Origin of the sequence: Microcoleus sp. ARI1-B5 (assembly GCF_036705795.1) — a bacterium.
Taxonomy (GTDB): Bacteria; Cyanobacteriota; Cyanobacteriia; order Cyanobacteriales; family Microcoleaceae; genus Microcoleus.
The window spans coordinates 1-57,671 of the sequence record NZ_JAUBVK010000031.1 but is presented as its reverse complement, the minus strand read 5'-3'; the positions used below and the strand labels follow the sequence as shown (position 1 = coordinate 57,671).

General features: G+C 45.7%; 44 protein-coding genes, 1 tRNA gene and 1 pseudogene (1 of these 46 running past the window's edge). 21 read left to right on the top strand and 25 right to left on the bottom strand.

The window, feature by feature from the left end:
- A protein-coding gene (locus QUB63_RS29170; protein WP_332948866.1) for a 7-carboxy-7-deazaguanine synthase QueE crosses the window boundary here: on the bottom strand, positions 1–531 show its 5' portion. Its footprint begins 102 nt before the window's first position; only the first 531 of its 633 coding nucleotides appear in the window; the start codon lies at positions 529–531; the stop codon falls past the left edge of the window.
- A 196-nt stretch (positions 532–727) separates the two neighbouring features.
- Positions 728–1,426, bottom strand: coding sequence for a class I SAM-dependent methyltransferase (locus QUB63_RS29165; RefSeq protein ID WP_332948865.1), 699 nt, complete (start codon positions 1,424–1,426; stop codon positions 728–730).
- An 840-nt stretch (positions 1,427–2,266) separates the two neighbouring features.
- Between QUB63_RS29165 and QUB63_RS29160 the strand changes: the two genes are divergently transcribed.
- A complete protein-coding gene (locus QUB63_RS29160; protein WP_332948864.1) occupies positions 2,267–3,037 on the top strand; it encodes a hypothetical protein in 771 nt (256 codons plus the stop codon).
- A gap of 362 nt (positions 3,038–3,399) precedes the next feature.
- Positions 3,400–3,846 carry a hypothetical protein gene (locus tag QUB63_RS29155; RefSeq protein WP_332948863.1) on the top strand — a complete coding sequence of 149 codons (447 nt, stop codon included), beginning with the start codon at positions 3,400–3,402 and terminating at the stop codon, positions 3,844–3,846.
- A gap of 299 nt (positions 3,847–4,145) precedes the next feature.
- Here QUB63_RS29155 and QUB63_RS29150 read toward each other — a convergent pair whose 3' ends face one another.
- Both QUB63_RS29150 and QUB63_RS29145 read right to left on the bottom strand, forming a co-directional pair.
- Positions 4,146–4,700: a cyclic nucleotide-binding domain-containing protein gene (locus tag QUB63_RS29150; protein ID WP_332948862.1), complete on the bottom strand. Its 555-nt coding sequence runs from the start codon at positions 4,698–4,700 to the stop codon at positions 4,146–4,148.
- A gap of 329 nt (positions 4,701–5,029) precedes the next feature.
- Positions 5,030–6,022 (bottom strand): DUF1517 domain-containing protein, encoded by a 993-nt coding sequence (locus tag QUB63_RS29145; RefSeq protein ID WP_332948861.1) that lies wholly within the window; start codon positions 6,020–6,022, stop codon positions 5,030–5,032.
- 259 nt (positions 6,023–6,281) lie between these two features.
- Here QUB63_RS29145 and hemB point away from each other — a divergent pair, with 259 nt between their 5' ends.
- Together hemB and QUB63_RS29135 are read left to right on the top strand one after the other, a co-directional pair.
- Positions 6,282–7,265, top strand: a complete 984-nt coding sequence (gene hemB, locus QUB63_RS29140; protein WP_293258279.1) for a porphobilinogen synthase — start codon at positions 6,282–6,284, stop codon at positions 7,263–7,265.
- Positions 7,266–7,653: 388 nt separating this feature from the next.
- Positions 7,654–8,142, top strand: a complete 489-nt coding sequence (locus tag QUB63_RS29135) for a GNAT family N-acetyltransferase (protein ID WP_332948860.1) — start codon at positions 7,654–7,656, stop codon at positions 8,140–8,142.
- A 263-nt stretch (positions 8,143–8,405) separates the two neighbouring features.
- Here QUB63_RS29135 and QUB63_RS29130 read toward each other — a convergent pair whose 3' ends face one another.
- From QUB63_RS29130 to QUB63_RS29105, 6 genes are all read right to left on the bottom strand, one after another.
- Positions 8,406–9,341, bottom strand: coding sequence for a sensor histidine kinase (locus QUB63_RS29130; RefSeq protein WP_332948859.1), 936 nt, complete (start codon positions 9,339–9,341; stop codon positions 8,406–8,408).
- Between the two features lie 25 nt (positions 9,342–9,366).
- Complete coding sequence (locus tag QUB63_RS29125) at positions 9,367–9,969, bottom strand: L-threonylcarbamoyladenylate synthase (protein WP_332948858.1); 603 nt, start codon at positions 9,967–9,969, stop codon at positions 9,367–9,369.
- Positions 9,970–10,169: 200 nt separating this feature from the next.
- On the bottom strand, positions 10,170–11,057 hold the full coding sequence (gene prmC, locus QUB63_RS29120) for a peptide chain release factor N(5)-glutamine methyltransferase (protein ID WP_332948857.1): 888 nt from the start codon (positions 11,055–11,057) through the stop codon (positions 10,170–10,172).
- Positions 11,058–11,418: 361 nt separating this feature from the next.
- Positions 11,419–12,399, bottom strand: coding sequence for a Tic22 family protein (locus tag QUB63_RS29115; RefSeq protein WP_332948856.1), 981 nt, complete (start codon positions 12,397–12,399; stop codon positions 11,419–11,421).
- 7 nt (positions 12,400–12,406) lie between these two features.
- A tRNA-Pro gene (locus tag QUB63_RS29110) sits at positions 12,407–12,480 on the bottom strand.
- Between the two features lie 259 nt (positions 12,481–12,739).
- Positions 12,740–13,291: a GNAT family N-acetyltransferase gene (locus QUB63_RS29105; protein ID WP_332948855.1), complete on the bottom strand. Its 552-nt coding sequence runs from the start codon at positions 13,289–13,291 to the stop codon at positions 12,740–12,742.
- 511 nt (positions 13,292–13,802) lie between these two features.
- Between QUB63_RS29105 and QUB63_RS29100 the strand changes: the two genes are divergently transcribed.
- The 10 genes from QUB63_RS29100 (at position 13,803) to QUB63_RS29055 (ending at position 28,097) form a co-directional block, all read left to right on the top strand.
- Positions 13,803–14,528 carry a hypothetical protein gene (locus tag QUB63_RS29100; protein WP_006631881.1) on the top strand — a complete coding sequence of 242 codons (726 nt, stop codon included), beginning with the start codon at positions 13,803–13,805 and terminating at the stop codon, positions 14,526–14,528.
- A 281-nt stretch (positions 14,529–14,809) separates the two neighbouring features.
- Entirely contained in the window at positions 14,810–15,679 is an 870-nt protein-coding gene (locus QUB63_RS29095; protein WP_332948854.1) for an alpha/beta fold hydrolase, read from the top strand.
- A 352-nt stretch (positions 15,680–16,031) separates the two neighbouring features.
- Positions 16,032–17,174 (top strand): heat-inducible transcriptional repressor HrcA, encoded by a 1,143-nt coding sequence (gene hrcA, locus QUB63_RS29090; protein ID WP_442921876.1) that lies wholly within the window; start codon positions 16,032–16,034, stop codon positions 17,172–17,174.
- 350 nt (positions 17,175–17,524) lie between these two features.
- Positions 17,525–17,671, top strand: a complete 147-nt coding sequence (locus tag QUB63_RS29085; RefSeq protein WP_332948852.1) for a hypothetical protein — start codon at positions 17,525–17,527, stop codon at positions 17,669–17,671.
- Between the two features lie 255 nt (positions 17,672–17,926).
- Complete coding sequence (gene metG / locus QUB63_RS29080; RefSeq protein ID WP_332948851.1) at positions 17,927–19,534, top strand: methionine--tRNA ligase; 1,608 nt, start codon at positions 17,927–17,929, stop codon at positions 19,532–19,534.
- A 90-nt stretch (positions 19,535–19,624) separates the two neighbouring features.
- On the top strand, positions 19,625–20,230 hold the full coding sequence (locus QUB63_RS29075) for a LabA-like NYN domain-containing protein (protein WP_096831201.1): 606 nt from the start codon (positions 19,625–19,627) through the stop codon (positions 20,228–20,230).
- Positions 20,231–20,428: 198 nt separating this feature from the next.
- The gene (gene lptC / locus QUB63_RS29070; RefSeq protein WP_332948850.1) at positions 20,429–21,625 is read left to right on the top strand and encodes an LPS export ABC transporter periplasmic protein LptC; all 1,197 of its coding nucleotides are present in this window, start codon (positions 20,429–20,431) and stop codon (positions 21,623–21,625) included.
- Between the two features lie 85 nt (positions 21,626–21,710).
- Positions 21,711–22,292: a Uma2 family endonuclease gene (locus QUB63_RS29065; protein ID WP_332948849.1), complete on the top strand. Its 582-nt coding sequence runs from the start codon at positions 21,711–21,713 to the stop codon at positions 22,290–22,292.
- A 1,100-nt stretch (positions 22,293–23,392) separates the two neighbouring features.
- On the top strand, positions 23,393–26,191 hold the full coding sequence (locus QUB63_RS29060) for an ATP-binding protein (protein ID WP_332948848.1): 2,799 nt from the start codon (positions 23,393–23,395) through the stop codon (positions 26,189–26,191).
- A 1-nt stretch (position 26,192) separates the two neighbouring features.
- On the top strand, positions 26,193–28,097 hold the full coding sequence (locus tag QUB63_RS29055; protein ID WP_332948847.1) for a two-component system response regulator: 1,905 nt from the start codon (positions 26,193–26,195) through the stop codon (positions 28,095–28,097).
- A gap of 456 nt (positions 28,098–28,553) precedes the next feature.
- On the opposite strand, the gene QUB63_RS29050 is transcribed toward QUB63_RS29055, so the two are convergent.
- The 6 genes from QUB63_RS29050 to QUB63_RS29025 form a co-directional block, all read right to left on the bottom strand.
- Entirely contained in the window at positions 28,554–29,162 is a 609-nt protein-coding gene (locus tag QUB63_RS29050; protein ID WP_332948846.1) for a Uma2 family endonuclease, read from the bottom strand.
- Positions 29,163–29,180: 18 nt separating this feature from the next.
- Positions 29,181–29,789 carry a Uma2 family endonuclease gene (locus QUB63_RS29045; RefSeq protein ID WP_332948845.1) on the bottom strand — a complete coding sequence of 203 codons (609 nt, stop codon included), beginning with the start codon at positions 29,787–29,789 and terminating at the stop codon, positions 29,181–29,183.
- A gap of 150 nt (positions 29,790–29,939) precedes the next feature.
- Positions 29,940–31,361: a signal recognition particle protein gene (ffh, locus tag QUB63_RS29040; protein ID WP_332948844.1), complete on the bottom strand. Its 1,422-nt coding sequence runs from the start codon at positions 31,359–31,361 to the stop codon at positions 29,940–29,942.
- Between the two features lie 227 nt (positions 31,362–31,588).
- The gene (locus tag QUB63_RS29035) at positions 31,589–32,008 is read right to left on the bottom strand and encodes an HNH endonuclease (RefSeq protein ID WP_332948843.1); all 420 of its coding nucleotides are present in this window, start codon (positions 32,006–32,008) and stop codon (positions 31,589–31,591) included.
- A 5-nt stretch (positions 32,009–32,013) separates the two neighbouring features.
- Positions 32,014–32,385 carry a hypothetical protein gene (locus tag QUB63_RS29030; RefSeq protein ID WP_332948842.1) on the bottom strand — a complete coding sequence of 124 codons (372 nt, stop codon included), beginning with the start codon at positions 32,383–32,385 and terminating at the stop codon, positions 32,014–32,016.
- Between the two features lie 229 nt (positions 32,386–32,614).
- Positions 32,615–34,084: an NB-ARC domain-containing protein gene (locus QUB63_RS29025; protein WP_332948841.1), complete on the bottom strand. Its 1,470-nt coding sequence runs from the start codon at positions 34,082–34,084 to the stop codon at positions 32,615–32,617.
- A 154-nt stretch (positions 34,085–34,238) separates the two neighbouring features.
- Here QUB63_RS29025 and QUB63_RS29020 point away from each other — a divergent pair, with 154 nt between their 5' ends.
- Positions 34,239–34,742, top strand: coding sequence for a hypothetical protein (locus QUB63_RS29020; protein WP_332948840.1), 504 nt, complete (start codon positions 34,239–34,241; stop codon positions 34,740–34,742).
- Between the two features lie 3 nt (positions 34,743–34,745).
- A complete protein-coding gene (locus QUB63_RS29015) occupies positions 34,746–35,528 on the top strand; it encodes a Tat pathway signal protein (RefSeq protein WP_332948839.1) in 783 nt (260 codons plus the stop codon).
- A gap of 182 nt (positions 35,529–35,710) precedes the next feature.
- Here the strand turns inward: QUB63_RS29015 and QUB63_RS29010 are convergent, their stop codons facing one another.
- The 3 genes from QUB63_RS29010 to QUB63_RS29000 all read right to left on the bottom strand — a co-directional run bounded on the left by QUB63_RS29010 (position 35,711) and on the right by QUB63_RS29000 (position 38,040).
- The gene (locus QUB63_RS29010; protein WP_332948838.1) at positions 35,711–36,007 is read right to left on the bottom strand and encodes a type II toxin-antitoxin system RelE family toxin; all 297 of its coding nucleotides are present in this window, start codon (positions 36,005–36,007) and stop codon (positions 35,711–35,713) included.
- Complete coding sequence (locus QUB63_RS29005) at positions 35,982–36,212, bottom strand: hypothetical protein (RefSeq protein ID WP_332948837.1); 231 nt, start codon at positions 36,210–36,212, stop codon at positions 35,982–35,984. The genes QUB63_RS29010 and QUB63_RS29005 overlap by 26 nt, the downstream gene beginning before the upstream one ends.
- A 340-nt stretch (positions 36,213–36,552) precedes the next feature.
- Positions 36,553–38,040 carry a tetratricopeptide repeat-containing S1 family peptidase gene (locus QUB63_RS29000; RefSeq protein ID WP_332948836.1) on the bottom strand — a complete coding sequence of 496 codons (1,488 nt, stop codon included), beginning with the start codon at positions 38,038–38,040 and terminating at the stop codon, positions 36,553–36,555.
- A 386-nt stretch (positions 38,041–38,426) separates the two neighbouring features.
- Here QUB63_RS29000 and QUB63_RS28995 point away from each other — a divergent pair, with 386 nt between their 5' ends.
- Positions 38,427–38,978, top strand: coding sequence for a COP23 domain-containing protein (locus QUB63_RS28995; protein WP_332948835.1), 552 nt, complete (start codon positions 38,427–38,429; stop codon positions 38,976–38,978).
- A gap of 181 nt (positions 38,979–39,159) precedes the next feature.
- On the opposite strand, the gene QUB63_RS28990 is transcribed toward QUB63_RS28995, so the two are convergent.
- The 4 genes from QUB63_RS28990 to QUB63_RS28975 all read right to left on the bottom strand — a co-directional run bounded on the left by QUB63_RS28990 (position 39,160) and on the right by QUB63_RS28975 (position 42,741).
- Positions 39,160–40,599 carry a protein kinase domain-containing protein gene (locus QUB63_RS28990; protein WP_332948834.1) on the bottom strand — a complete coding sequence of 480 codons (1,440 nt, stop codon included), beginning with the start codon at positions 40,597–40,599 and terminating at the stop codon, positions 39,160–39,162.
- Between the two features lie 168 nt (positions 40,600–40,767).
- The gene (locus QUB63_RS28985; RefSeq protein ID WP_332948833.1) at positions 40,768–41,019 is read right to left on the bottom strand and encodes a hypothetical protein; all 252 of its coding nucleotides are present in this window, start codon (positions 41,017–41,019) and stop codon (positions 40,768–40,770) included.
- Complete coding sequence (locus QUB63_RS28980; RefSeq protein WP_332948832.1) at positions 41,000–41,605, bottom strand: Uma2 family endonuclease; 606 nt, start codon at positions 41,603–41,605, stop codon at positions 41,000–41,002. Before QUB63_RS28980 ends, QUB63_RS28985 begins: the two co-directional genes overlap by 20 nt.
- Before the next feature lie 356 nt (positions 41,606–41,961).
- Positions 41,962–42,741, bottom strand: a complete 780-nt coding sequence (locus tag QUB63_RS28975) for a calcium-binding protein (protein WP_332948831.1) — start codon at positions 42,739–42,741, stop codon at positions 41,962–41,964.
- A gap of 485 nt (positions 42,742–43,226) precedes the next feature.
- Between QUB63_RS28975 and QUB63_RS28970 the strand changes: the two genes are divergently transcribed.
- The 3 genes from QUB63_RS28970 to QUB63_RS28960 all read left to right on the top strand — a co-directional run bounded on the left by QUB63_RS28970 (position 43,227) and on the right by QUB63_RS28960 (position 52,141).
- Entirely contained in the window at positions 43,227–45,614 is a 2,388-nt protein-coding gene (locus tag QUB63_RS28970; protein WP_332948830.1) for a GAF domain-containing protein, read from the top strand.
- Between the two features lie 280 nt (positions 45,615–45,894).
- The gene (locus QUB63_RS28965) at positions 45,895–51,351 is read left to right on the top strand and encodes a trifunctional serine/threonine-protein kinase/ATP-binding protein/sensor histidine kinase (protein ID WP_332948829.1); all 5,457 of its coding nucleotides are present in this window, start codon (positions 45,895–45,897) and stop codon (positions 51,349–51,351) included.
- Between the two features lie 370 nt (positions 51,352–51,721).
- The gene (locus QUB63_RS28960) at positions 51,722–52,141 is read left to right on the top strand and encodes a hypothetical protein (RefSeq protein WP_332948828.1); all 420 of its coding nucleotides are present in this window, start codon (positions 51,722–51,724) and stop codon (positions 52,139–52,141) included.
- Positions 52,142–52,251: 110 nt separating this feature from the next.
- Here QUB63_RS28960 and QUB63_RS28955 read toward each other — a convergent pair whose 3' ends face one another.
- Both QUB63_RS28955 and QUB63_RS28950 read right to left on the bottom strand, forming a co-directional pair.
- A complete protein-coding gene (locus tag QUB63_RS28955) occupies positions 52,252–52,674 on the bottom strand; it encodes a thiol-disulfide oxidoreductase DCC family protein (protein ID WP_332948827.1) in 423 nt (140 codons plus the stop codon).
- 277 nt (positions 52,675–52,951) lie between these two features.
- Positions 52,952–56,020: a PAS domain S-box protein gene (locus QUB63_RS28950; RefSeq protein ID WP_332948826.1), complete on the bottom strand. Its 3,069-nt coding sequence runs from the start codon at positions 56,018–56,020 to the stop codon at positions 52,952–52,954.
- A 1,016-nt stretch (positions 56,021–57,036) separates the two neighbouring features.
- On the opposite strand from QUB63_RS28950, the pseudogene QUB63_RS28945 reads away from it, so the two are divergent.
- Positions 57,037–57,603: pseudogene (locus QUB63_RS28945) on the top strand (reverse transcriptase N-terminal domain-containing protein); the annotation flags it as partial.
- Between the last annotated feature and the right edge of the window lie 68 nt (positions 57,604–57,671).

Here is a 57,671-nt window from a genome sequence, read left to right as displayed (position 1 = left end):
CCACTCCGGCTGCAAATATACAGGGATATTCACATTGTCAACAAAATATTTTCTATAAAAATCCACTTCTTCGCCAGTGCTAACCACCAATTTAATTTCATTAGCCCTAGTCCAAAATATCTCTTGCACCGGATATTTAGGATTGACGTGTTGCTTAGGAGAAAGAGTAATCCAAGCCAGCGGCGAAACATCCTGCCAGCAAGCGCCCGAAGTTTCAATACTCACTTGCTTGTCAGTTGCTAACAAAGCTTCAACTAACTCCGGCAAATTCTGGTGAATGAAAGGTTCGCCGCCAGTAATGACAACTCTCGGAGACTGCAATTGATCTAGCAATTGTGCGATCGACTGCGGCACCGACGGCAAACCTTTGCCACCATTGGAGTAGCCTGTATCGCACCAAGGACACCGCACGGGACAACCGGCCAATCTGATAAAATCAACTAAAGTACCAGTCCAGTAGCCTTCGCCTTGAACCGTACACTGAAAAGTTTCGTGAATCGGCAATTTTACTTGTAAATTTGCTCCCAGCATTTCCGCCTCAGATTAATTAATAATATTTGTTATAACTTTGAGTAATTGTAATTTGTAATCAGTAATTGGTATAGTCCTGGATGCACGGGTAGGCAGAAACCGGGTTGATGGACGAAAATACTGTATCGCAGCCTTCAATGCAGATAAAAACCCGGTTTCGAGGAGTCTTAATGAAGTTCCCAGTAATTTAAGTTATTTAATTCTGTTCTTCAGGCTCCATCATAGTAGCCCAGCGGCGTTTCAATGCCAAAGTCAGTCCGTCAGCAATGGGAACAACACTGAGAGTAATTCTGGGATCGTTGCGCAACTTGTCGTTGAAACTGCGAAGGGCGAGGGTACTTGTGTCTTGTACTTGAGGATCGGCAACTCGTCCCGACCACAGAACGTTGTCAATTACAATTAAACCGCCATTCCGCACCAGTTGGAGCGATCGCTCAAAATAAGCCTCATAATTTTCTTTATCGGCGTCGATGAAGGCAAAATCAAAGGTTCCTGCTTGTCCCTCGGCTATGAGTTTGTCGAGAGTATTGATTGCTGGGCCCAACTGCAAAGAAATCTTGTTTGCGACACCCGCAGCTTCCCAATAGCGTCGCGCGATCGAAGTATATTCCTCGCTGACATCCATCGCAATAATTTTACCGTTAGAAGGCAGCGCTAAAGCTACGCACAGCGAGCTATAACCAGTAAAAACGCCAATTTCTAAGGTTTTTGTCGCTCCCATAAGCTGCACCAGCATCTCCATAAACTGACCTTGTTCGGGAGCTATTTGCATCATACCCATAGGATGCTTAGCAGTTTCTTCCCGCAGTGAAGCGAGAATATCTGGTTCCCGCAGAGAAATAGATAACAGATAATCGTAAAGTTGATTTTCTAGACCAAGAGTTGAGTTCGCCATCGGTTTGTCCTTGCTGCTGACTTTTGATTTGAGATTGTAGACGTGCAGTTATTGGAAATCGGAGACGGTAGAGTTAATTTTAACACCTATTTTGCTGTTGTTTCTCCCGGGTTCGAGTATCGCCGTCTCGGTTGTAGAGACGCTACTTGCTCTCGCGCGCGATCGACCTTCCCATCAGTTTATCTCAGCTACAGGCGATTTAGCCGCTCTGGAAAATAAAAGTGGAGAGAGGGGAGGGTTTTGAGATTGCTGCGTTCCTCCCCAGGCCTTACGCCGTGGGTGATGCCAGTTTAACAAAAGAATGCAACTGAAGAACCCGCGATCCAAACCCCGATCCAGTAAGTCATTCTTAATCGAGAATCTTCAATGCGAAAATCAAAAATGGTATGAGTTGGGGAGGGTGACTTCATTCTGATAACTAATCGCTAATGACTAATTATTTAGGACTTACGCACTCCTGACAAATAAACCGTTTCATTTAACTCTTAATGAGGTTAAATACCGTTTATTTTTCTTAAACAAACCAGGCGTCTGGCAAGCCTTGTACCCGGAAATATTACTAATAACTAATAAACCGGGTTAATTAGGACAATTTCTTAAGTGTCACAGCTTATTCTCCACACCTCCACGACCTGCCCACAATCAAAACAAGTTTCTACTATTGAGGCATAGCAAGTATTTTTGTGAAAAAACTTGGTTGTGAGCAACGGTTGCCCGGGACTGTTACTAATCACTAATGAGCCGGGAGCGATCGGACGATTCCTTAACTGTCACAGTTTATTCCTCCACACTTAAACAACTTACCCACAATCAAGACAACATTCCACTAAGGCAACCGCAATGTATTATAGTTTTGCAGGTTTCGGTGCCGTCACTGGCATATTTTTATTGTTGGTTTTTGCGATTCTGCAATGGCTGCACGTCCCCGCCGGGAGTTTTATTGATTGGGTAATTGCCATTGCTATTTTTGAATGGCTGTTGCTGATAGTTACAGTTCCCTGGAATATCCATTTTGAAGCTAAGGAAGTGTTAGCGCAAGGTGCAGAATCTACTAAAAAAAATATTGCTGTCGATTCTGAACAACTAAAATACGTTACTGTATTAGCTAGCCGATCGCTCCTGGTGGCGATCGCCCTTCACCTGTTTAGCGCGATCGCACTTTACGCCCTATCCGCCACCGGCATTAGTGCTGTTGGCTATCTCAGTTCCGGTGCTGCACTGCTGTTAACTCTACTGCGTCCAGCTATCCGAGGTTATCAGTATTTAGCCCAGCGGCTGACAACCATCCGCCGCCAATTTCTGCACCCCCGCGAAGATATTGTCGAACTCCGCACCCGCTTTGCAGAATTAGAATCTACAGTCAGAAATTTGGCCGCTCAATTAAATTCAGACGATCCCAATTCGTGGGCGGCTGTCCAAGAGCGCGATCGGGAAGCTATCAGAAGAGAATTAACTAAAGTAGCGGCATCTCTAGAATATTTGCGATCGACAAATCAGGCAGAACACACTAAACTGGCAAGAGATGCAGAAAGTGCGATCGCCCAACTCACCTCGGACGGACAATTTCTCAACCACGTCCGCGAAATCATCCGCTTCTTCAAAGAATCGTAAAACAAGTCATTAGTCATTAGTCATTAGTCATTAGTCATTAGTCATTAGTCATTAGTCATTAGTCATTTCGCCAGTTTCCAATTACCGATTACCAATTACCAATTACCGATTACCAATTACCAATTCCCGATTACCCATTACCAATTCCCTACCTTTAGATAGATGTCAAAGAAGCGCCGACTGTGAAATCTTCAATTAAAATAGAACTTTATCAGTCTTGAGGAAGACTCAATAAATGTGTTTTACATCACAGCAAGTTTCAGGAAACTATAACCAAAGATAGTTTGTGAATGAGCTAGCTTAGGCTTAATATTTAAACATAAGCCAAAGACCTTTTTGAAAAGATAACTCAGGAATAAATCATGACTAATCGCCAACCAACACCGCCCGACGAACAAATTAGCAAATCAACACCGGCAGACGAACAAATCGAAGCTAATATGGAAGCCCCCCACTACGACAGGGGCATTACTCCTGCTGAGACAGCAGCGCGGCAAGAACGCGAAGGCTCTCACTTCATGCACACAACCACCGAAGAGAAGCAGCAAAGCGCCAAAACAGACGACCAAACCGATGACGAAAGCATTCACACGACAGATGGTTATACAGTAGACAAGGAAGGTCTGGTTAACAATTACGCGATCGAACCCGAAATGTACATCAACGAACCGGGCGATTTGAGAGCAAAAGAAGAAGCCGAAGCCCAAGAACGCGCTCGCATTCTCGCAGAAATTAAAGATAAAAAAGGCGAGGAAGGCAAACTGACAATGGATGCAGACACCCGCCACAAAGGGCCGGGAATTATCTAGGTTGTCTGGTTGTAGTTGCACCTCAGCGCGCGAGGTTGCAACTGCAAAGCCCAGGGGCGGGTTTTTCTAGATAGGGGAATTGTCGATCGATCTTTCCGCTAAAACCAGCCCCTATTTTGCTTTCGACTTCTGGGACCGAGAATTGAGGACTTATGCACGGGTGGCCATCACCTTGGTTTTTTAACCAAAATACCTGGTTGCAGCCCGCTGATGGGCGTAAAAAACCCGGTTTCTGAAGTCGGAGTGCTTCAGTTTTGAGATTTAAGAGTTTACATCAATGGCGATCGCATTAAAATTAATTAAGCCCTAACATTTTCCCTGAGCCAATTAAACTTTGCCTGAGCTAGCGCCAAATTTTCCAGGACATTTGGATTAATATCCTCCCGTTCTAATTCTGGTCGATCCAATTCAATATTGCGACCGTATTCTATATGTCTGATCGTACCGCGCATCCTGTCTGCCAAACAGAGCGAAATTCCATAATAAAACCGGGAAGCAAAGCCCATATCGTGTTGAAGTTTGATTACTAACTGCCGCCTCGGAATTGCCAGCAAGTGAGTTTCTTCTATCGCCTTCACCGTTGCCAAAGGAGGGCGAGCGTCAATAAAAGAAACTTCTCCCACAAGTTCTCCGCTGCCTATTTTAGCGAGTTCTTTACTCTCCTGTGCCTCGATCCAAACGCTCATACTCCCATTCAAAACAATGTATAGCGCATCGTGCTGTCTCCCTTCATAGATCAAAATCTCGCCGGGAGCGAGAACTTCTTTTTTGCCTTTTTGGACAATCCAGTCGATATCGTCGTTATTTAACTGGCTCAAAATAAAAAGTGCTTTTTTTCTGCTGCTGTCGGCCATAAGTTTAGCTCCCGATCGCTTCTTTATATTAAATTTAGAGGGCGCGCGGTCGCAACTTCTTCCGAAGCAGTCACTCCTCGCTGAATACAGTTTTTTTATCCTGCCTAACTTCTTGGCCAAATGCTGTTAGGGCCGACCTTCCCAATAGCAGATGAACCAGACTGAATCATAATCTCTCAATACTAGCATTGGTTGAACAATCTTTTTTAAATCGATCGGCATCCACAAAATCCTGCAAACTTCCCGTCTCAAAACCAATCAGGTTAGCCCCCACAGCTTTGGTGCAGCATGGGGCGCCGGAGACAACGCTCCGCGCCCCATGTCGATCGTTAAATCGATCGCAAATCAGGATAGCCAGCCAACATATCATCAGCAGTCAGAGTATCGCCGTTTGCTTGAGGAGTCCACAGCACCTCAACCGCCAGCAACTGTTCGCTCGATACTCCCCCTATTTGGCGCAAAGCTTGGCGCAAATCTTCAGAGTTTTTCACTGCGGGCAATTGCAACTTGCCTTCTGTACCGACAATCACCGTCACCACAATAAATTCCCCAGGATCTGAATTGAGATCGGAACCAACTAGCGCCCCGTTTTCCTGCAAACCCGGCAGGTTTTTGTTGCTCCCTGCTTGGCGGAGCTGGTTGTTATAATTCGAGAGCGTTTCCTCAGTAAACTTGCTGCGTTCTGCCAAAGAAAACTGGTTAAATTTAGCTTCGGCTGCTTCCAAGCGAGTTTGCACAGAGTCAGCGCCCGCGTAAACCCAGTATTCAGGATGCCGCAGCAGCGCCAGAGTAGATTCTTGCAGCACTTGAGCGCGGCCGGCCGCTGTATCGGTATTCGCTTTGCGCGCTAGGGCGTCGAGTTCGCCTTGCAAACTGCGGGCCTCTGCTAGCAAACCAACTTGCAAGCGGGCCACAGATACGGTGGTAGTAGGGGCGCTGTTGCCCAGTTCGTCGGTTCCGCCCCCGGCGCGGCGGAAGCTTTGGACAAGGAAATTCGCGATCGAAATAAAAATCAAAATCGAGAACAGGCCGCCAAACCCGCCCCCAAAGCCAAAAAACGGCAGCAAGAAGGGGAAACCAAAGCCGCCACCAAATCCGCCTCCGTAGCCGCCGGGGTAGTAACCCCCTCCAGACGGCGCGTAAGTGCGGCTCGGAGATGAGTAACTGCGCGCCGGAGCTCTAAAAGATCCGCCCCCGATCCGTCCTCCGCTGCGAGCCGCCAGAGCTCCGTCAGCGTTACCGAGGGCTAGCGTCAGTACCAGACCGATCGCAAATAGTGATTTCAAAAGCGGTTTCATCTTTGAAATTAGTTGCTTGTACATAAGACCGTTACTATTCGATACATTTATAATTTACAGTCTATCCTCGCTTATGGGCAGCCCGGTTGCAGGTGTGCAGCGTGCGAGATATCCGTACCAACCGATCCCAGCACCGTTAGATCTCAGTCTGCTTTCCCAGCATCAAGGCTTTCACAGAACTTTACCTAACGGGGGGGCGATCGGCGAACAATAAGCTTTAGACTTTTAAACAAACGCCGCGAGTCTTAGAAAGCAGGACTTTATCTACCGTAAAAAAAACATTATGTTTCCAACTCACCGCCCCCGCCGCCTCCGCAACCATCCCCAACTCCGCCGGATGGTACGCGAAAATATCTTGACAACCAGCGATTTAATTTACCCCCTATTTGCCGTACCGGGCGAAGCTTTTGCCAAAGAAGTTACATCGATGCCCGGAGTCTACCAGCTATCGGTAGACAAAATCGTAGAAGAAGCAAAAGAAGTTTACGACCTCGGCATTCCCGCGATTATTTTATTCGGCATTCCCGCAGACAAAGATACAGACGCGACAGGTGCTTGGCACGATTGTGGCATCGTCCAAAAAGCAACGGCAGCAGTTAAAGCAGCCGTACCGGATTTAATCGTCATGGTCGATACTTGTCTGTGCGAATATACCAGTCACGGTCACTGCGGCTATTTGGAAGTCGGAGATTTAAGCGGCCGGGTTTTGAACGATCCGACTCTAGAATTGCTCAAGAAAACCGCTGTTGCTCAAGCTAGAGCTGGTGCAGATATTATTGCACCTTCGGGAATGATGGACGGTTTTGTGGGAGCAATTCGCGAAGGATTGGACTCGGCTGGATTTGAAGATATTCCCATCATGTCTTACGCGGCAAAATACGCCTCAGCTTATTATGGCCCGTTCCGGGATGCGGCGGATTCTGCTCCGCAATTTGGCGATCGGCGCACCTATCAAATGGACCCGGGAAACGGCCGCGAAGCTCTCAAAGAAATTGCTCTCGACATTGCCGAAGGCGCGGATATGCTGATGGTTAAACCCGCTTTAGCTTACATGGACATTATCTGGCGCGTCAAAGAAGCAACTAATTTGCCAGTTGCTGCTTACAACGTTTCTGGAGAATACGCGATGGTGAAAGCCGCCGCTCTCAACGGTTGGATTGACGAAGAAAGAGTAGTGATGGAAACCTTGACAGGATTCAAGCGTGCTGGTACTGATTTGATTTTGACTTATCACGCCAAAGACGCCGCCCGCTGGTTGCAAAACTGATTCACTCGTGATGCCCCAATACGTTTGGGAGCGGAATACCGGGCGGTTGAAACTGGGTCTATACAAACTTTCACCCGCCGGGAGCGGGTTGAAGACAAGGAGGTAAAAATTACGCGATCTTCTTGAGTCCGCAGAGGCGGACTTCGCTTGTATAGAAGCGGTTTCAACCGCCATCTAATCTGGCGAATTTTGAGTCAAAAGCTTTTTTACCAACTTTATACAAAAAAGTATTAATAATTACGGAATTCTGTTACAGAATATGTCTGAATAAAAATAGTTTTGTAAATCGGGAATTCAATCATTGAGGGTTCCCAAGCAAAATCAACTTTCACTCCTGCAAGACAGTAAAAGTAACACAGTTTAGATAAAACTTGAAGGCATATTGAGCATGACATCAACGACTAGGGATTCCAGTCACATTCAATTTTGCACAGGTCACGATCGCGCAGACATCGCACAGATCCAAGAACTATTTAAAGCCGCCGCCTTTTGGGCGAGGGCGCGCAAAATAGAAGATTGGGAAATTGCGATCGCCAACAGCGAACCCGTTGTGACAGTTTGGGACGGCCCGCGGGCGATCGGCTTTGCCAGAGCCACCTCAGACGGCATCTATCGAGCCACCATCTGGGATGTCGCCATTCACCCGGATTACCAAGGTGCAGGACTCGGCCGCAAATTAGTGCAAACCGTCTTGAGTCACCCTCGAATGTGCCGAGTAGAGCGAGTTTACCTGATGACAACTTACAAACAAAGCTTCTACGAGCGCATCGGTTTTCAGCACAACGCCAGCACCACTATGGTACTAGAAAATCAGCTTCTCGAAGAAAATCTCGAATTAGAAATTAGCAAGGGCGAATTGCTAACTGCTAATTGCTAAACAAGCACAAAACTTGTACCAAAATCTATAATACGTAGGGTGCGCAATGCGCACCTTACTCCCTATCAATAATTTCCCTCTTCCGATCTTTGTTCAAGAGACTTCTTGCAAAAATCGCAAAATATATTGAAATTATCTGCGTTTATCTGCGTCGATCTGCATGACATCTGCGGTTGATATATCAATCAAAGATTTATGCAATGCAAGTCTAATCCGTTAAATCCGTTAAATCCCTTACCCCATCCGTTGCCGAACTTCCTTCATCACAACTTTGCCAAAGGAATAGAACACTGAGTCCGATTAAAATTGGACTCTTCCGACTCAGAAGGCACCGCCAGAACTTCCAACTTTCCATTCATCAAACTTAAAAGAGTCTGATTCATCAACAACCTCATGCCAGAAGAGACCTTAGAATTATCGCTGTTCTTAGTAGCATCCGACTCCAAATCGTGCTTCAGCAAATCCCAAGATTCGCTCCAAGCACTAACTGAGCGCTGATCGTCCACCCAAATATGAACGCATCCAGATTCCGGCGAAGAATGGGCAGAAACAGAAATACTTCCCTCCTCCATCTGAGCAATAGCAGTATCTACCAAATTGACTAAAACTTGCCTAAACCTCGGCAAATCGGCCAATACATAAATCCCCGGATCGGGCGGCAATATCTCCAAACGAATGCTGCGATTGGCAGCTTGCAAGTAAGTTAAATCATCAATTTCATCAAAAACCTTAGCTAACTGAATCGGCTCAATGTCCATCTTGTCAGTGCCGTGTTCAGTTTTAGCAACAGAGATAATTTCATCTATCAATTTCACCAGCTTGAGTGCTGCAACGTGAGCTTGTTCGACAAACTCTCGTTCCTCAGCAGGATCGTCGCACAAATCCGAGAGAATTAATTGCAGCGTACCAATCATAGTGCTCAGGGGCGATCGCAGCTCGTGAGAAGTTCGAGCCAAAAAACCAGCCTTAAACAGACTCATCTCCGATGCCATCTGATAAGCCAATTGAGTTTGCTTAAGTTGCTCGGAAAGGGCATCAAACTTCTCTAAGTCATTTTCTTGAGGAGTTGGCGGCACATGGGGCGGAGATTCTGGCTGCTGCGAGCTTTTTTGCCGCGGGCGCCAAATCAAACTGCTTCCCAAACCCAGTCCCAGTCCCATACCTAAATATATCAAGTCGCTCCAGCCGATCGGCGCCATATTAATTTGCCTTGGAGTTTAGCTTTTAGCATTCTAGCTCGATCGCGCCTTGTCGCAATATTTCCCAACCGCCACCAGTCCATTTAGCCACAGTCGAAGGCAAACTCGAAGCTGTTGGTGCTGTTAGCGCTGTTGCTAATTCAGCAGGAACTAATGTCAAGACTTCGGGAAACTGCGCCTCAATTTCTGCCACCGACTCCAGAGGCGCTTGGCCGGATAAATTAGCACTGGTAGTAGCCAAAGGGCCTGTGTGCTCTAGAATCTGGAGTGCAAGGGGAAAGTTAGGCACTCGTACTCCGATCGTAGTTCGATCGATGGCATTCATAGCAGCCGGCACCAGCGGCGAAGCCGGCAGCACCAAAGTTAGCGCCCCAGGCCAATAGGATGCGGCGACTTGCTGCCACAATTTGAACTCTGCTGGACTCCCCTGCACGTAAGGCCACAAAGCCTCCGCCGATGCTGCCATCAAAATCAGCGGTTTGTCTTGACTGCGGCGTTTAGCTGCAAAAATCAACTCCGCGCGATCGGGTTTTGCAGCCAAAGCGGGTACAGTATCAGTGGGAAAGCTGACAATATGATTGCCAGAAATTGCCCCTTGAATCAAGGAGTCGATCGAAACTTGAGTCATCCGATTTTAGATTTTAGATTTTAGATTTTAGATTTTAGATTTTAGATTTTAGATTATACAGGATTGCATACATCTTTAATCGATCGGTCAACCGCTCCTTCAAGGCAGATGCAACGCGGAGCGACGCAGATAATTTCAAGAATTGAGAGCGACTCAATGCAATGCAAGTCTATTTGAGAATTGCAGCATATTTTTGAAATCTAAAGACGATAGGCTAAAGCAAAGCGATCGATTCCGGCTAAATCCGAAAATATCTGAACTTCACCGTAACTCCCGTGACTTTCCAGCATATCAGCTACCGCCGTTTCTTGTCCCGCCATCATCTCAACCAACCAAACTCCCCCAGATGCTAAATAATCGGGAGCCGTTTCTACCAAATGCCGGATGCAATCTAAGCCGTCTAAACCGCCATCTAAGGCCAGGTGAGGTTCGTGCTTCAAAACTTCCGGTTGCAGAGTCAGCACCGTGCTGCTGGGAATGTAAGGCGGGTTAGACACCATGCCGCTAACTTTACCTTTGAGAAATGCTAGCGGTTCCCACCACAAACCTTGATAAAAATTAATTCGCGATCCAAAACCCAAATTTTCAGCATTCAGTCGAGCCACTGCCAAAGCTTCCGAACTGCAATCTACCGCATAAATCCTAGCATTTGTCAACTCAGAAGCCAAGCCGATCGCGATCGCCCCGCTGCCCGTTCCCAAATCCACCCAATGCGATGTTGGATTAACTGAATAGTTTTTAACAGCATCCACAGCCAAATCGATCAGCAATTCCGTTTCAGGACGAGGAATTAGCACCGCCGGCGTTACTTTGAGCGAAAAATCCCGCCAATGCGCCACTCCCGTTAAATACTGCACGGGAACCCGTTCCTGCAAGCGCCGCTGCCACAATCGATCGAGTTCTGATAAAGACAACTTTAATTCAATTTTTGGCAAATCTTTAAACGACTCCAAACGCAGAGCCAATTTATCCAAACCTGCCAGCTCTTGCAGCAGCCACTCGAGTTCTGAATTGGGAATGTCAGAGGATCTCGCCTCAGCTTTAGCTTGATTTACCCACTGCCAAAGCTCTAAACCAGAAACAAACATAAGACTTTTTGGGAATTGGTCAAACAGGTCAAACAGGTCAGTAGTCATTAGTCAGCAGTCATTAGTCATTAGTCAGTAGTCCTTGGTCAGTAGTCCTTGGTAATTGGGAATTGGCAATTGAGAATTGAGAATTGGTAAATAGTAGCTTGAGTCGAGAAATCCAAAAATCCAACCTACTAACTCAGTCCCGAACGCAAAACCTAATTATGTAGGGTTCCATGCCTACTGCACCTTACCGCTATTAAGTAGCGTATGAAACCAATTTTCGGGTAAATCCTGTCCGTAACTAATGACTAATGACTAATGACTAATGACCTGTTTGACCAATGCCCTATGACAAATGCCCTATGACCAATGGCTATTAGCGAGCCGGTCGAGCTGGAGCTGGAGATGCAGCGGGTCGAGCTGGAGCTGGAGATGGAGCCGCCTGTGGATTTTGGCCAGCACCAGCCGGTTGGCGCGATCGCACATATTCCAGCGACTCCCGCGACGGCATCAAAATCAGTTGGCTCAAAGACGGGTCATTTTCAGTGCCCAAAGCTTCCAAAATCCTCTCCAAGTTCACCACCTCAATCTTAATTGTGGTAGTCATGTTCGGCTGCTGCTGCTTAAAACGATCGACCATTTCCTGCAAGTCCTCCTTGTTAAAAAACAAGGGAAGCTCCTCTTTCTCGCCCCGCTGAATCGTCAAATAACCATTTTCCGGGCCACCTCTGGCCAAAAACAGAGGTACACCGTTTAACTCGTTAACTTGTTGCCCAGTCTGCTGAAGTACAGTTTTAGCCGACTGCACCTGCTGCGCCGCCGGAACAAAAGCAAACAGCAACTGATCCGGCTTGCCTTTATTTTCTTGAGCGATCCGATAAATTTCCCCCAGCGACACCAGCGTCACGCGCGCCGACGCCGCCAACTGAGGATTTCCCGTTTTCAGTTGATCCACAAAAGCTTGAGCATCTTTCTGGCTGATGAAAATTCTCGCTACCGAAGCATTACCAGTTTGGCCCTGACCTTGCTTGGGAACAGAAGCGATGAAAAACGCCCCCTGACCGTCTGTAATCGTAAATACCGGCACCGGGCGTAACTTTTCTAAAATTTGCGGCACTGGGAGTGCCAGTGCAGACATCTTGCTTGACGAGGGGCCCAGCAGAGTGCAGCCGACAATCCCCAATATTGCGCCCAAACGAACTAATGATTTCATGTTTTTCCACCATCCGCGATCCTGAAACACATTAACGCAAAGACTGGCGCCTTGACACGATCGGCAAAAACTGCCTCTGATGTTTACATTTTGACCAAATACAAACATCACAGGCAGTTGCTGCTTCAATCTATTATTTAACATTGTGCGATCGGGATGACAGGATTTGAACCTGCGACATCCTGCTCCCAAAGCAGGCGCGCTACCAAGCTGCGCTACATCCCGGTGTGATAGTTAGCCACTCTTTAACAATTAACACACAAAACCGCCGACTTGTCAAGCTTTTTTTTATTTTAGGTCTCGATGCCGCTGGGCCGAAGTTGTTTTCAGGTTGCCCGGCTTGAGAATACTGGCAGATCCAGCGCGGCCTGTGCTGTGGGGAGACACCCAAGCATAAGTGACCGCAGCGCAAAGGGCGAGGAGGTGTTAGCAGCGTCGATATTGAATGTCCTCAACAAATCAACGCCTCCGGGCACCTCGCTCGCTAATCTGGATACCAAAACATACCTTTAATCCCCTCGGGATCGGACATAAAGCCCAAATTTCGGTAAAAATCCACCACCTGAGGGTCAGCAAATAAGGTAATGTTGCTGATATCTTCACTGCGGAGTTTTTTAATGATGTATTTCATCAGTGCCTTGCCCATGCCTTTACCCTGGTAGTCAGGATGAACTACGACATCCCAAAGCGTGGCATTAAAAGCATGGTCTGAAGTCGCTCTGGCGAAACCCACCAGCCGTCGCTGGCTGCCCCGCATCTCCCACATAGAGACGACTAGGAAGCTGTGCACAATAGCTTTTTTGACTTTACGCAGGGGACGGCGGGACCAACCCACTGCATTACAGAGTTCTTCGAGTTCGTAGAGGTCAATGTCCCGATCGCAACTGAAAAAGATGCGAGCGTTGCCGCTGGCGGGTTTGCGAAACGTTGGGGAAAGCGGATCGCCGTCCCCTAGAGCCACATCTTCCTCAAACTCCGCTGTTTGGGGTACAGAGGCCGACTCAGAACTACTAAATAAGTTTTTCCAAAAACCCATGCAGGCGCGGTTAAGGTAGTAGAAGTTGGACGACTAGAAAGAGAACCCGACAGATAAACCCACTCCGATCGGCGCGGGATGAATTGCGGGTAGCCTCTTGAGCAACAGTTTACGGTACACTCATCTTACGTCGAAAACAGGGATTTGTCGTCCAACATTGAGTCTGGGCTTTTTTTGATTCTCGTCAAGTTTGGTAGAACTGTTCTGCTAGCCTGTTCCCGGACAACCGGCTCTCTCTGGTAAAATTTGTTGCCCAACTAGGACAGAGGCATTTTGGGAATTGCTTCTTTTGAGTGCCGCCGATCGCGCCGGAACTTATCAGCTTGGTGGGAAATACCGCTGGAATAGCACAACCGTGACATTCTCGTGATAGGTTCCAAGACAGATTAGACTTCTGCTTTCAGTTGGGAGACGGGCACAATTTGAGTCGAATCGTCAAATCGAAAATCCCATTGCCATAAGGCATGGGAGAGTAAATACCTAGTATATCTCCCGCACCTTCCCCTCAATTATGGCTTCGGGTTTAAAACCATCTACACTAGAACTTCTCAAGCGCTTTAACCGAGCGTTTCCACAGTTTTACGAGCAATTTGTCAGCAGCGAAATCCAACTGCAAAACCTCAAATTAGCTTACCAACTTTACAAAACTCGGCAAGCCGTCATCGAAATTAGAGCCGAAGGTAACAAAAGTGCCCTGCATTTTGCTTACCGGAACCAGTCTTTTCTACTGAGCGATATTTTCGGTGTGCTGGCGGCCTACGGGCTGACGATTCACAGTCTGAGTCTCTACGGTCAAATTTACCCGCCGATGCTGGTATTTATCAAATTGGTGGTATCTCGCGGTGGCAAGGTACTGGCAGATAAAACTGCCGAAAACGTCTGCAGGGCGGTTCGAGAGGCCTTGGCCGGGCATTTTGAGGTTGAAGAGATGTTGGCGGTGGAATTTAATTTAGACGCGGGTTTGGAGGATGTGGCAACTGAATTCTACGTCGATCCGGTTTTCCACTTGCCGGCTCTGCTGATTGAAGCAGATAACCAGCCTGGACTTTTTTACAAAGTTATGTATGCCATCTGGCAAGAGGATCTGTTGGTGGTAAATGCTAATTTGCTGGTTTGGCGCGGGCGAACTCGCCTGATTCTCTACTTGTTGGGGCCCAATGAAAGTTTAATTCCCGAGTATCTCGGGCAAAAAATCGCTGAGGGGGTGCGACAAAGATTGCTGGGCGAGCGATTTTAGGGATAGCGCTGACTAGGCGTGAAACCCGGTTTCTAACAACAGCGTTTCACCAGCTATCCTAGCAACCGCCCTGACGGTTAGGACGTTCTTAATTTTTGAAACCCTTGATTTTATTGCTTCTTCCTTCTTTTTTCTTCCGACTGCCATTTCTTTTCTTCCTTCTGTTGAGAAACTGGGTTTTTGCTCGATGCCTGGCCTTAATCCTGACAAAGTTAAACTAAGCCGATCGCCCGACTCGAACTGCCGATCCCTCTGTGTTGATTTCTCGATAGGATAAAATTATGGCAACCATCGACATCCTAGGGGTTCGGCACGCTTGCGATTTGACGGCTCCGACTGCAACTTCCCCGGTTCTGGTATTTGTCCACGGCTGGCTGTTAAGCCGCCGCTACTGGCAACCTTTGACCGATCGCTTGGCACCCAACTATCAGTGCCTGACTTACGATTTGCGCGGGTTTGGCGATTCTCAAGCCGACGGCGACGGTCATCCCGGGCCCAAAGGAGCGCTAAATTCCTGTTACACTCCCGCAGCTTACGCTCGCGATTTGGAAATTTTACTCGAAAAACTCCATATTTCTAGTGCTTGGCTGGTGGGACACTCTCTCGGGGGTACGATCGCTCTTTGGGGAGCCAGCCAATTGTCCGATCGCATTAAAGGTGTCGTATGCATCAATGCAGGCGGCGGCATCTATCTAAAGGAAGAATTCGAGCGGTTTCGAGCGGTGGGCAAGCAGCTAGTAAAAATGCGTCCCCGCTGGCTGCCTCACTTGCCGTTAGCAGATTACGTGTTTGCTCGCGATTCTGTGGCAAGATCGATCGGCCCCTCCTGGGGACGGCAGCGCTTGAGAGATTTCGTGGCAGCCCATCCAGAGGCAGCTTTGGGGGCTTTGTTGGACTCCACCACCGAAGCCCAGATTCACCTGTTGCCACAAATAGTGTCCCGACTCAAGCAGCCTGTTTATTTTATTGCCGGCACTAAAGACAAAATTATGGAACCAAAATACGTGCTGCATTTAGCGAGCTTTCACTGGATGTTCCAAGGTTGTGGCGAAAATGTGCTTCAGCTTCCCGATTGCGGCCATTTGGCAATGGTGGAACAGCCAGATGCAGTGGCTAGTTACCTGCAAAATATTCTGAAAGAACACACTTAAAGGGCATGGGCCTTCCCAGGCCTTCCCAAGTCATGGGCCTTCCCAGGCCTTCCCAGGTCATGGGCCTTCCCAGGCCTTCCCAGGCCTTCCCAGGCCTTCCCAGGCCTTCCCAGGTCATGGGCCTTCCCAGGTCATGGGCCTTCCCAGGTCATTGGGCTCTAGCGTTGCGGAGGGATGGGGCATTAGAACTTACAAATAACCAATAACCAATAACCAATAACCAATAACCAGTAACAACTGACTTCTTCCTTAACCTAAAATCTGTTATGTTTAAGTAGATAAGTCTGCCCGATCGCCCTTTTCGGACAGAGGTTTTCAATGGCTTTCAACTCTAAATTCTTACTCTGCTTAAATATCTGTGCGCGTTAACCTCACCGATCGGCAACAACACATCCTTTGGGCAACGGTTCGCCACTACATAGCTACAGCGGAACCCGTTGGCTCAAAAGCTTTGGTTGACGAATTCAACCTCAGCGTCAGCCCAGCTACAATTCGCAATGCCATGGGGACTCTGGAAAAAGCTGGACTTCTCTATCAGCCCCACACTTCGGCAGGACGAGTCCCCTCAGACTCCGGCTACCGAATTTACGTAGACCAGTTGATTCAGCCGTCTGATACGCTGGCCCGCAAGGTGGAACAGGTACTAGACCAGCTCAATTGGTCGGACGGTCGCATAGACGCGGCACTCCGCGGCGCTGCTCAAATCTTGGCAACTATCAGCGGTTACATTGCCATGATTACCATACCGCAAACCAATATGGCTTGCTTGCGCCACTTGCAACTGGTGCAGCTAGAGGCGGGAAAAGTGATGCTGATCGTGGTGACGGATGCCTACGAAACTCATTCGGTGTTGGTGCAGTTGCCGAAGCAGGCAGATGGTAATTGGCCTGATGTCGAAAGTGTCGATCGCGAATTGCAGATTTTGTCGAATTTTTTGAACAGCAAGTTGCGCGGGCGATCGCTCTCGGAACTCTCGGCTGTAGACTGGAGCGAGTTAGACCGGGACTTTGAACTGTACGCTGAGTGGATGGGAACCATGCTAGCTGCTTTGAGCAGCCGCCAAAGCAATCCCACCTACACGCGGATTCTGATCGGCGGTTTGGCAGAAGCGCTGCGCTTGCCTGAGTTTTCGCAGTTGCAGCAAGTTCAAACCCTGGTGCAACTGCTCGAACAAGAGCAGGAACTGCTTTGGCCTTTGATTTTTGAATCGCCTGATTTGGACGCGCCCGGGAAGCGGGTAACGGTGCGTATTGGCTCGGAAAATTCCTTAGAACCAATTCGCGGCTGTACTCTGATTTCTTCGACTTACCGCCGGGGCTCGGTGCCGGTGGGTAGTGTGGGAGTTTTGGGGCCGACGCGGATGGTTTACGAAAATGCGATCGCGGTGGTGGAAGCTGCGGCGGATTATTTGTCAGAAGCTATTGGCGGAAATCGAGTTAATTTTCCTGAGGGCGAGCGGGGGCGATCGCATAATCCCTTGTTAGATGCACCCTAATTTGAGCGCCCCAAGCTTAACTGCCTTGGGGTTTTATTGTCTGTCCCAGAGGCACTAGCAATATGAAAAAACCGACTTTATTGACAAAAAACCTACGCTTTTAGGCTTTTTTACTCACAAAAAACTAAGGTGATTGCACCGGGTGCATCCAAGACTGCTTGTGTTTGAAAATCAGATCGATGCTGTCGGAAACGAGATCGCTCCTGGAGCCACAAATTTAAAAAAAAGTGGCTTTTATACCGCGAGCGCTCGCGCTTCACCAGAAAGTTTCCTAAAAAACCCGGTTTCTGGCTTTATTCGCGAATCGGAAACGGGCAGGAGTTTCGGGCGATCGGGGTTTAAGGTGGCGAATGGGCGATCGATCGACTGGTGAGCAGCAAGCGGTCGCTCCGCAGCAGTCGATCGACGGGCGAGCAGCCCAACAGGTGATTTTTGATGCAAACCGGGTGGGGATCGCCGACTCTAGGGATCGCGCCGCCAAGGCGAAAAATGAATAGAGGACGCGCGATCGACGATCGCTTGCGGGCCCCAAGGCAGAAAAATATCAAAATATTAAGACATTTTAGAGAGTTCGTCAAAAAAATCTAAAAAAGATTAGTCTTGAGAGTAAAGCTATATTTCTTTTGAGAATAGCCTCGGTTAGACAATTGCCCACAACTTGCAGCAAATTTGGCTTGATTGCCACTCCATAAAAGATTTAAGGGCTGAGTTAAGATCGAAATTAAATTTAGGGAATTTTCTTTTACCATTCAATGAAATCGAGCGATAAAACTAAGAATACCTTTGCCATAACAACGCCTCTGTATTATGTCAATGATTTACCCCACGTTGGCAGCGCTTACACGACTATGGCAGCCGATGCTAAGGCCAGATTTGAGCGGCTGCGGGGCAAATCAGTCTTGATGGTTACCGGGACTGACGAACACGGGCAGAAAATTCAGCGCACGGCCGAGAGTTTGGGACGATCGCCCCAAGCTCACTGCGATTTAGTAGTTCCGGGGTTTGAGGCGCTGTGGGAGCAACTCTCTATTCAGTACGATCGCTTCATCCGCACAACTTCCCGGCGCCACGAGTACATTGTCAAAGAATTTTTCCAGCGCGTCTGGAACTCCGGCGACATTTACTTGAACCAGCAACAAGGCTGGTACTGCGTCTCCTGCGAAGAATTCAAAGACGAACGCGATTTATTGCCGGGAAATCGGTGCTCCGTCCACACCAGCAAGGAAGTTGAGTGGCGCGACGAAGAAAATTACTTTTTCCGCCTGTCGCGCTATCAAGACCAACTGCTGGCCTTGTACGCAGAACGTCCCGACTTCATCGCGCCGGAAAGCCGGCGCAACGAAGTGCTGAGCTTCGTCAACTCCGGACTCCAAGACTTTTCGATTTCTCGGGTGAATCTGGAATGGGGCCTGCCAATACCGGTTGACTCCAGTCACACCATTTACGTCTGGTTTGACGCTTTGCTGGGATACGTCACAGCCTTGCTAGATCCGGACAGCGACCCGCTGTTAGAGAATGCTTTATCTAAATGGTGGCCGGTTGACCTGCACTTGATCGGTAAAGATATTCTCCGCTTCCACGCAGTTTATTGGCCGGCAATGCTGATGTCAGCGGGTATGTCTGTGCCGGGCCGCGTCTTCGCTCACGGGTTTTTGACCAAAGACGGCAAAAAAATGGGGAAAACGGAGGGCAATACTTTAAACCCAGTCGAATTGGTCAATAAATACGGCGCTGATGCCGTGCGCTACTATTTCCTCAAAGAAATTGAGTTCGGAGAGGACGGCGATTTTAACGAAACTCGGTTTATCAATATATTGAATGCTGAGCTAGCAAATGATTTGGGAAATTTGCTTAACCGCACCTTAAACATGGCTCGCAAATATTGCGGCGGCTGCGTGCCAAATGTGTCCGGGGAAAACATTTGGGGCGACAACCTTCTCAAGGGTATGAGCGTGGATTTGGGCGATCGAGTAGCGGGTTTTTACGAAGAGTTGGCTTTTAGCAAGGCTTGCGAAGCTGTGCTTGCATTAGTGGGAGCGGGCAACAAGTTTATTGACGTACAAGCGCCTTGGAGTTTGTACAAGCAAGGACAGCTCGAAAGTGTCCAACAAGTGCTATATTCTGTTCTGGAATCTGTTAGACTAGCATCTTACCTTTTATCGCCCATTATTCCGAATATCAGCAACGCTATCTATCAGCAGCTAGGTTTTTCAATTGACTTTAACGATCGGGTTGCAGTTAACAGTTTAGCGAGTTTTACAGCTCATGCTGCCTGGGGCGCTTTGCCGGCAAACCAAACTCTGGGGGAACCCCAACCAGTGTTTAAGCGGCTGGAACTGCTGGAAACAGTAGCGTCATAGTTGGCAGCCAGCGATCGGGGTGCTATAACAGATTACGAATTAGCACTTATTTGATTACCAATCTTTCATAAAAATTGAGGCATAACAATCATGTTGAATAGAATAGAAAGCAACGACCTTTTTACGCCGGAACAGGTTCTAGAAAATCGGGGTCGAGTGGCAATTTTTATTGACGGCTCTAACCTTTTTTACGCGGCTTTGCAGTTAGGAATTGAGATTGATTACACTAAGCTGCTGTGCCGTTTAACTGCGGGATCGCGGCTGCTGCGCTCTTTTTTCTACACGGGTGTCGATCGCACTAACGAGAAACAGCAGGGGTTTTTGCTGTGGATGCGCCGCAACGGCTACCGGGTGATTTCTAAGGATTTGGTACAGTTGCCAGATGGTTCTAAGAAGGCGAATTTAGATGTAGAAATTGCTGTGGATATGATGGCTTTAGTGGGGTCTTACGACACGGCGGTTTTGGTCAGCGGCGACGGCGATTTGGCTTATGCTGTCGATGCTGTGAGCTATCGCGGCGTGCGGGTTGAGGTGGTGAGTTTGCGATCGATGACCAGTGACAGTTTAATTAATGTAGCCGATCGCTATATCGATTTGGAAATGATCAAAGACGACATCCAAAAAACTTCGCGTCCTAATTATGCCTACCGCCCGTTGTCGGGTTTGAGCTTGATGGACGAACACGACGACAGATAGGGATTTGGTAATGGGTGATGGGGAAGGGGGAATAGGGAATGGGGAATAGCTGATGGGTTGAATAATTGAAAATTAGAAGTTAAAAATTTAGCTCAAGTATGACAGATTTTTGATTAGTGTTTTTAATTAGCCAATTACCAATGCCCAATGCCCAATCCCTCCGCTTCGCTCCGCCCAATGCCCAATTATCAATTACCAATGATTAATCTCAAATCCCAAATTCCCCCTCTAAAATCCCCAAAATTAATGCTGCTGTGTTTAGCAGCACTGATTTTGGGGATTGGTGCTTGTGCTGCTCCGCAAGAGGCTCCAAAGAACAAATTAGCTGAGGATCTCAAAACTGCTCAGCAGTCAAACAGCACTTTAACTTTAAACAAAGTAACCCTAGAACAAGCAAACGAAAAGGGCGAAACGTTCTGGAAAGTCAACTCAAAAAATGCCGTTTACAGCAAAGACAAAAAGACAGTTAACGTTCTGAAACCAGTGGGCAAATTGTTTCAGGACGGCAAAGAAATTTACGATATTCAGGGAGAAACCGGCCAGGTATTTCAGGAAGGAAATCAGGTTTTTCTCAAAGGTAACATAGTCGCTACTGACTTGAAAAATGGCGTGGTATTGCGGGGAAATGAGTTAGAGTGGCGGCCGAAGGAAGACGTGTTAGTTGTTCGCAATAATTTGACTGGAGAGAACAAACAGGTGACAGCTTCGGCGAAAGAAGCGCGGGTTTTCAGCAGGGCGAAGAGGATGGAGTTATTCGGATCTGTGGTGGCGAATGTTAAAGATCCAATTTTGCAATTGCGCACCGAGCATTTAGTGTGGTTTGTGGAGCAACAAAAGGTACACAGCGACCAACCTACTCAACTTGACAGATACAAAGATAAAACAGTAACAGACAGCGGTTTTGCAGATAAAGTTGATGTAGACTTAAAGACGAAGATTGCGACGCTGACGCAAAACGCTCAATTGATGCCATCAGATCCGCCGCTGCAAATAGAAAGCAGTTTGATGAGTTGGAATTTTCCGGCGCAAAATGTGGTGTCGCCGGGGCCTGTGAAGATTTTTCACCGCGTGGAAAAGGTGACGATGACTGGGGATACGGGGCGGGGAGATTTAGATAAAAAGATTTTTTATTTGACGGGAAATGTGGTCGGAATCGGGGAGAAACGTGAATCTCAATTAAATACCGATCGCGTAACGTGGTATTTAAGTAACCAGACGTTCGACGCCGAAGGAAATGTGGTTTACAAACAACTAAATCCGGTGTTTAATTTGACTGGGCCGAGGGCGGCGGGAGAGTTAAAAAATCAAACTGTGATTGTCAAAGGTGAGGGTGGCGGCGGCCAAGTGGTGACGGAATTTGTGCCGGACGAGAATAAGGGAATTTTGGGACAGTAGATGGGATTGCAACCGCAGATGTCGGCAGATGAACGCTTCGGAACGCAGATATAATAAAGATTAGATTGAGTAAGGAGGGGTTGGGATGACGACAACTTTAGAAAAGTTAGAACGGCTCGATGAACCTATCTTAATTGACGGACTGAGCTGGAGAGAGTTTAAGGTGGTTGAACAACTTCTCTCACGCCCAGGGCTGAGGCTGTCGTTTTTAGATGGCGTATTGGAGATTAGACGTATGCCTGGAAGAAAACATGAAACCGCCAAACAGCGGATTTCAACGCTGGTGGATCTGTATTTGGAATATGCAGGGATTGATTTTACTCCAACGGGCTCGGTGACGCTCGAAAGTGAAACTGGAAAGGTGAAGCGAGAAGCGGATCTGTCTTACGAATTGGGAGCTAATCGAGAATTTCCCGATTTGGCGGTGGAAGTGGTGGTGACTAGCGGCGGTATTAACAAGTTGGAAGCTTACAAACGCCTGGAAATTCCTGAAGTTTGGTTTTGGGAAAATGGCGCACTTCGTATGTATTCGTTGGGGGCTGATGGATATGCAGAGGTCGATCGCTCTCAAGTTCTGCCCGAGTTAGATATTGTATTATTGGCGCGGTGTATCAATATCGAAAATCACCTTCAGGCAATGCGGGAATTTAGGCAAGCTATTCAATAGAATTTGATTGTGAAATTAAGTTGGTAATAATGACTTCTGCCCTGTCTTAAAGCTTTTAGTTACTAAGGACTAAAGTTGTTACTACAAACCAGTTTTATTGTGAATAATTAACCCACATTCCGCACCCCCCAACGGGAGCGTACACTGCAAGAGCCGATCGAAGTCGATCGTCCGAGACAGTAGTAAGTTAAAATACTTGACGGGGTGACAACACCTCTGGAACTTTGATGGTAAAAGCATTAAAGCCCCTGAAACTCAAAAAAAATAACGGATTATTGACAGGCTTATGGACTCATAAGATGGTCAGAGCTCGCCTTGAACCTGATTTAAGGGATCTCGCCACTCTCTTTTATTGACTCACGCCCGCGAAGATATTTTCCCTTGGTCACTCAATTCAAAACCTTGACGCAGTTTTGCTTGTAACCTGCTTGTCACCCCGTCAAAGTGTTGAGTTTAGGGTTGATTTAGGCACTATGCACGATAGACTATTAAGCTATTGTGCATCGAATTTGCCATTTCCTCTGTTTGAGAATCCTTGTGGGACGGGCCAGAGAGCCAGTTGAAAAAAAAGGGCAATTGAGCTGGCGTAAGCTTAGGACTTAGGGATAGACCCCCCAAACCCTATTTCCCAGAGGGCTTTCAAGTGCCCCCCTTTTTGAAGCGGTTCCCGCCGGGAGCGGTTCCCCCGTTTTTTAGGGCAGCAGGGGGAAGCTAGGTTTCAGGCCCTTTAGTTAGTCCTGACTATAATTGTATGCTTAGATCAATTAGTATTGAGGTCAAGACATACAAGTGAATGGAGGTGTACTCAATATCTATGAAATCAGCAGGTAGGCTCACACTGCAACTCCAAGCCAAATATACCGCATTTGATCTTTATGGAGATTCCGTCTCAAATGGGGTAGCTGTTTTTTTTCATAAATTTGCAAACTGTATCAGTATTGGCGGCTCATTTCACCCCGGTTACTCAACAATAAGATATCATTAAACCCATTTGCCTTCAAAATAGAAGGAATAAATAATTTTCCTAGAGTTCGCTTTAAATCATTAAGAGTGAGCGACTGTTGTTATTGAAACAATCCAAATATTAAAATGACTCCGCCATGAGACAAATCGCAAGTGAGCATGAACGTGCAAAAAGCCCTCAAAAAATCCCACTACGCCTGGTCTTAGTCGTACCATTCGTCCTGCAAATCTTTGCCGCTGTGGGGCTGACAGGTTGGTTTTCGCTACGGAACGGCAAAACTGCCGTCAACAACGTTACTAGCCAATTACGAACGGAGGTACTCGCCCGCATCAATCAACAACTAAACACTTACTTGGAAACACCCCATTTGGTCAATGCCATCAGCGTTGATGCCATTCGTCGCTTTGGGTTGTGGAATCCGGACAATATGAGTTCGATGAGAAGCTACTTCTTCTGGCAACTAAAGCAATTTCCCACCGTTAGTTACATCAGTTTTGGAGGGGAAAGAAAAGAATATGCGGGTGCTGGATATAAGGATGATGGCAGTGTTGTTATTGAAATCACCGATCGATCTACTAATTTTCTCAATACGATCGTCAGCGTAGATAGAGAGGGCAACCCGACTCAGTTGAAGGAAACCCACCCAGACTACGATCCCCGCCTTCGACCCTGGTATAAAGCCGCAAAAATTGCACGCAAACCCCAATGGAATAAAATTTATCAATATTATATTCAACCTAGCCTAGGAATCTCCGCTAGCCAACCTGTTTACGATAAAAATGGCATTTTTCGAGGAGTTGTCAGTACCGATCTGTTTCTCTCGAAAATCGGCGACTTTCTCCAAAGTTTAAAAATTGGTAAATCCGGAAAGACTTTCATCATAGAACGCTCGGGCTTGCTAGTGGCTTCTTCCACCGCCGAGAAGCCATTTCTCAATGAAAAAAATCGCCAAGAAACGCAAAGATTAAAAGCGATTGAAAGCAGCGTGCCTTTGATACAGGGAACAGCGCAGCATTTAATAGAACGCTTTGGTAACTTCACCGAAATAGATAGCAACTCGCAACTCGAATTCATGCTAAATGGTCAGCGAGAATTCGTGCAAGTATCCCCATTCCAAGATGGTAGAGGTCTTGATTGGCTGATTGTTGTAGTTGTTCCAGAAGCCGACTTTATGGAACAGATTAATGCCAATACCCGCAGCACTATCCTACTCTGCGTTTTAGCGTTAGTGCTAGCGACGTTGTTAGGAATCCTCGCCTCTCACTGGATTACCCATCCTATTTTTCGTTTGAGTAAAGCGAGTAGAGCGATCGCTAGCGGTCAATTAGACCAAAAAGTAGAGGTAAATAGCATAGATGAACTGGGAATTCTCGGTCAATCTTTTAACCAAATGGCACAGCAATTGCGCGAGTCTTTTGCTGCTTTAGAACAGACCAACTCAGAGCTAGAAAATCGAGTAGAAGAACGGACAAGTGAGCTAAAAGAGGCAAAAATTGCCGCTGATACTGCTAACCACGCCAAGAGCGAATTCCTCGCGAACATGAGCCATGAACTCCGCACTCCCCTGAACGGAATCCTAGGATACGCTCAAATTATGGAACGCGATCAAACTACAACTCCTAAACAAAAAGATGCTATCCAAATTATTCACCAGTGTGGTTCGCACTTACTCACTCTGATTAACGATATTTTAGATATTTCTAAAATTGAAGCGAGTAAAATGGAACTTTACAGTTCAGCTTTTAATTTTCCTTTTTTTCTGATGGGAGTTGTGGAAATGTGCCGCATCCGAGCCGAACAAAAAGAAATTACCTTTAGTTATCAAGTATTAAATCAACTTCCTAACGCTGTAAATGCTGATGAAAAACGACTGCGCCAAGTTTTGATTAATCTTTTGGGTAATGCTATTAAATTTACAGAAAAAGGAGGTGTTATTTTTAAGGTTGGCGTAATAGGTGAGGGGGAAGACTCCGACCCATCACCACTTACTACAATTCGTTTCCATATCCAAGATACTGGGATTGGAATGACACCCGAACAGTTAGAAAAAATATTTTTACCATTTGAACAAGTTGGAAATAGCCAGCAGAAGGCAGAAGGCACTGGCTTAGGATTAGCGATCGCACAGAAAATTGTTCAAATGATGGGAGGGGAAATAAAAGTAGAAAGTATAGTCGGTCAAGGCAGCATTTTTTCCTTTGAATTAGAGTTGACTCGAACATCTGAATTTATTGAGCAACCTTCGCTAAATACTTCAATTAATTTAAATGGATTTAAAGGAAATAAAAATAAAATTTTGTTAGTAGACGATCGATTTGAAAATCGGGGTTTTCTTATAAATCTGTTAGAGCCACTAGGTTTTCAAATCATGGAAGCTTGTAATGGAGATGAGGGCTTAGATAAAGCTGCGGAGTTTAAACCAGATTTGATTATCACAGACTTAGTGATGCCAGTAATGGATGGATTTGAAATGTCGCGGCGCTTGCGAAAATCGCCAGAATTTAAAGATGTAATATTGATAGCATCCAGCGCCAGCGTGTTTAACTTCGATCGGCAAAATAGCCAAGAAGCAGGTTGTAACGAGTTCCTGTCAAAGCCTATCCAAGTAGAAGAATTGCTAGAAGTATTAAAAAATTACTTACAAATAGAATGGATTTACGACCAGCCTGCGGATTTGGCGAACGCACAGCAGGTTGGTTTCACGGATTTATTAAAAGTTCAGAGTGGTGAGCTTGTGATACCGCCATCAGCAGAGCTGGTAGCGCTGTTTAATGCGGCTCGGATCGGCGATATTGAAGTTGTTGAGCAGGAAGCCAATAGACTAAAGCAGATAGACGGTAACTATCTACCATTTGCTAATAAAATATTGCAATTTGCGAAAAATTTTGAAGAAAAAGAACTTCTAGCTTTTATGAAGATCCATTTTGGAAAATAAAATGTTTAACAAAAACGAAAATGTAATTTTAATTGTTGACGATAACCCGAATAACCTAAAACTTCTGTTCGATTTTTTGAAGGAGTCAGGCTTCAAGGTTTTAGTGGCTAAAGATGGGGAAAGTGCTATTGAGAAGCTACAAGAAGTTTCGCCAAATATCATATTGTTAGATGTGATGATGCCGGGGATAGATGGGTTTGAAACCTGCTACCGCTTAAAAGCATCGGTGGCAACGAAAGATATCCCTGTGATTTTTATGACAGCTCTTACCGATCGCGTAGATAAGGTTAAAGGTCTGTCAATTGGCGCAGTAGATTATATCACCAAACCCTTTCAGCAAGAGGAAGTCCTAGCCCGCGTGCAACTACACCTGAGACTGCGAAATTTGACCAAGACTCTGGAAGAACAAAATACGCTTCTCAAACAGGAAATTGAAGCGCGAAAAGAGGCGGAAGCGGCCTTGCAGAAACTCACTTCTGAGTTAGAGGAACGGGTGGCTGCTCAAACCGCTGAACTTAGACAAGCCTGCAACGAGCTTCAACAGGCTCAAGTTCAGTTGTTGGAAAGAGAAGAAAAATTAGGACATGATGCTTTTCACGACGCGCTAACGGATTTGCCTAACCGCGCTTGGTTTATGAATCGGCTGCAACAGGCGATCGAGTTGTCCTACAGACATGAAGATTATTTATATGCGGTGCTATTTATTGACCTAGATCGCTTTAAAGTTGTGAATGATTGCCTGGGACATTTGGTTGGGGATGAATTACTCCAAAGGGTTGCTCGTCAACTGCAAGCTTCTTTACGCCATAGAGATACGGTGGCGCGGTTTGGAGGAGATGAATTTGTGATTTTGCTGGAAGATATTCAAGATATTGATGAACCAAACAGGGTGGCTGAACGCATCCAAAATCAATTAAGGCAGCCGTTTAATTTGAATGATTATGAAGTATTTACCGAGATCAGCATTGGCATTATCCTGAGCACAATGGGTTACGATCGCCCCGAAGACGTGCTCAGAGATGCGGATATCGCAATGTATTATGCTAAAGCTCAAGGCAGAGGGCGTTACGAAGTTTTCGATCCAGCGATGCAAACTGTTGCGATGGCGCGCTTGCAGTTGGAAAACGACTTGAGAAGGGCGATCGCGCTACAAGAATTTTGCGTTCACTACCAGCCCATTGTCTCCCTTTCTACGGGGCAAGTGAGTGGGTTTGAGGCGTTGGTGCGCTGGCATCACGCATCTGGCACGATCTACCCGCCTGCTGAGTTTATCCCTGTGGCTGAAGAAACTGGTTTGATCAATGAACTGGGGTGGTGGGTTTTGCAGGAAGCTTGTCACCAGATCGGTATTTGGCAGCAACAGTTTCCCCAAACACCTCCCTTAGCGATTAATGTCAATCTTTCCGCCGTGCAGCTAAAGCAAGTAAACCTACTCAATCGAATTGAGGAGATTTTGCAGCAGACTGGCTTTCCAAGTTACTGTCTAAAACTAGAGATTACTGAAAGCTGCATTTTAGAAACAGTATCCAGGGAAGAAAAGATGTTGAAGCAGCTAAAAGCTCTAGGCATTATGTTGTGTATCGACGACTTTGGCACAGGCTACTCTTCTTTAAGCCGCTTACACGAGTTTCCCATTGATACCTTAAAGATTGACCGCTCTTTTGTTAGCCGCATGGGGGCAGACAACAGTGGCGTAGAAATTATCCAGACGATAGTAAACCTGGCTCGCAGCCGAGGTATGGATATCGTGGCCGAAGGCATAGAAACGCCAATACAGCTACAGAAACTGCGAGAGTTGGGGTGTGAGTTGGGGCAAGGATATTTATTTTCTCAGCCTGTAGACAGCTTCAAGGCAACCGAACTATTAGGCTTAAAAGTAGGGGTAGTAAGGTGGCCTCACATCTAGTTTGCCTCGATAAATTTTATGAAACTCTTGTGGGACAGGCCCAAAAGCCTACTCTCATCATCATGCGAACTCAATTGTGCTGGGAATTAATAGTTAGTTTGGGTCGGATTTTTGATATTTTATGAATTTATAAAATTAACCTCATGCCCGAACGTTAATTTTTAGGAATTCCTAACGGGTTTATGCTGAGTGACACAGAATTTCCGATATTTTTACCAGAAAGAATTGGTTTAAAGTCTCTCCCTTTTAGGAAGAAATTAAAATCAGACTATTCATTACTCCAATCCTCTTTCTTCCAGGTAGAGGTCGCTATCCCAGGTCAACTGTCAACTGTCCCAGGTCAACTGAATCACTCTTGTTTCGGACGATCGACTTCTATCCGCAGTCTTGCAGTGTACGCTGCCTGTTGAGGGGTGGGGAATGTGATAATTAACCCGATTTGGTATCAAAAGCTCTCTAACGCCACACTCGCCTTAAATTCAACACAAATCCTGGCAATACGTCTTCCCTGGATAACTCGGCAGGATTAATTAATATTTCTACTTCTATCTGTTGTCTGTAAATCTCTACCCGTTGGTTTTGCGGGTCAATTAACCAGCCCAATCTCGCACCATTGTCAATATATTCTCGCATCTTTGTTTGCAGGGTGGAGAGACTGTCAGATGCCGAGCGCAATTCTACTACAAAGTCGGGACACAGGGGAACGAAGCCTTTACGTTCTTTTGCAGTTAGTGCTTCCCAGCGAGCTCGACTCACCCAGGAAGCGTCGGGAGAAAAGCGAGCACCGTTAGGGAGGATGAATCCGGTAGAAGAGTCAAATCCTTCTCCTAAATCCTCGTTTGCTTCGCACCAGTTGCCGAGTTGCGCGCTGATGCTGAGGTTGCGACTGCCTGATTCTCCTCCGGTGGGTGGATTCACTATTAATTCTCCTTGTGCACTTCTTTCTAATCTCAAGTCGGGATTTGCTAATGCTAGAGCCTCGAATTGCTCGGCGGTGACTAATAGGGCGATCGAATTCGGCACTTCTAGAGATATGGTTTCCGGTTGAGTAAATGTTTGTACCATAGCAACCTCTCCGTAAATTTAACCCCAAACTCGCCTTAAATTCAACACAAATCCGGGCAATAGATCTTCCCCGGACAACTCGGCTGGATTAATTAATATTTCTACTTCTGCTTGTTGTCGGTAAATCTCTACGCGCCGATTTTGCGGGTCAATTAACCAGCCCAATCTCGCACCATTGTCAATATATTCTCGCATCTTTGTTTGCAGGGTGGAGAGACTGTCAGATGCCGAGCGCAATTCTACTACAAAGTCGGGACACAGGGGAACGAAGCCTTTACGTTCTTTTGCAGTTAGTGCTTCCCAGCGAGCTCGACTCACCCAGGAAGCGTCGGGAGAAAAGCGAGCACCGTTAGGGAGGATAAATCCGGTAGAAGAGTCAAATCCTTCTCCTAAATCCTGGTTATCATCATACCAGCGAGCAACTTGCCCAGTAATGCTGAAATTCCTTTTGCCTGATTCTCCTCCGGTGGGTGGATTCACTATTAATTCTCCTTGTGCACTTCTTTCTAATCTCAAGTCGGGATTTGCTAATGCTAGAGCCTCGAATTGCTCGCCGGTGACGGTTAGGGCGATCGAATTCGGCACTTCTAGAGATATGGTTTCTGGTTGAGTAAAGGTTTGTACCATATTCAATTGCAAGCTTTCTTTTTGAGGGTTCTCGCGTGGGAGGGGGCGGGTTTTTGAGTCTTTAGATATCCTTTAAAGTTATTGGCGAACCCGCCCCTACAAGTTTTTGACTACAAGTTTTTGACACTCGTGCAATATTTCAGATGCTTTCTATAGCTGTCCGAAACCTTTTTTTGGCTTGTTTTTTTTCTTTTTCTTCTGGCCGCCCATTCCCTGCATTCCTTGCATTCCTGGCATTCCCGGCATTCCCGGCAATCCTCCCATTCCTGTAAAGTTGCCTTGACTCATTTGCTGCATCATGGTGCGCATTTTCTGGAAGTCGCTGACGAGTTTTGTTACGTCGTTTTCTGCGTAGCCGGCGCCTTTGCCGATGCGGCGGCGGCGCGATGGAGAACTTGCTAAAAGTTCGGGGTTGCGGCGTTCTTCAACTGTCATTGAATTGATCATGGCTTCGGTGCGTTTTAGCTGCACTTCTCCCTGCCGCATTTGTTCGTCTGAGAGTTTGTTCATCCCCGGAATCATTTTCATGATGCCGCCGAGGGAACCCATATTTTTTAACAGTCTGGTTTGCTTGAGAAAGTCGGTAAAGTCGAACTTTGCCGTGAGCATTTTCTCTTGCATTTTCTCGGCGTCGGCGATGTCGAATTCTTCTTGCGCTTTTTCTACTAGCGTCAAGACATCGCCCATGCCGAGGATTCTCGATGCCATGCGATCGGGATAAAATGGTTGCAAAGCTTCCACTTTTTCGCCGACGCCGACAAATTTAATCGGCGCGCCGGATATTTGCCGCACGGATAGGGCTGCGCCGCCGCGGCTGTCGCCGTCTAATTTGGTTAAGATTGCGCCGGTAATGCCGATTTGTTCGTGAAAGGTGCGGGTTAAATTTGCTGCTTCTTGGCCGGTCATGGCATCAACAACTAACAGCGTTTCGTGGGGTTGTACTGTTTGTTTGATGCGGGCCAATTCTGCCATCATGTCTTGGTCGATTTGCAGGCGGCCTGCTGTATCGACGATGATTGTATCTACGCCTAGTTCTTTGCCGCGTTCGATACCTTGGCGGGCGATTTCTACGGGGTCAGTATCTTTGCCTAGTTCAAATACGGGTACGTCGATTTGTTTGCCGAGGGTGAGCAATTGGTCGATCGCGGCTGGTCGATAAATGTCGGTGGCGACTAGCAGTGCGGTAAGATTTTGCTTGCGGAGGTGCAGCGCTAGTTTGGCGGTGGCTGTGGTTTTCCCGGTTCCTTGCAAACCGGCCATCAGCACGACTGTGGGCCCGGATTCGGCGGTGGCGAGGGGTACGTTGGTTTCCCCCATGACGCGGACGAGTTCGTCGTGGACGATTTTGATGAATTGTTGGTCTGGACGGACGCCTGAAACGACTTCTGCTCCTTGTGCTTTGGCCGTTACTTCGGCGACGAAGTTTTTGACGACTTGGAGGTTGACATCGGCTTCCAGGAGGGCGCGGCGGACTTCTTTGATGGCGTCTTGGATGTTGGACTCGGAGATTTTATTCTGTCCGCGCAGTTTTTTCCAGGTGGATTCGAGTCGATCGGCTAGGGCTTCAAACATAGGGCTTTGTGGTCTAGGCAGTATTTTTTATTTTAGGCTAAATGCGGGTTTTTGGATTGATGTTTTGCCCAAACAGTCTCGATCGCACTTCGACTAAAGAAACCGGGTTTTTATGAAAATATTTCGTTCGTACTCGAAGATTCAGTAAAAAACCCGGTTTCTGGCCTCATGCGTAGTTTGATGTTTGTATTTTTTTTATCGCTGGCGATTTTCCACTAATCCTTGTTTTATTCTGTTGGCGGATGCCAGCGGGCACTAACCCACTGACGCCTCACGGTGACAGCAATATTATTGTTTAGTTGTAGTGCTGTGACTGTCGCGCGACCGCAGTCTGTAAGTCCTCTAATTTCTGTACCTTCTTCACTCCAAGCAAAATGCTCCGACCATTGCTGAGTGCGCGGGTTAAACAATGTAACGCGCGTTTGCGTGACTGGATCTAATGCGTCTGTTTGAGTTCCTTTGTAATTATTGCACAGACTGCAGGCCAGCCAGAGGTTTTCTTCATCGTCAGTTCCACCAACTGCTTTGGGAATAATATGGTCAATTTCTAATATTCCCAGGACATACATTTGTAAACTACGGCAATAACCGCATCGGTTTTGAGCTTGCGCGCGAATTATGGCTTTAAGTTGTTCGGAAACAGCCATTCTAGTTATCCTTGTAATGGTGCGAGCAAGCCGCGCCGCACCGATTCATTTAAGGCTTGAGCTTGCCGCAGTAGTCTCTGTTCATAAATATGAATTAATGCCTGCAATTCTTCGCGTTCAATTTGGGTAATTGTACCGCATTGTTGGCGATCGAGCAATTCACTCAACCGTTGTTCTTGCACTGCTTCCAGCCTCAGTTGAGTTAAGGCGATTACTTCCGAATCGGATAATTCTGATACTGGTTTAGCGGTTGGTAAGAGAAAATTTTCCAGGGTTTCTACTAAAATTTCACTGACGCTGCGGTGGCGTTGCTGCGCTAGTAATTCTGCTTGGCGATAGACTTCATCGGATAAATTTAGGGTGATTTGGGCAGTCATAGGTGGGAGGCTATGAAAGGAATATCTCTACTATGCCATATTCACTTGGTTTTTGCGACATTTTGGCTAAAAAGCGCGTGAAGCGCAGCTATCCCGTAGGGAATCGCCCTAACTAATTGATTAATTAACCTTTTACTGCTACAGCTAACTGCAACTTGACGCGCTATGTGTTGGGATGTTTTGCAGTTAATACCTCACTGTCCCAGGTCAACTGTCCCAGGTCAACTGTTTATTTGATGTTGTTTTTTACATATTCTGCGATCGCCCGCTGCACACTAAACAACGTGCACTCGCCCTCTTGCACTTTTTCTATCAACAACCTCCGTCTCAAAGATTCAACGGCTTTCAGGAATTCTGACGGCGATAGTTCGAGATTCCTGGGCTTGTTTGAGATTTCCACTGCTGCGCTTTCATTTGCCAACCAAAACATCACTTGTTTTTCTGCTTCCGACAATCGCTGAAAATGTTGGTGCAATAAATATTCTAAATCTCCTAAAACCAGGCTCTGATATGATAAGAATGCCGAAACTTTGCCGCTAAATAAGTCTTGAATTATTGTGGCTACTATATTTAACCACAATGGATTGCCTTTGTAAAGCTCAATCAATTCTGACCAGTTTTCTGATTCTAGTAAACCTTTTTCTATAAATATTTCTCGCGCTGATTCGCCTAAACCGTTGAGTTGCAATGTTTGACAATTCTTGTCACCGCCTTCTAATGCTGCAATTTCTCTGGGTTTTTCCCAACTGAGCAAAATTAGGCAACTGTTGTGGCATGATTCTGCTATTTGTTTGAAGAATGCGCCGTAATTTTCATAGCTTGGTTTGTAGTTTCCTGCTAGTTGTCCGCTGCTGAAAATTGTTTGGACATCATCGAGTACGATCAGACAGCGCTGCGATCGCAAATATTCGATAACCCCCCCCAACCCCCCCTTGCTAAGGGGGGGAGAAAGAGGTTGAATCTCTTCGCCACGCCTGGGATAAGGAAGCTGAATCTCTTCGCCCCCCCTTGATAAGGGGGGGTTGGGGGGGTCAGAAAACTGCTGGTTAGATAAAAATTTGATTAAGTCGGTTTGGAGTGCACTCAGCGGTGGAGAGTGGCGGAGGCTGCGCCAGATGATGCAGTCGAATTGGTGCTGAATTTGTTGGATGAGTTGGAGTGCGATCGCACTTTTGCCGCTTCCAGTCAATCCCAAGATGGTGATGAGATGGGTGCGATCGTCCAAAATCCATTGTTTGAGGGTGGAAAGTTCGGGGGTGCGATCGTAAAACGTGAGGATTTGGGGTGCGTCGCTTAAGTCGATGCGGGGCTGTTTTGTTGTTGGTGGCGGGTTGTGGGGAGTTGCGGGCGATCGGGCTTTTTTAGAACAAATATTAACGTTTTTATTAACTGTTATATTCTCACTGGTTACATCTCTAACAATAGCAAATTGATAATTATAAAATTTACCTGTTTCTAATATTGGTTTCAAACTAGCTTTAGTAATATTTTCTCCCAATCCTTCAGAAAGTATTTTCCAGAGGTCCGATCCGACATTTCTAACATGACTTGAACTTGAGTAAACTTCCTTAGCAATTTGCGTGTAGGTACGTTTTTTGAAAGTTCCCCGCAGGATAGCTTCTTGCACATAATCTAGGTGCTTTCCGGTTTGGAGAAAAACTAGGTCATCTGCGAGTTTTAAAGCTGCGGCAATATCCATACATCGAGGAGGCGCTGGAGTTTACAGGATTTATTATACATGACAATTCGTACAAATGAGACAATTTGGATTTTGTCATCTATCTAAAGTCAGGACTTTTCCTACACAGCTCATCCTTTATAGTAGTTTATTAAAGTTTTGGCAGGATATTTTTATGAAGCGCGATCGGTGGCTCAGCGGTTTGTTCGCGGCTGGGGTGTTGTCTTTTACTCTAGCGACAGTTGGCGCACAGGTAGCCCTGGCCCAGCGCCCTATTCCTTTGGAAGACCTGCAATGTGTTAAGCGATCGGGTGACTGGGGTTCTGATAAACGAGATATTTCTGTAGGCAGACAAATTTACACTACTGTTTTATATATTAGCCCTGATACCGCTTTCACTTGTAGGCTTCCTGGCGGCCCTGCTTCTCTCCGATTGGAGTTTGCGATTCCTGACACCTCCCAAGCCCCACCAGCACGAATAGATGTTTATGTAGACGGAAATCAAGTAGCTTCTCGCACTGGCGATCGAGGTAAAGTCAATACAATGCTAGTAAATATTAGTAATGGCAAAAGTCTAGCAGTAGAAGTATTTTGTGCTAGAGCCACAAATTGCGGTAGGGCGTACTGGTTTATGAAAGCTCAAATTGAGCCGGGGGCAAGCTCTCCAGGGAGTCGATAAATTATGAGTCTTAGCCGCCGTCAATTTAATCGCATCATCATCTGGGGTGGCGCTTCTTTTGCTGCTTCCGCAACATCCGGCATCTTTTTTCCCAAACCTGCGGAGGCTTATTCCCTAGAATTTCCGATTAGTGCTTTATCAGCCGATCGCGTTTTCAGCGGTATTCAAAAAAATTGTGGAGCACAGGCTATGCCCGGCGTTCTCTCACCCATATTGCAAGGAAATACTAATGTTCGCTCCGACATAAAAGCAGATGCCATTAAGAGAATTCGTACTGCTGACCAAGAATTTCTCAACCGTAATTTTACCAGAAATAGAACAGAATTAGCCCAGATAGGCAAGAGTTCTGATGATAATACTAAATCTGTAAGTCGGCTGTGGGGCAGGCAAAGACAGGATAACATCGGCCCGAATGTGGGTTTTGGCTTCGTCCAGAAAGTTGACGATCAATACAGCGATGCCAAAATTTCCGGACCGACAATGTGCGCTATTCATAACGCTCAAAAAGTCTTAGCCGACCAAAGATTAACACCTCCAGAAATCGCGGCTTCGGTATTGCCATCTCGCTCAACTTTAGATGATTTTAGTTCTTGGGGAGGGGATGCGGATGCGTCTGCTGGGAGGAATCCCGGTGCTGTTTTTGCTCAATACGATACAGCCGCAGGTACGGTGACTTCTCGCTACGATTTAGTTGAACCCGGGCCGAAAGGTTTTGGGCGAGTTGAGTATATTATTGAAGCGGAAAATCAGCCTCGGCGGGTGATTTTGGTGACGGTGAGGTTTTAGGGGAATAGGTAATATCAATTCTCGCGTTTGTTGTCGGGTCCGACGGGGGTTTAAACCCCCGTCTCATAGCGAAAGTCCTTTGAAAAGGACTGAAAGGGCGAGCGACGGATGACGGATATTCGGTAGGGACACAGCACTGCTGTGTCCTGTTTTTGGATCTGTGTCATACTGCATATATCGCACTAATAAACTTCACGGCGATGAGCAATAATAGTCACAACCACCTGTTTTTGTTCGTCATCAATATAATAGACTACCCGATAATCTCCAACCCGATATCGATAATATCCAGCCAAGTCACCTTTGAGCATTTTAATATTTGGATGATTGCGAGGGTTGATTTTCAGCATCTCAAAACACCTATCCAGCTTGCGTTGCAGTGACGCTGATGCTTCTTCAAAAAACTCCCCAGCATCCCGACTGACAACAACCGAATATAAATCAATATTTGGCTCAGTATTTTCGTTTGAGTTGCTCAACGGCAGTCACCTTCCCTGCTGCTACATCTTTTTTAGCTTTATTAAAATCCTCTCTAAAACCCGGAATCTGCAATAATTCCTCAGTTGCTAGATTGCTTTCACGTTCTGCTAAATAAGCTAAGAAATCGGCAGCAACGAGCAGTCTTTCTGGAGACAATTCATCTATGTATTCCTTTACCTGCTGGCGAAGTTCTTGGGTGTTCATAGTTCATAATTGTTGAAAATTATTAGATATGCACCATCCTAGCAGATCGATCGAGCTATTGGGTAGGAACACAAGGTCGCGATCGTTGGTGTCAACTTAACATCACACCCGCAGTCCAGCGGGGGTTTAAACCCCCGCCTCATAGCGAAAGTCCTCTAAAAGAGGACTGAGGACTAATGAATTATTCAGTCCTCTTTTAAAAGATGACTGAGGATTAATGAATTATTTAGTCCTCTTTTAGAGGACTTCTGCTATTAGCCAGGGGTTTAAACCCCTGGCGGTCTTTCGGGTTAAGCGATATTATCTTACAGTATTCTCATCTTTTGAATCCTTTATTTTACTACTTTTGCAGTTGACCGATCAAATCTAATGCTTTCTGAGCATCTGCATTCATTCCTTGAGCCCTGAATAAATTAGCCGCTTGCTGCAAATCCGCGATCGCCCCTTGTGTATCCCTCATTCTCGCTAAAGTAATCCCTCGATTCGCATAAGCTTTAGCATAACTGGGATTCAGTTGAATTGCTTGCGTGTAATCGGCCAATGCGGCTCGATCGTTCCCAATCCGAAATAGCGCTAATCCTCGGTTAAAATAAGTGTTGGCGCGACCGGGATTGATTTGCAGCGCTTGGTTGAAATCGTCGATCGCCCCTTTTTGCTCGCCTAAATCAGAAAGCACCAATCCTCGATTGTTGTAAGCTGCCGCAAAATTGCGATCGAGCCTAATTACTTGAGTATAATCTGCGATCGCCCCCGGTTTATCTCCTATTCCCGACAGAACCAACCCCCGATTGTAATATGCGTCAACATAACTTAAATTTAACTCAATTGCTTTGCTGTAATCGGCTATACTTTTGGGCAAATCTCTCAAATCGAAATAAGCAAGACCCCGATAAAAATAAGCCTCTGCATAATCCGATTGAGTTTTAATTGCTTGGTTAAAATCCGCGATCGCCCCAGCAGCATCTCCCTTATCAAACCGAGTTAAACCCCGAACGTAATAAGTTTGAGCATCATTAGGATTGTTGAGCTTTAACGGCGCATTAGTTGGGGGAGAGGTATTTATTAAAAGGACCGATCGATTTAATCCCGCCTCCGATAGTTTAGCAAGAAAAGTATTAATAGGAATTCCTAAATTAATCCCCGTTTTATTGGGAGACACGGCAGACGATTCATCATTATTTGTGACAAAATCTAGATCGGCCTCCCCATGAATCCCAACTACGCGCCCTTCCCCATCAAATACAGGCCCTCCACTCATTCCTTTTTGAGTTGTAGCATTATAACGCAAGGTATAACCGCGCTTGTGAGTCTGAGGCCGACTGGTAACAAAACCTGGTGTAAATTCAGGATTCACCAGATTTCTCGATCTATTATTTGGATAGCCGATCGCAAAAATTTGCGTACCTGTCGCAGCTTGTGCGGAATCGCCTAAAGTTGCAACTGGATAAGATTCCGTGCTGTTAAATGTCACGACTGCTAAATCCAGTTCGTTATCGGTTTTTTGTAATGCTATAACACGGGTTACTTGATATTCTTTTCCCGTTGTATAACTGCGAATCTTATAGGTAGCTTGATTATTTGGCACAACGTGCTGAGCTGTCAGTACAGTGTAACTCGTACCTTGTTTGGCAATAATAAATCCAGTCCCGCCACCGCGATCGCGTTCTGGTCCATTAATTTGAACTGTGACAGATTCAGCTAATTTTGCAATTTCTTGCGGAGTTTTGGCGAAAACTGGTGCTGCTGCAAAAATGACTATTCCTGCTACCGTTACTGTCCCTGCTAGGATGTTGGTGAGGGAATCAAAACGAGAATAACCTCTACTCATAGGCGATCGCTGAAGAGTGATTTTTTTATCTTCCGAATAGTATAGGCGAAATAAAATGACCTCAAACCAAATATGCTATGGTTGCCAGATATTCTGACATTTCGTACATTTCGTACACCCTAATTGCTTGCCACTATTGAGAAAACTGTGAGATAATTTATACTAATTTTAGAAAGTTATTAAAGTTAGGTGCAGTCGATCGAACATCTTGCAGCAATGTCAATTGGGGGTTTTTCGTGGGGTGGGGGCGGGTTTATTTAACCTGTTTGCTACGTTTAAGATGGTTGGTGAACCCGCCCCTACAGCATTGTTGAAAATTGTGCCTGATGTCAAATCGATCGAACTTTATCTCGATCTTGAATGTTTTAAGGAATGCAAGAATTGCCATGAAGTCCAAAATCTTGACCGGGATGCTGACAGGGTTAGTTGTATCGGCGATCGCAAATACGATGTTTGCTCAATCCAGCCGTGCAGGAAACAGTGCATTTTTCTGCGGTATACTGAACCAACAGCCCGTTACTTTAATGCGTACTATCCGGGGCAATGTCCCGATGATTAACTGGGTTTCTAACAGCTATTTTCCGCCGCCCTGGACTGCACGAAGACGCTGCCAAGAAGTCGCTAGAAGATTTCAGCGAAACTACGATAACGGCTATCTAAAATATATCAATCCCGGAAGGCTGAATGGAGAACCAGTGGTATGTGCAGGTATTAGAACAAGCGAACCTTGCACAAATAGAAATTTGTTATTTACTCTCAAGCGGGGAGCTAATCCTGACCAGACTTTGCTAACATTAATGGATCGCGGCGGCTTGAGATCGGGATATGTTTTATCTGAAGATGGCTCTGCTTCTGTTGATGTGGAGATATATTTAGATGAAGCAAGGGTTGAGGAAAATGTTTCTCCGATCGAGAATGAAACAGACATCGCACCTTAATTATCTTAAGGTAACACCCTCAGGGAAAGCAGGGGTTTAAACCCCTGCCTCAAAGCTGAAGTCCTCTAAAAGAGGACTAATACTAAATCCGGGTTTTGAGCCCCCTTTATAAATCAGTCGGCGTAGACCGACTTCGTTTGTATAGCAGCGATTTCAACCGCCTCCTTCATAAATGCGGTAGCTAACTCGGATCTTGAACTTCCACGGACTTAATCATTTTTTCAACAACTGGCAAAAACTCATCATACTCCTTAGCTTCAGCCTCGTAAGCAATTAAATAAGCGCGATCGCGTTTCAGAGTCCAAACCTGCAATTTCTTTAATTCTCGATCGCCTTCTTTTGTTGTATAAACAACCCTATGCCCGTTTTTTCCCGCCATAGTTGATGCAACATCTTGAACTATTTTGGCATTTTTATCTAACTTCAATATTTCTTGTTTGGATGACTTAGTATAGTCATCAAGGGTCCGATCGCCACTAGGTTCAACCGTAACAGTCACATTTTCTTGAAAGGAATTGCCCTCTTTCCCTAAAGGTGCAATAAATTTAACAACCTCTTTAGAAACTGCTTGAGGCTGTGCTTGTTTCTCCCAATTATCGGGATATTTCATCTTGAGGAAATTTTCTGGGTTTTCATAACTCGTAAAATTATCAGCATTGTCAAATACTGATAGAAGTAGGGGTGCTACACCAAATATGACAGCCACAACCAGACTAGCCAAACCAATTTTCTGTTCTCGCGTCCAGGTACTCATTAATCCAAATAAGTTAGGAGAAGATGAAACTACAGTTGAAGCAGGTGGAGTTTTCAAATTACGGATAACTTGTAAAACCTCTGTCGCTGACTGGTAGCGATCGCGAAAATGATAGCGCACCATTTTATTTAAAATATTAGCAAAATCGTTGCTAACTTGTGCCCGAGCGCGCCAAATAATTTCACCATCAGCATTTTTGGGTAACCGATCGGGAGATATACCAGTCAGACATTCAATACCGATCGTTCCCACAGCATATAGATCGCTACAAAAGTTAGGATGTCCGTTCTTTTGTTCCGGCGGCATATAGCCGTCTGTGCCAATTGAAACAGTTGGCGGTGTTTGCCCGATAGAGTTAGCTACTTGAGTGCTAATCTGTTTGACAGCCCCAAAGTCAATTAAAACTATTTTTCCGTCAGAAGTGCGCCTCATTAAATTAGAAGGTTTAATATCCCGATGGATGACTTTGTGCTGCTGAACAAATACTAATATTTCGATGATCTCCTGCAAAATGGCAATAACTTCAAACTCGCGCCACCTTTGACCGGGGATAAGTTCTTTACTTAAATCTTTCCCTTCAATCAACTCTTGAACTAAATAAAATTCTTGATTTTCTTCAAAGCTATCCAAGAGTTCGGGAATTCGAGAATGAGTCCCTAGCTTGTGGAGGGTTTCTGTTTCTGTTTGAAATAAACGTCTCGCTACCTGTAAAGTTTGCGGATCGTTATGCTGCGGTTTGAGTTGCTTGACGACACACCGAAGATTGCCCGATCGCTTTCGATCTCGGGCCACGTAAGTTTGACCAAAGCCACCTCCTCCCAAGTGTTCTATGATATAGTAACGTCCTGCAAGTGTTTGTCCGAGCATGAGATTGATGTTGGGTAGCTGTAGTTGGCAAACTGAACTATCGATCGGGACTTATGCACTACGAAGCTAGAAACCGAATTTCTTCACAGGCAAGTCTTCGAGCGAAATAAGCTTTTGCATAGTATAGGTGAAAAATAAATATCCGCAGCCTAGAAATGCAGGAGTTTTTCAGATGATTGCCATTTCTCTGACATTTCGTACAATTCGTACATTTACTGCGTAACAGGCTTTCGGGCCTGTTCCACAATAATGATTATTTGTTGTGGGGTGGGCATCTTGACCGCCCCTAATAACAGGCAAGATGCCTGTTCCACCACCACCATTATTATTTGTTGTGGGGTGGGCATCTTGCCCGCCCGAAAAATTAAATCTAAATCCAAAACCACATCCTGCAAAAATATTAGCAACCTCGAACAGCATTCCGAAACACCTTCAAAGCTTCTTTCTCCTCCGACATTTGCAAGCACTGACCCAGCAATTCTATATCCAAATCAGGTAACAGTGCACTTCTCGAAACCAGATCGTAACCCTCCGAGTTCAGTTGGTAAAGTGAAAATACTCCGTCTTCCCAAAACCAAACTTCCGGGATGTTAAATCGCCGATAATATTCCAGCTTGTTGATAGTCCCGCTGGTAAAAACAACTTCGATCGCCAAATCGGGTGTTGCTTTCTGCCGCCGATTTTCCCCAAAGTAATAAGATAAATCAGGTTCCTTGCTGGCGCCTTTTTCTTCCCCTCGGAGTGTCGCGCTACCGGTCGGTCTAAAATCGATATCTCTTTCCAGAAAAAAGGTGATTAACATTCCTGCCAGCAGGCATTTAATGGTTTCATGGTCTGGCGAAAGTGTCATAATTTCTACATATCCATCAAGGTAAGACAATCGAACGCTGCGAGTATTTTCTAGCAGTGCATCGAGGATTTTAAACTGCTGCCAGGTCATAACAAGCGGCAAAGTCAACCGCTGTTCTGGCAGTGCAGTCAATAGGGGTTGAATGGTAGCAGTCATTTATATTTTCCCCGAGTTTGAATTTCAACTTCTAGATTAGCATAAAAACTATCTAAATGAATATTTAAATAATATCGCTCTAAGCCGAAATACCGCCCGGGGTTTAAACCCCGGGCTAATAGCAAAAGTCCTCTTGCATAGGACTAAATAATTCACTAACTCCCTAAATAATTAATTTTTAAGTTAAAATTTAATTATTAACTTAAAAATTCATCAGTCCTCTTTGAGAGGACTTTAGCTATGAGGCAGGGGTTTAAACCCCTGCCGGACTGTCGGGCAGCAGGCAAGGATTTGTTAACACCAGCGCTCGCCACCTTTTCTCTACCCGAAACTAGCCCGATCGCCCGTCAAATACCCTAAGCCAAAAACTGGAATTGAGTACCGTTTACTCCCAAAGCAAACGGACTAGCTTGTTCAAAAGCACCGATAAGTTCAAAGTTATTCGTGTTTAAAACAACCCCCAAAATCTGTCCATTTATTGCGTTTTCAATCACCAGATCGTTGATAATTCCGTCGTTGTCGTAAGCAATCAGATTGTCGTCAGTGAAGATGAGGTCGAGTTCTGTTAAACCATCTGTCAAACCGATGCGATCGCCCTCGTCAAAGTTAAAATCTGTAATCACATCGGCTCCATTGACTCCAAATTCTTCGTTGCTTCTGAGTACGAATATGTCAGCACCGAGGCCTCCCGCGAGCAGGTCAACTCCCCGATCGCCCGCTAAGAAATCGTTGCCGTCATTGCCGACTAAATCGTCGTCTCCTTGCCCTCCCCGCAGGATATCGTTCCCGAAGCCTCCAAAGATAATGTCGTTTCCCGCGTCGCCCCTAACTACGTCGTTGCCTTCATTTCCATCCAGGCCATCGTTACCTTTCCCGCCGTAAATGATGTCATTTCCGTCGCCACCGCCGATAATATCATCCCCATTATTTCCTAACAGCCGCTCGTTGGAATCCGACGAACCTGCGATCGTATCGTTGCCGTCGAGTCCCCAAACTCCCCAGGGAAAAGACGACAAATTTCCATTTTCTACGTCAATCTCATCTGGTGTAGCGAATCCCAAAAAACGCGGCCCGCCGCCAGCAAATACAGGAAATCCCGTCAGATCGCCGATGAGATTGTTAATCGTTAAAGCCATAAGTATGTCCTTTCAAAAATGCTGCTAGCTGTATTATATATTAAATTATACCATTTGCAAAGAGCCAGATAGTTTGAAATTCACGCAATTTTTATATGCTAAATTAGTGATGCAAAATTCAATTATTAATTACTAATTACAATTCCAAATTACCCGGGCTGTGCCTCATTCAACCCAAAGCTGCTATATATCTCGCCTCTGAGTCAAATAGCATTAGTCGCTGACACTATCCGCCACGGCTCACCGCTTATAATGGGTGTTACCCGCTCCCGCCGCAAACACGTTAATATCACCTATAACGTCGAGACCCAGAGGTTGTTTGTCAAGAAAAGTAAAAGTCTCTGGGTCGATCGCCCGAGAAAACACCCAGTTTCCGATACCCACACACAAACTTTACAAACAGGATCTGAGTTCTTGACACTCGCCATAAATCGCCGATCGCTCACATTCTTTAACAAAATCCACTGCTTTCAGGTGTTTTACTCATGTCTACTCCTAAATCGTCTTCCCATCAAAACAACAGCAACTCCGTAAAATCACTGCCAACCGCAGGTATCGTCCCAACAGAGCAAGATAGTGACAATCTGCTGAGCGAACCAAGCATGGAACAGCTACTGGAAGCTTTGACGGCTCAAGTACCCAGTCAATCTGCTGAAATTGAACGCTTGAAAACGTGGAAACAAGATTTAGAGCGACTGTTTCAATTTCTCGGCGATCGCCGCGTTTTAATCGCAGTCCTGGAACCGGGAACTTTTGCCCTGCGTTACGCTAACGCGGCATTTTGTCGCTTGGCCGGTTGGGAGGGAACGCCCTTGGTAACTCAATCTAATAACGGTTGGTTTGCAGAAACCGGCATCAGTCTGCTGGAACTGTTCGAGGATTGCGATGCCAAAACAGCAGAGCAATTGTACCGCCGTCACCTTTTGCACTGGGTATTTAAGCAATTTTATCAAATTGACCTCGACAGTTTGCGGGTGCTAGATGAACCTGTCACCGCGAGTGTAAAAAATTCCGAACACCGCGAACCCAAATTTATTGAATTTTGGCTGGGTTCGGAACAGTTGAAAATAACTCGACTTAACTCAAAAATTGATGAATTTGCGGATCTTCCCTTGAATTTAATGCCGGTGGCTGAACGGGAAGCTTGGCTGATGCAGCCGAATCAACTAGCAAATTTAGCCGATCGACTAAAGTTAGATAATTACCGCGTCGAAGGTTTGCTGCTGCTAGAAGGTTTCGATGTCACCGTGCAAGAGCAAATTCGGCGCCTGACTCAGTTATTGATCGATCGAGATTCCATGCTGCGGCCAGACAAATTTGAAAGAATCGATCGGTGTTTGCGATCGCTCTTTAATGCTGACGGCACTTTGCTAATGCGCCCCGACGGCGAACAGGTACAGCTATTAGTTGCTAAAGACGGCCAACATTTGCAGCCGGTTGTTTATTCAATGGACTCCCTAGAAGCTTCTCACTTTTTCAAGGCCACCGCAGCAAATCAAGTTTGGAACGTCCCAGACTTGCGCCGCGAGTGCCGCACCGAGTGCGATCGAACTTTGCGCAAAATGGGCACTCAATCGATGCTGCTAGTACCGCTGGTGGTCAAATCAGTCACCCGCGAGGGCAGCGGGCAGCGGATTTTGGGCGTGGTGGGCCTGTTGTGCGATCGGGCCAACCACTTCAACAACATTGACGCCCAACACGCCCAAGAACTCATTCCCGCCTTCATTGCAGCCCTGCGGCAAGCCATCCAGCAGCGGTTTACCCACATTAACAACATCCACCCCGCAGTCGAGTGGCGGTTCGCCCAAGAAGCAGAAAGGCGCAGTTGGGGACTTCCCCCAGAGACGATCGTATTTGCTGATGTTCATCCCCTGTACGGAATTTCCGACATTCGCGGTTCCAGCGACGAAAGAAACCGAGCCATTCAAACAGATTTGCTCGAACAATTCCGCTTGGGTTTAGCCATAGCCGATGCCGTTTGCGAAACACAAACTACCCACCTCGGCGAGCAACTGCGGCTCGACTTGCTCGACTACATCGAGCATTTAAAACAAAAAGTAACAGTCGATATGGAGGTGCGAGCAGCCGAGTATTTAAACGAGCGTTTAGAAGTGTATTTTGACTATTTTGTGCATTGCGGGCCCAGGGTTCAGGCAGCAGTTGAAGCTTACCGAGCCGCCTGTGAAAACGAACACAACTGCGTTTATCGCGATCGTACCCGCTACGATCGAATGCTAAACCTAATCGGCACAAAACTCCAAGAAACCTGGGCCCGCTGGCAAGAAAAAATGCAGCAAATTCTCCCCCACTACTGCGACATCGAATGCACCGACGGCATGGATCACATGATTTATGTAGGAAAGTCGATCGACCCCAAATTCAGCCAGTTTCACCTGCACAGTTTGCGTTACGAACAACTGCGGGCAATTTGCGACTGCGGCCGCACGGTTTTTCGCCTGCGGGCCGAGTCGCAAATCAACATGGAACTGGCGCATTTAGTGTTAGTGCAGAATACCACGATCGACATTTTTCACAACGAAAACACCGAAAAAATGTTCGATGTCAAAGGCACTCGCGACATCCGCTACGAACTCGTCAAAAAGCGGATCGAAAAAGCCGTTGACAAAGACGCACAAGAGCGCATTACCCAGTCAGGAATGTTAACGTTAGTTTATTCAACCGAAGACGAATGGGAAGAGTACCAACAATACTTGCGCTACTTATCTCGCGAAGGTTGGGTAGAGGCAAAAGTGCAGACCGGCATGGTAGAATCGCTGCAAGGAGTCAGCGGTTTAAAATTCGCCCGCGTCCGTATTTTGCCGGAGACGAAATCTCTTGCGGAATATCGCGAAGTTACAGTTGTCACCGATTGAAAACCATCCTCTAAATTCCTTGTTTAAGGCGAAGTGCATCTGCTCCCGTCCCCCCCTTTTTAAGGGGGCTTAGGGGGGAGCGAAAGCATTCTAGACTCACACACAAGACGGATCTTACACTTAAGATGTTTGTTGACACCAACCAGCACTGTCGCGTTTTCACTGAGTGTATGTTGCCTGTGATTGGTGACACCAAAATACAGGATCTAAATCACACCTAATCAAGATAAAGTAGTGTAAATTTACTGACAATTAGATATTAAATATTTTAAGTAAACTTATGTTAACATTATCAAAATACCAAATCGATTCCACTCTGCACGAAGGCATCGAAACAATAATCTATCGCGCACAAACAGCGACAGACGGACACGCAACAATCCTGAAAGTCCTCAAAGCCGAATATCCCACACTCGAAGCCATTACCAGGCTCAAACACGAATATCAAATCCGCCAAAATTTAGACAGCGAACAAATCGTCAAAGCCATCAGTCTCGAAACCTTTGACCACCGATTAGGACTGGTTTTAGAAGACTTTGGCGGCGAATCCCTCGCCCAACTTATAGAAAAAGAGACACTGAGTCCGCAAGCAAATTTAAACATCGCCATTCAAATAGTCAAAGCCCTACAATACCTGCATTTTCAGCACATCATCCACAAAGATATCAAACCCAGCAACATCATAATCAACTCCCAAACAAAACAAGTAAAACTCACCGACTTCGGCATTGCCACAAAACTCAACAAAGAAAACCCGCAATTCAACAATCCCAACTGCGTTGAAGGCACATTAGCCTATATGTCACCCGAACAAACCGGGAGAATGAACCGCACCCTCGACTACCGCACCGACTTTTATTCCCTCGGCATCACCTTGTATGAAATGCTGACCGGAAAATTGCCTTTCCCCAGCAACGACCCCTTAGAAATAGTTTACAGCCACATCGCACTTCAAGCAATAGAACCGCATCAAATCAATCCCGAAATCCCCGCCACCATCTCCGAGATTGTGATGAAATTGATGGCAAAAAACGCCGAAGACAGATATCAAAGTGCGGCAGGATTGTTAGCAGACTTAGAAACTTGTTTGCATCAGCTAGAAACCACAGGCGAAATAGCAGATTTCCTCCCCGGCAGCTTAGATATTCTCAGCCAACTGTTAATTCCCCAAAAATTGTATGGTAGAGAAAAACAAGTCAACGAACTATTAGCAGCATTTGAACGTGTAGGGGCGGGTTTAGCCAAAAATTTGTTAGAAAAACCAACAACCTCAGAACAAAACCCGCCCCCATCAGGAACCAGCGAACTAATGCTAGTCTCTGGTTACTCAGGCATCGGCAAATCAGCGGTAGTCAACGAAGTTAGCAAACCCATTACCAGGTCAAAAGGTTACTTCATCAGCGGCAAATTCGACCAATTCAAACGCAACATTCCCTATGCCTCATTAATCCAAGCATTTAACTCCTTGCTGCGGCAATTGCTAACAGAAAGTGCAGCTTCTTTAGAAATATGGCGCGCGAAAATATTAACAGCATTGGGCACAGACGCCCAAGTAATTGCCGAAGTAATTCCAGAACTTGAATTAATTATTGGCAAACAGCCAGGAGTGCCGGAAGTCGGCCCGACAGAAGCACAAAATCGCTTCAATCGGCTTTTTAAAGAATTTCTGCGCGTTTTCGCGCAAAAAGAACACCCGCTAGTCATATTTTTAGACGATTTGCAGTGGGCTGATTCAGCAACATTAAAATTAATGCAACTGCTGATTACTGACCCAGAACAGCAATATCTGTTACTCATTGGTGCTTATCGAGACAATGAAGTTAGCCCGACTCACCCGTTAATTCAGACTGTAGAAGAAATTGAAAAAACTGGTACGATTGTCAATAACATCGTGCTACAACCGCTGGATTTAGCAGATGTGACTGAGTTAGTCGCTGAAACACTTAACGATCGCACAGAAAAAGTCACAAATTTAGCAGAGTTGATTTCCAATAAAACGGGTGGAAATCCTTTTTTCTTGACGCAGTTACTCCAAGCACTTTATCAAGATCATCTTTTAAGTTTTGATTTTAATTCCAGTATAAATGAGGTAATTCAAGGCGGCTGGCATTGGAGTATCGATGAAATTCAAGCCATTGGAATAACTGATAAAAGTGTAGTAGAACTCGTAGCTTCTCGCATTGAAAAGCTCCCCGCTGCCACACAAGAAGTATTAAAATTAGCAGCTTGTGTGGGTGATACATTTGCTCTAGATGTGCTGTCTATTGTCAGCCAACAGTCGGCTAATGCTACAGCTACCGAACTTTATTCAGCTTTGCAATCCGGGTTAATTCTGCCCTTGAGCGATGCTTATCGCATCCCTTTGGTATTTACGCAAGCAGAAGCAGTTAATCTGACTTTTGACACGTCGCGGGTGGGATATCGATTTTTGCACGATCGCGTCCAGCAAGCCGCCTATTCGCTAATTCCCGAAGAGCAGAAGCAAGCTACCCATTTAAAAATCGGTCAATTACTATTACAGAATACTCCACGCGACAAGCTGGAAGAAAACATCTTTGATATTGTCAATCAGTTGAATGTCGGAATTGACACGATTAGCCAACAGTCAGAAAAAACCCAGTTGGCACAGTTAAATTTAACTGCTGGACGCAAGGCAAAAGCTGCTGCTGCTTATGAATCTGCTGTTAAGTATTTGCGAGTTGGTATGGGATTATTACCAGAGGATAGCTGGCAGAGTCAGTATGAATTAACGCTCTCTATCTACGAGTCAACAGCCGAAGCTGAATACTTAAATATCAAATTTGAAGAATCAAAAAAACTCATTGATATCATCCTGGCAAAAGCTAAAAATCTACTGGAAAAAGTAAATACTTACGAACTCTACATCCAGTCTTACACTGCTCAAAATAGGCTTGCAGAAGCACTAAATACAGGCCTGGAAGTGCTAAAAATTTTAGGCATTTCTTTTCCTCAAAACCCAAACACGCTAAACATTATGGCGGGACTGATTTACACAAAATTTAGTTTGGGAACTAAACGAGTTGAGGATTTAGCTAACTTGCCAGAAATGACCGATCCTAATAAACAAGCAATTATGCGGATTTTATCAGGGACTCTCAGCAGCGCTATTCAAACAAAGCCGCAACTGCTACCGCTGCTGACATTTATCATGATCCAGCACTGCGTTAAATATGGCAACTCACTTTATGCTAGTATCGCCTACGTTTATTATGGCGCGATTTTGTGCAGGCTAGGGGATATCAATTCGGGATACCAATTCGGCGAACTGGCAATTATGCTGTTAGATAAATCTCAATCCCGTTCGATCAAAAGTAAAGTTTATATAAATTTTTGTGCTTTAATCCAACATTGGAAATCCCACCTTAACTCAGTATTAGGCTATTTTATGGAAACTTTTAAAGCCGGGATGGAAACTGGAGACTTAGAATATGCAGGTTATGCTATATCCGATTATTGTAATTACCAACTATGGATGGGAGAGCCTCTATATCTGGTTGAACAGGAGACTGGTAAGTATGTGAAATTAATGCAGAAACTTCAATTACAAATGGCTGTACCGTATATAAGTATATTCAGGCAGACGGGCCTCAACTTGTGCGGAAAAGCTGTCGAACCATGCCATTTAGTCGGCGAGAGCTTTAATGAAGTTGAAACGCTCCCTGCTTTAATAGAAGCTAAAAGCTTTCTTTTAGTTTGTATGACTTATAACGCCAAAGCTCAGCTTAATTTTTTATTTAAAAACTACGTGGAAGCCTTGGATAATTCAAGGTTATTTGAAAAATATGAAGAAGCCGCCGCCGGATTTTATGTAGTTTCCATCAGCAACTTCTACTACTCTCTCAGTCTCCTCGCTTTGTTTCCCCAAACTGGCAAAGGTGAGCAAAAGCAATATCTTAAAAAAGTTATCCAGTTACAAAAAAAGATGAAAAAATGGGCCGAACACGCTCCTATGAACCACCAACATAAATATGATTTGGTAGAAGCCGAGAAAGCGCGAGTGTTAGGGCAGAATGAGCGAGCAATGGATTATTACGATCGCGCGATTGCCGGATCTCAAAAAAACAAATACACCCAAGACGAAGCATTAGCGTATGAATTAGCCGGAGAATTCTATGAATTTTTGGGCAAAAAAATAATCTCTCAAGCATACCTTACCAAAGCATATTATGCCTACATCCGCTGGGGATCTCTCGCCAAAGTTAAAGACTTAGAATTGAGATATACTTTCTTAGTCGCACAAACGCGCACAGCAGAAACCCGAAACCTCGATGTCACCAGCACTACCACGGGAAGCACTACCAGTAACGGTTTAGGTGATTTCTTAGATTTGAGGGCTTTTGTCAAAGCTTCCCAAGCGATTACCAGTGAAATTGTTCTAGAAAAGTTATTGACTAACTTAATTAATATTTTGTTGGAAAATGCGGCCGCTCAAAAAGTAGTGCTGCTGCTGCTGAAAAACGATGTGCTCTGCATTGAAGCTACTGGCACTTCTCTGAAGGCTCAAGTGACACTTTTACCGTCTATTCCAGTAGAAATTTTTCAAGATTTACCCGTGTCCTTAATTAATTACGTACACCGCAGTCAAAAGCATCTGGTTTTAGAGAATGCGACTGTCGCCGCACCTTTTAATGCGGATGTTTACATTCAGAAATATCAACCAAAATCAATCTTTTGTTTGCCGATTATTTATCAATCTCAGCGGCGCGGCATTATTTATCTGGAAAATGCTTTGACGGTAGGAGCTTTTACAGCCGAGAGGGTAGAAGTATTCAAAGTGTTAGTTTCTCAAGTTGCTATTGCCGTGGAAAATGCTGGTTTGTACGCGCGCGAACAAGAAAAATCTCAACAGTTAGAAAAATCTTTCAATGAACTGCAAGAGGCGCAACTGCAACTGATTCAAAGCGAAAAAATGTCTGCTTTGGGCAACTTGATTGCAGGGGTGGCTCACGAAATTAACAATCCGCTGGGTTTTATTGCGGGGAATGTGGATGCTGCTGCTGAGGCTAGCTTAGATTTGATTGATTACTTGCAACTTTACCAGGAAAAATTCCCGAATCCGGGAGATGAATTGGAGGATAAAGCATCGGACATTGATTTAGAATATTTGATGGAAGATTTGCCAAAAATGCTTTTATCTATGAAATCTGGTACAGATCGCATCCGCAATATTAGCACGTCTCTCCGCACTTTTTCCCGGGCTGATACTGCGAATAAGGTGTCGGCAAATATTCATGATGGCATCGACAGCACTTTGCTGATTTTGCAGTATCGCCTGAAGGCTAAAGATACTCGCCCCGCGATTAAAATTATTAAGGAATACGGATATATTCCGCCTGTTAAATGTTATTTTGGGCAACTGAATCAGGTGTTTATGAATTTGCTCAGCAATGCGATCGACTGTTTTGAGGAATCCAATGTGGGCCGCACTTATGCTGAAATTGAGGCTTTACCGAATACGATCGCCATTATCACCCATGTCTCGCAGGATAACAACAGCGTGGTGATTCGCATCAAAGATAACGGCCAAGGGATTTCGCCCCAGGTGCAGGCGAAAATATTTGACCATTTGTTTACTACCAAAGGAGTAGGAAAAGGTACGGGTTTGGGGCTGTCTATCAGCAGGCAAATTGTGGAAGAAACCCACGGCGGTAAGCTGATTTGCGAGTCTGTGTTGGGTGAAGGTACGGAATTTGCGATCGCACTTCCTCTGAATTAAGATTATGGAACTATGGCGTGTTTTGAAACCCGGAGATCCCCCCTAACCCCCCTTAATAAGGGGAGTAGGGGGTGGGACAAGAGCATTCAAAGTCCTCTTTTTAAGAGCATTCTCAAAGTCGACCCCTACTCCCCTTTTTAAGGGGGATTTAGGGGGATCTCCGGGGCAATCAAACACGCCCTCGGCGGTTGAAACCGCGTCTACACGAACGAAGTCTGCCTCCGCAGACTAAGAGTGGTTAACACATATATGAAAATTTGTCAATGCCTAATTATTTCAGAAAAAGTCCGCAGTTCACAGTCTGCATTCGGTAGTATCCGGTTACATTATTAGCTAAATGTAATAAGTGTATTTGATAGGAGTATTTCGAGTGAACGCTGCCGAACAAGCCAGAAATATAGAATTAGCTAGCAAAATTGCTGCGGTTGTTAATTTATTCAAGTCGGAATTCCCGGATGCAAAAGTCGATTTGAAACCTTGGATGAATGACGAGGATACTAGGGAACTTGTCGATCCAGAGTCGATCGACATTGGCTTCCATTTTCCCGGTAGAAGTCGCTTGCTGCAAAGCCGCAGCATCTTGATTCAAATCCGATTTTACCAAGATCCGGTCGAAGAATCTCGGCGGGCGATCGGGGTTGAGGCCGCAGGTTACGATCATACTGGTCAGCAGTGGCGCTTTTCTACTGTGGACAATTGGGGTTTTGTTGGTGCAACTGAGCCCGCTGCGGAGTCGGCCCAAAAGCTCAAACACTTTTGCCGCGAGATATTTGGTTTGTTTAATGGCTGAGAATAAGTTGTAAGTTCGGTGTAAGTCGGCGGTTGAAACCGCACGCCAAACAAACGATGTCCGCTTTCGGGCCGACTAAGAAATCAAGAATATTTAGGCGGGATTTGATTTTAGCTTTGAGTGTCGCAATTGTCGATCGACCTACAGCCCACTGCATAAACTGATTTGTAAGTTGTCGATCGCTTGCCAAACAAAGTATAGCGGTTGTCGCGCACTTGTTCGTACACGCGATCGCCCATCCACTTCATCCCCGGCATTGCCCGGTAAGCCGCCACAAACACCTCGCCAGCCGGCAATATCCGCCCGATTTCCTCCGCCGCATCGCTACCTTGCCACCGTTTTTCTGGATTGTCCGCATCTATCAAAATCATCCCCATTTCGCAATCGCCAGCAGTTATTCCAAACCCCTTTAATCCTTCTAAATCTTGCATGGAAATATACTCAAAATTCTGGCCTTGGTCTAGATTTTCAAGTAACTGCACCAAGGTAACGCAGAGATTGCAATTGCCGTCGTAAATTACGTTGTAATTCATTGTTAAATTAAGCTCAAATGTACTACCAATATTTTCTGTTAGTCCGAGAGTCCGACAGGGGTTAAAAACCCCTGTCTCATAGCGTAAGTCCTCTCAAAGAGGACTAAAAAGCAGCAAAGCGATTCCTGATTCCTAAACGTATTTAACCCGGATTTAGCATTAGTCGGTTTTAACCGACTTTCGCTTTGAGGCAGGGGTTTAAACCCCTGTCCGACTGCGGGATAATGCGTGGATAGTTGACACGGCGAAAGACTCCCTTGAGTGTACCTACCCGCAGCTAAGTATAACTTCTAGCGACAGGAATCTCGATCGCAAATTCCGTACCTTGACCCGGTGCGGAATTGCACTTCAGCCGCCCGCCGTGTTTTTCCACCACAATTTGATAGCTGATCGACAGCCCCAAACCAGTACCTTTCCCCGGTTCTTTCGTAGTAAAAAACGGATCGAACAACCTTTCGTGAACATCTGTCGGAATCCCCGGGCCGTTGTCAGCAATCCGAATCACAATATGAGAAGGATGCCGAATAGAATCATCAGAAACAGCAGAATCTGCCTGCATCAAAACATCCTGTTCATATTTTACCTCAGTACAAATCCGCAGCGTCGGCGAAGGACAAGAAGGAATAGGCGCCAGTTCCCCATCGCCCCACTGTCCGGTTTCCATTGCCTCTTCCAAAGCATCAATTGCATTGCCAATAATATTCATAAATACCTGATTCAACTGTCCGGCATAACACTGCACCCGGGGCAAATTGCCGAACTCTTTGAGCAGCACAATTTTCGGATGTCCTGCCGTTTCTTTGAACCTGTGCTGCAAAATCAACAAAGTGCTTTCAATCCCTTCGTGAATGTCAACCTGCTTTTGTTCCGCTTCGTCTAATCGCGAAAAATTCTTCAGCGATAGCACAATTTGGCGAATTCGCTCGGCTCCCATTTTCATTGATGTTAACAGTTTCGGCAAATCTTTTAGCAGAAATGTTAAATCTACCTCTTCTATCTCTTCTCGAATTGCCTCTGTTGGTTCCGGGTATTCCCGCTGGTAAAGTTGCAGCATTTTTAGCAAGTCTTGAAAGTAATCGTCAGCGTGCATGACGTTGCCGTAAATGAAGCTAACTGGATTGTTGATTTCGTGAGCGACGCCAGCGACTAATTGCCCCAAACTTACCATTTTTTCATTTTGAACCATCATGCTTTGAGTTTTATGCACGTCCCGCAGGGCTTTCGCCAATTCTTGATTTTTAGTCCTCAATTGACTTTCGGAAAGCCGCACCGCTTCTTCTGCTTGTTTCCGAGCGGTAATATCTTTGCGAATTGCTACATATTGATGGGGTTCTCCCCGAGAATTTAAGAAAGGTACAATCGTAGTATCCAACCAGAATAATGTGCCGTCTTTAGCTTGATTTTTCATTTCTCCCCGCCAAACATTTCCTTGGCGGATGGTTGACCAAAGCTGCTTGAAAAAATCGGCTGGGTGATAGCCGGAATTCACAAGTCTGTGAGTTTTGCCGAGCAGTTCTTCCCGAGAATATTTAAAGAGTTCGCAAAATTGGTCGTTGACATAGGTAATGGCGCCAAATTCGTCGGTATTCGAGACAATCGCCGATTGATCTAATGCAAATTTTTCAAATTCCAACTCTTTGAGAGTTTGGCGCAATTCTGCTTCGGCAAGTTTTCGATCGCTAATATCGGTAATCATCCGCAAAACCCCCGAAAATTCGCCCTCAGCGTCGAACATCGGCGTCGCTGAGACGATCGCCCACAAGTGAGAGCCATCTTTGCGAGTAAACTGAAAATCGTGGCGTTCGCGAATGCCTTGCCGCCTGCGCTGCACATAACTTTCGGCTATTTCCCGAGAGTCGTCGTCGATAAACTCAAATAGCGATCGCCCCAGCATTTCCTCCACAGTATACCCCAGCATTTGGGCCATCCGAGAGTTAGCAAAAGTCGTGATGCTGTCGGCGTCAAACATCCAAACGCCCTCCGAAGCCGTCTCAACAATGCAGCGGTAATAACTCTCGCTCTCCCTGATAGATTCAGTAGCTTGTTTGCGATCGGTAATATCAGTTTGCACCGCAATAAAACCTTCTAGTTCCCCAGTTTCTCGATAAATCGGGGCGATCGAAAGTGCCACCCAATAACCCTGTCCATCCTTCCTGTAATTGTAAATTTCCTGATTGAACGGCTCGCCGGCATCCAAAGCCGATCGCAGTTTAGCAATAGTTAGCGGGTCTGTTAGAGGGCCTTGCAGCACATCACCCGGTTTTTTTCCCAGCATTTCTGCCAGCACGTAACCGCTAATCCTAGTAAATCCTTCATTCACCCATTCTATGCAGCCTTCAGCATCAGTAATAATCACACCATTTTGCGTTTTTTGAGCCACGATGGCCAAGCGCGACAATTCTGTTTCTGTTTTTTTGCTTTCGGTAATATCTTGAGCAATACCCACAATGTACTTAGGCGCGCCAGAAGCGTCAAACAAAGGAACTTTTTTTGTGTGCAAAATCCGTTTTCCCCGGTGAGGAAGTTGGATGATTTGTTCTGGAAAATCCACCTCTTTTCTCGTTGCAAATACTTCTAAATCTTGTGCTTGCAAGTAATTACCCTGCTCTGCTTCCAACAAGTCAGCAGCATTATTTAATATCACTTCCTCGCTCGAATAGCCAAACAATTCTTCACTAGCAGTATTCCAATAAATAAATCTTTGTTCCACAGCATCTTTAATAAACACGCTAACCGGCAGATTTTGCAGTACCGCATTCAGAAAATCTTGAGTGTTTCGCAGCTTTTCCTCAGCTCGCTTCCGCTCAGTAATATCCAAAATCACTCCGTCGAGATACACAACCTGACACAGAGAATTTGCGATCGGCGAAACCACAGCAGACAACAATTCCTCAATTTCCCCTTGTCCCTCTTGTTTTCCTCTAGCCTCGTCTGCTTCGCAACAAACAGCTTGGCCTTTTTCGTAAACCCAGGTAATTTCGCCGTCTGCCCGCACAATGCGGTATTCAAGGATGTACGGAGTTCTGGTTGCTACACTTTTTAGGACAGCAGCATCCACATTTTTACGGTCTTGAGGATGGATGATGCTGGCAAAAGAACGGACGCGATCGTTGATAAAATCAGATGATGGATAGCCAAATATTTCTTGAACAGCCTCGCTCAAAAATACCATTGTCCGTGTTAATCCGCCCTCAGTGCCCGTACAGTCGCAGGTACAGCGGTATACAGCACCGGGAATATTAGCAACTAAATTTTTATATCGTTCTTCGCTGCTTAATAAAGATGAGCCATCTTCGTTATGGCGATCGCCATTCTTAAATTTAGAAGCATTGGAGGAAATTTGCATGATTTTTTCACTTGTGAGTGCGGGGGCAAGTGTTAGAGTAGATGGCTGTATAAAAAGTGAATTTAATTTGCGAAATAATTCGTTATCAACTAATATAGTACAAAATTACTTCTGCGAACATTCAGAAAATTTGATGGCGGCTAATAGGCAAAGCTAATGAAGGCTAGAGATGTAGAAGGCCCAAGGAAGTTCGGCAACGGATGCAAACGGATGCAAACGGATGTAACGGATGGATGTTCAGCTTCCGTAGCAGTGTACGGGATTTCACGGATGTAACGGATGGATGTGGAGGAAATAAGTCAAGCATGAAGATTTTTCCTACTCGGACACTCGGACACTCTCCCCCACTCCCCCTCGGACACTCCCCCACTCCCCCACTCTCGTTACAATAAGATAAGTTGCGTGCGATTCGTTTAGCCGAAATGAGTAAAAATACTCAGGGATGGCTAGTATGGCTTCCAAAGTCATAACAACTGGATATACATCTGGGTGTGGGTCATCTCAAGTCCCAGTCCGCAAGTGCAGCGGTAAAAGCATATCCCCTACCGGGCTAACTAGCAACTAACAAGGTAAAGCGGGGATAAAAGGCAGACTACTGGTAGCCGAAACTGGTAACTGTCGAGCAAGAGTTCATGTGTAGCAAAAGCAAAGATGTGTCTGAACCATCGTTATCTTAGATGGTCTAACGGCTCAATCAAGGATAAACCCGTTGAAAAAGACGGTAAAGACTGATTAAGACCAAGCCAAAAGGCAAGGATAGGGCATAGGCGATTGCCACTTCGACCTATAAGCACCGCCCATAAACCCGGTGGAGAGCATCACACTAAAAACTCAAAACAATGTGTATTTGGAACGAAGTAATTCTCGTATATTTCTGAAATCAACAATGACTTCCAGTAAGTAGCTAACGAACAATATACGAGAGAGGGATTGTATCAAAAGCCAACGCTCTGTTGTAATAACAGAGATATGCAGACAGATACACGGTAACTTCAAGGATAGGAACACCAGTAGCAATGAACAAGTCTAAAACGCAGGGCAACCTGACGGTGGAATGGAATCAAATCAATTGGCGAAAAGCTGAAAGATTGACATTCAAGTTGCAAAAACGTATCTATCGAGCAAGTGAGCGTGGCGATGTTAAAGCAGTTCGGAAGCTTCAAAAGACCTTGATTAATTCATGGTCTAATAAGGTATTAGCGGTACGACGGGTCACGCAAGATAATACTGGCAAACGTACAGCAGGTGTGGACGGTATTAAACTACTATCTCCGAAGCAACGAAATGAGCTAGTAAGTCAACTCAAAGCAACTGGAAAATCACAACCGACTCGTCGGGTAATGATACCAAAACCAGGAACAAATGAGTCTAGACCATTGGGCATACCTACTATGTACGACCGCGCCTTACAAGCCGTTGTGAAAACAGCACTTGAGCCAGAATGGGAAGCAAAATTCGAGCCAAACTCATATGGTTTTAGACCAGGTAGGTCGTGTCACGATGCGATTGGAGCTATCTTTGACAGTATCAGATACAAAGCCAAATATGTGCTAGACGCTGATATTGCCAAATGCGTGCGCCGTGGCAGTCAACACGGTATCCCCAATCTAATTGGGAGAGACTAAGAAGAATGTCTCTAAGTCAACCAACT

Bases quoted from the DNA above. Each gene is read 5' to 3' on its own strand.
- QUB63_RS29165 (WP_332948865.1), bottom strand. From the start codon at position 1,426: ATGGCGAACTCAACTCTTGGTCTAGAAAATCAACTTTACGATTATCTG.
- QUB63_RS29160 (WP_332948864.1), top strand. From the start codon at position 2,267: ATGTATTATAGTTTTGCAGGTTTCGGTGCCGTCACTGGCATATTTTTA.
- QUB63_RS29155 (WP_332948863.1), top strand. From the start codon at position 3,400: ATGACTAATCGCCAACCAACACCGCCCGACGAACAAATTAGCAAATCA.
- QUB63_RS29150 (WP_332948862.1), bottom strand. From the start codon at position 4,700: ATGGCCGACAGCAGCAGAAAAAAAGCACTTTTTATTTTGAGCCAGTTA.
- QUB63_RS29145 (WP_332948861.1), bottom strand. From the start codon at position 6,022: ATGTACAAGCAACTAATTTCAAAGATGAAACCGCTTTTGAAATCACTA.
- hemB (WP_293258279.1), top strand. From the start codon at position 6,282: ATGTTTCCAACTCACCGCCCCCGCCGCCTCCGCAACCATCCCCAACTC.
- QUB63_RS29135 (WP_332948860.1), top strand. From the start codon at position 7,654: ATGACATCAACGACTAGGGATTCCAGTCACATTCAATTTTGCACAGGT.
- QUB63_RS29130 (WP_332948859.1), bottom strand. From the start codon at position 9,341: ATGGCGCCGATCGGCTGGAGCGACTTGATATATTTAGGTATGGGACTG.
- QUB63_RS29125 (WP_332948858.1), bottom strand. From the start codon at position 9,969: ATGACTCAAGTTTCGATCGACTCCTTGATTCAAGGGGCAATTTCTGGC.
- prmC (WP_332948857.1), bottom strand. From the start codon at position 11,057: ATGTTTGTTTCTGGTTTAGAGCTTTGGCAGTGGGTAAATCAAGCTAAA.
- QUB63_RS29115 (WP_332948856.1), bottom strand. From the start codon at position 12,399: ATGTTAAATAATAGATTGAAGCAGCAACTGCCTGTGATGTTTGTATTT.
- QUB63_RS29105 (WP_332948855.1), bottom strand. From the start codon at position 13,291: ATGGGTTTTTGGAAAAACTTATTTAGTAGTTCTGAGTCGGCCTCTGTA.
- QUB63_RS29100 (WP_006631881.1), top strand. From the start codon at position 13,803: ATGGCTTCGGGTTTAAAACCATCTACACTAGAACTTCTCAAGCGCTTT.
- QUB63_RS29095 (WP_332948854.1), top strand. From the start codon at position 14,810: ATGGCAACCATCGACATCCTAGGGGTTCGGCACGCTTGCGATTTGACG.
- QUB63_RS29085 (WP_332948852.1), top strand. From the start codon at position 17,525: ATGGGCGATCGATCGACTGGTGAGCAGCAAGCGGTCGCTCCGCAGCAG.
- metG (WP_332948851.1), top strand. From the start codon at position 17,927: ATGAAATCGAGCGATAAAACTAAGAATACCTTTGCCATAACAACGCCT.
- QUB63_RS29075 (WP_096831201.1), top strand. From the start codon at position 19,625: ATGTTGAATAGAATAGAAAGCAACGACCTTTTTACGCCGGAACAGGTT.
- lptC (WP_332948850.1), top strand. From the start codon at position 20,429: ATGATTAATCTCAAATCCCAAATTCCCCCTCTAAAATCCCCAAAATTA.
- QUB63_RS29065 (WP_332948849.1), top strand. From the start codon at position 21,711: ATGACGACAACTTTAGAAAAGTTAGAACGGCTCGATGAACCTATCTTA.
- QUB63_RS29060 (WP_332948848.1), top strand. From the start codon at position 23,393: ATGAGACAAATCGCAAGTGAGCATGAACGTGCAAAAAGCCCTCAAAAA.
- QUB63_RS29055 (WP_332948847.1), top strand. From the start codon at position 26,193: ATGTTTAACAAAAACGAAAATGTAATTTTAATTGTTGACGATAACCCG.
- QUB63_RS29050 (WP_332948846.1), bottom strand. From the start codon at position 29,162: ATGGTACAAACATTTACTCAACCGGAAACCATATCTCTAGAAGTGCCG.
- QUB63_RS29045 (WP_332948845.1), bottom strand. From the start codon at position 29,789: ATGGTACAAACCTTTACTCAACCAGAAACCATATCTCTAGAAGTGCCG.
- ffh (WP_332948844.1), bottom strand. From the start codon at position 31,361: ATGTTTGAAGCCCTAGCCGATCGACTCGAATCCACCTGGAAAAAACTG.
- QUB63_RS29035 (WP_332948843.1), bottom strand. From the start codon at position 32,008: ATGGCTGTTTCCGAACAACTTAAAGCCATAATTCGCGCGCAAGCTCAA.
- QUB63_RS29030 (WP_332948842.1), bottom strand. From the start codon at position 32,385: ATGACTGCCCAAATCACCCTAAATTTATCCGATGAAGTCTATCGCCAA.
- QUB63_RS29025 (WP_332948841.1), bottom strand. From the start codon at position 34,084: ATGGATATTGCCGCAGCTTTAAAACTCGCAGATGACCTAGTTTTTCTC.
- QUB63_RS29020 (WP_332948840.1), top strand. From the start codon at position 34,239: ATGAAGCGCGATCGGTGGCTCAGCGGTTTGTTCGCGGCTGGGGTGTTG.
- QUB63_RS29015 (WP_332948839.1), top strand. From the start codon at position 34,746: ATGAGTCTTAGCCGCCGTCAATTTAATCGCATCATCATCTGGGGTGGC.
- QUB63_RS29005 (WP_332948837.1), bottom strand. From the start codon at position 36,212: ATGAACACCCAAGAACTTCGCCAGCAGGTAAAGGAATACATAGATGAA.
- QUB63_RS29000 (WP_332948836.1), bottom strand. From the start codon at position 38,040: ATGAGTAGAGGTTATTCTCGTTTTGATTCCCTCACCAACATCCTAGCA.
- QUB63_RS28995 (WP_332948835.1), top strand. From the start codon at position 38,427: ATGAAGTCCAAAATCTTGACCGGGATGCTGACAGGGTTAGTTGTATCG.
- QUB63_RS28990 (WP_332948834.1), bottom strand. From the start codon at position 40,599: ATGCTCGGACAAACACTTGCAGGACGTTACTATATCATAGAACACTTG.
- QUB63_RS28985 (WP_332948833.1), bottom strand. From the start codon at position 41,019: ATGCTGTTCGAGGTTGCTAATATTTTTGCAGGATGTGGTTTTGGATTT.
- QUB63_RS28980 (WP_332948832.1), bottom strand. From the start codon at position 41,605: ATGACTGCTACCATTCAACCCCTATTGACTGCACTGCCAGAACAGCGG.
- QUB63_RS28975 (WP_332948831.1), bottom strand. From the start codon at position 42,741: ATGGCTTTAACGATTAACAATCTCATCGGCGATCTGACGGGATTTCCT.
- QUB63_RS28970 (WP_332948830.1), top strand. From the start codon at position 43,227: ATGTCTACTCCTAAATCGTCTTCCCATCAAAACAACAGCAACTCCGTA.
- QUB63_RS28965 (WP_332948829.1), top strand. From the start codon at position 45,895: ATGTTAACATTATCAAAATACCAAATCGATTCCACTCTGCACGAAGGC.
- QUB63_RS28955 (WP_332948827.1), bottom strand. From the start codon at position 52,674: ATGAATTACAACGTAATTTACGACGGCAATTGCAATCTCTGCGTTACC.
- QUB63_RS28950 (WP_332948826.1), bottom strand. From the start codon at position 56,020: ATGCAAATTTCCTCCAATGCTTCTAAATTTAAGAATGGCGATCGCCAT.